Annotated in this window: 56 protein-coding genes and 1 pseudogene (1 of these 57 only partly in view); 30 read left to right on the top strand and 27 right to left on the bottom strand. The window is 62.9% G+C overall.

The window, feature by feature from the left end:
* Positions 1-55: 55 nt before the first annotated feature.
* The 8 genes from NKJ72_RS20965 (at position 56) to rarD (ending at position 6,019) form a co-directional block, all read left to right on the top strand.
* Positions 56-463, top strand: coding sequence for an endonuclease domain-containing protein (locus NKJ72_RS20965; protein WP_352479205.1), 408 nt, complete (start codon positions 56-58; stop codon positions 461-463).
* The gene (locus tag NKJ72_RS20970; protein WP_352479206.1) at positions 460-846 is read left to right on the top strand and encodes a VOC family protein; all 387 of its coding nucleotides are present in this window, start codon (positions 460-462) and stop codon (positions 844-846) included. The genes NKJ72_RS20965 and NKJ72_RS20970 overlap by 4 nt, the downstream gene beginning before the upstream one ends.
* Before the next feature lie 6 nt (positions 847-852).
* A complete protein-coding gene (locus NKJ72_RS20975) occupies positions 853-1,344 on the top strand; it encodes a GFA family protein (protein ID WP_352479207.1) in 492 nt (163 codons plus the stop codon).
* The gene (locus NKJ72_RS20980) at positions 1,341-1,817 is read left to right on the top strand and encodes a GFA family protein (protein WP_352448982.1); all 477 of its coding nucleotides are present in this window, start codon (positions 1,341-1,343) and stop codon (positions 1,815-1,817) included. The genes NKJ72_RS20975 and NKJ72_RS20980 overlap by 4 nt, the downstream gene beginning before the upstream one ends.
* A complete protein-coding gene (gene pip / locus NKJ72_RS20985; RefSeq protein WP_352479208.1) occupies positions 1,814-2,770 on the top strand; it encodes a prolyl aminopeptidase in 957 nt (318 codons plus the stop codon). Before NKJ72_RS20980 ends, pip begins: the two co-directional genes overlap by 4 nt.
* The gene (gene cimA / locus NKJ72_RS20990) at positions 2,767-4,389 is read left to right on the top strand and encodes a citramalate synthase (RefSeq protein WP_352479209.1); all 1,623 of its coding nucleotides are present in this window, start codon (positions 2,767-2,769) and stop codon (positions 4,387-4,389) included. The genes pip and cimA overlap by 4 nt, the downstream gene beginning before the upstream one ends.
* Positions 4,390-4,393: 4 nt before the next feature.
* Positions 4,394-4,933: a hypothetical protein gene (locus NKJ72_RS20995; RefSeq protein ID WP_352479210.1), complete on the top strand. Its 540-nt coding sequence runs from the start codon at positions 4,394-4,396 to the stop codon at positions 4,931-4,933.
* A gap of 153 nt (positions 4,934-5,086) precedes the next feature.
* Positions 5,087-6,019, top strand: a complete 933-nt coding sequence (rarD, locus tag NKJ72_RS21000; protein WP_352479211.1) for an EamA family transporter RarD — start codon at positions 5,087-5,089, stop codon at positions 6,017-6,019.
* A 132-nt stretch (positions 6,020-6,151) separates the two neighbouring features.
* Here rarD and NKJ72_RS21005 read toward each other — a convergent pair whose 3' ends face one another.
* Positions 6,152-6,763, bottom strand: coding sequence for an LOG family protein (locus tag NKJ72_RS21005; protein WP_254820219.1), 612 nt, complete (start codon positions 6,761-6,763; stop codon positions 6,152-6,154).
* A gap of 113 nt (positions 6,764-6,876) precedes the next feature.
* Here NKJ72_RS21005 and NKJ72_RS21010 point away from each other — a divergent pair, with 113 nt between their 5' ends.
* The 4 genes from NKJ72_RS21010 to NKJ72_RS21025 all read left to right on the top strand — a co-directional run bounded on the left by NKJ72_RS21010 (position 6,877) and on the right by NKJ72_RS21025 (position 11,082).
* Positions 6,877-8,304, top strand: coding sequence for a LysM peptidoglycan-binding domain-containing protein (locus tag NKJ72_RS21010; protein WP_352479212.1), 1,428 nt, complete (start codon positions 6,877-6,879; stop codon positions 8,302-8,304).
* A gap of 81 nt (positions 8,305-8,385) precedes the next feature.
* Positions 8,386-8,739: an ArsR/SmtB family transcription factor gene (locus tag NKJ72_RS21015; protein ID WP_352479323.1), complete on the top strand. Its 354-nt coding sequence runs from the start codon at positions 8,386-8,388 to the stop codon at positions 8,737-8,739.
* 20 nt (positions 8,740-8,759) lie between these two features.
* A complete protein-coding gene (locus tag NKJ72_RS21020) occupies positions 8,760-10,646 on the top strand; it encodes an ABCB family ABC transporter ATP-binding protein/permease (RefSeq protein ID WP_352479213.1) in 1,887 nt (628 codons plus the stop codon).
* Positions 10,647-10,734: 88 nt separating this feature from the next.
* Positions 10,735-11,082 (top strand): antibiotic biosynthesis monooxygenase, encoded by a 348-nt coding sequence (locus tag NKJ72_RS21025; protein ID WP_352479324.1) that lies wholly within the window; start codon positions 10,735-10,737, stop codon positions 11,080-11,082.
* Between the two features lie 5 nt (positions 11,083-11,087).
* Here NKJ72_RS21025 and NKJ72_RS21030 read toward each other — a convergent pair whose 3' ends face one another.
* Positions 11,088-11,954 (bottom strand): SMP-30/gluconolactonase/LRE family protein, encoded by an 867-nt coding sequence (locus tag NKJ72_RS21030; protein ID WP_352479214.1) that lies wholly within the window; start codon positions 11,952-11,954, stop codon positions 11,088-11,090.
* A gap of 210 nt (positions 11,955-12,164) precedes the next feature.
* Between NKJ72_RS21030 and NKJ72_RS21035 the strand changes: the two genes are divergently transcribed.
* The 4 genes from NKJ72_RS21035 to NKJ72_RS21050 all read left to right on the top strand — a co-directional run bounded on the left by NKJ72_RS21035 (position 12,165) and on the right by NKJ72_RS21050 (position 15,611).
* Positions 12,165-13,511, top strand: coding sequence for a DMP19 family protein (locus tag NKJ72_RS21035; protein ID WP_352479215.1), 1,347 nt, complete (start codon positions 12,165-12,167; stop codon positions 13,509-13,511).
* Positions 13,512-13,638: 127 nt separating this feature from the next.
* A complete protein-coding gene (locus tag NKJ72_RS21040; RefSeq protein WP_352479216.1) occupies positions 13,639-14,337 on the top strand; it encodes a phosphatidylserine decarboxylase in 699 nt (232 codons plus the stop codon).
* A 3-nt stretch (positions 14,338-14,340) separates the two neighbouring features.
* Entirely contained in the window at positions 14,341-15,156 is an 816-nt protein-coding gene (locus NKJ72_RS21045) for a CDP-alcohol phosphatidyltransferase family protein (protein WP_023677728.1), read from the top strand.
* A 191-nt stretch (positions 15,157-15,347) separates the two neighbouring features.
* Positions 15,348-15,611, top strand: coding sequence for a hypothetical protein (locus tag NKJ72_RS21050; protein WP_352479217.1), 264 nt, complete (start codon positions 15,348-15,350; stop codon positions 15,609-15,611).
* An 18-nt stretch (positions 15,612-15,629) separates the two neighbouring features.
* Here the strand turns inward: NKJ72_RS21050 and NKJ72_RS21055 are convergent, their stop codons facing one another.
* Positions 15,630-17,852, bottom strand: a complete 2,223-nt coding sequence (locus NKJ72_RS21055) for an AMP-binding protein (protein WP_352479218.1) — start codon at positions 17,850-17,852, stop codon at positions 15,630-15,632.
* A 139-nt stretch (positions 17,853-17,991) separates the two neighbouring features.
* Complete coding sequence (locus NKJ72_RS21060; protein ID WP_352479219.1) at positions 17,992-18,399, bottom strand: tautomerase family protein; 408 nt, start codon at positions 18,397-18,399, stop codon at positions 17,992-17,994.
* 113 nt (positions 18,400-18,512) lie between these two features.
* Between NKJ72_RS21060 and NKJ72_RS21065 the strand changes: the two genes are divergently transcribed.
* Entirely contained in the window at positions 18,513-19,367 is an 855-nt protein-coding gene (locus tag NKJ72_RS21065) for a LysR substrate-binding domain-containing protein (RefSeq protein ID WP_352479220.1), read from the top strand.
* Positions 19,368-19,496: 129 nt separating this feature from the next.
* On the opposite strand, the gene NKJ72_RS21070 is transcribed toward NKJ72_RS21065, so the two are convergent.
* Entirely contained in the window at positions 19,497-20,447 is a 951-nt protein-coding gene (locus NKJ72_RS21070; protein WP_352479221.1) for a DMT family transporter, read from the bottom strand.
* A 346-nt stretch (positions 20,448-20,793) separates the two neighbouring features.
* Here NKJ72_RS21070 and NKJ72_RS21075 point away from each other — a divergent pair, with 346 nt between their 5' ends.
* Positions 20,794-21,300 (top strand): OsmC family protein, encoded by a 507-nt coding sequence (locus tag NKJ72_RS21075; RefSeq protein ID WP_352479222.1) that lies wholly within the window; start codon positions 20,794-20,796, stop codon positions 21,298-21,300.
* A 166-nt stretch (positions 21,301-21,466) separates the two neighbouring features.
* Here the strand turns inward: NKJ72_RS21075 and NKJ72_RS21080 are convergent, their stop codons facing one another.
* The 15 genes from NKJ72_RS21080 to NKJ72_RS21150 all read right to left on the bottom strand — a co-directional run bounded on the left by NKJ72_RS21080 (position 21,467) and on the right by NKJ72_RS21150 (position 36,660).
* Complete coding sequence (locus tag NKJ72_RS21080; RefSeq protein WP_352479223.1) at positions 21,467-21,688, bottom strand: hypothetical protein; 222 nt, start codon at positions 21,686-21,688, stop codon at positions 21,467-21,469.
* Between the two features lie 136 nt (positions 21,689-21,824).
* On the bottom strand, positions 21,825-22,454 hold the full coding sequence (locus tag NKJ72_RS21085; protein WP_352479224.1) for a hypothetical protein: 630 nt from the start codon (positions 22,452-22,454) through the stop codon (positions 21,825-21,827).
* Positions 22,455-22,534: 80 nt separating this feature from the next.
* Positions 22,535-23,275 carry an SDR family NAD(P)-dependent oxidoreductase gene (locus NKJ72_RS21090; RefSeq protein ID WP_352479225.1) on the bottom strand — a complete coding sequence of 247 codons (741 nt, stop codon included), beginning with the start codon at positions 23,273-23,275 and terminating at the stop codon, positions 22,535-22,537.
* Positions 23,276-23,349: 74 nt separating this feature from the next.
* Positions 23,350-24,819, bottom strand: coding sequence for an amidophosphoribosyltransferase (gene purF / locus NKJ72_RS21095; RefSeq protein ID WP_352479226.1), 1,470 nt, complete (start codon positions 24,817-24,819; stop codon positions 23,350-23,352).
* A 132-nt stretch (positions 24,820-24,951) separates the two neighbouring features.
* Positions 24,952-25,623: a CvpA family protein gene (locus NKJ72_RS21100; protein WP_254820238.1), complete on the bottom strand. Its 672-nt coding sequence runs from the start codon at positions 25,621-25,623 to the stop codon at positions 24,952-24,954.
* 46 nt (positions 25,624-25,669) lie between these two features.
* On the bottom strand, positions 25,670-27,088 hold the full coding sequence (radA, locus tag NKJ72_RS21105) for a DNA repair protein RadA (protein ID WP_254820239.1): 1,419 nt from the start codon (positions 27,086-27,088) through the stop codon (positions 25,670-25,672).
* 256 nt (positions 27,089-27,344) lie between these two features.
* Entirely contained in the window at positions 27,345-27,857 is a 513-nt protein-coding gene (locus NKJ72_RS21110) for a hypothetical protein (RefSeq protein WP_352479227.1), read from the bottom strand.
* 1 nt (position 27,858) lies between these two features.
* Positions 27,859-29,349, bottom strand: a complete 1,491-nt coding sequence (locus tag NKJ72_RS21115; RefSeq protein ID WP_023677714.1) for a replicative DNA helicase — start codon at positions 29,347-29,349, stop codon at positions 27,859-27,861.
* A gap of 207 nt (positions 29,350-29,556) precedes the next feature.
* Complete coding sequence (locus tag NKJ72_RS21120; protein ID WP_352479228.1) at positions 29,557-30,525, bottom strand: small ribosomal subunit Rsm22 family protein; 969 nt, start codon at positions 30,523-30,525, stop codon at positions 29,557-29,559.
* Between the two features lie 3 nt (positions 30,526-30,528).
* On the bottom strand, positions 30,529-30,852 hold the full coding sequence (locus NKJ72_RS21125) for a YnfA family protein (protein WP_352479229.1): 324 nt from the start codon (positions 30,850-30,852) through the stop codon (positions 30,529-30,531).
* A gap of 80 nt (positions 30,853-30,932) precedes the next feature.
* Positions 30,933-32,222 (bottom strand): cyclopropane fatty acid synthase, encoded by a 1,290-nt coding sequence (locus tag NKJ72_RS21130; RefSeq protein ID WP_352479230.1) that lies wholly within the window; start codon positions 32,220-32,222, stop codon positions 30,933-30,935.
* 153 nt (positions 32,223-32,375) lie between these two features.
* Positions 32,376-32,960 carry a 50S ribosomal protein L9 gene (rplI, locus tag NKJ72_RS21135; protein WP_254820243.1) on the bottom strand — a complete coding sequence of 195 codons (585 nt, stop codon included), beginning with the start codon at positions 32,958-32,960 and terminating at the stop codon, positions 32,376-32,378.
* Positions 32,961-33,173: 213 nt separating this feature from the next.
* Positions 33,174-33,422 carry a 30S ribosomal protein S18 gene (gene rpsR, locus NKJ72_RS21140; protein ID WP_006203718.1) on the bottom strand — a complete coding sequence of 83 codons (249 nt, stop codon included), beginning with the start codon at positions 33,420-33,422 and terminating at the stop codon, positions 33,174-33,176.
* Positions 33,422-33,913 carry a 30S ribosomal protein S6 gene (gene rpsF, locus NKJ72_RS21145; RefSeq protein WP_352479231.1) on the bottom strand — a complete coding sequence of 164 codons (492 nt, stop codon included), beginning with the start codon at positions 33,911-33,913 and terminating at the stop codon, positions 33,422-33,424. The genes rpsR and rpsF overlap by 1 nt, the downstream gene beginning before the upstream one ends.
* An 821-nt stretch (positions 33,914-34,734) precedes the next feature.
* Complete coding sequence (locus tag NKJ72_RS21150; RefSeq protein WP_352479232.1) at positions 34,735-36,660, bottom strand: LTA synthase family protein; 1,926 nt, start codon at positions 36,658-36,660, stop codon at positions 34,735-34,737.
* 247 nt (positions 36,661-36,907) lie between these two features.
* On the opposite strand from NKJ72_RS21150, the gene fabD reads away from it, so the two are divergent.
* The 7 genes from fabD to gmk all read left to right on the top strand — a co-directional run bounded on the left by fabD (position 36,908) and on the right by gmk (position 43,424).
* A complete protein-coding gene (gene fabD / locus NKJ72_RS21155; RefSeq protein WP_352479233.1) occupies positions 36,908-37,873 on the top strand; it encodes an ACP S-malonyltransferase in 966 nt (321 codons plus the stop codon).
* 60 nt (positions 37,874-37,933) lie between these two features.
* On the top strand, positions 37,934-38,671 hold the full coding sequence (fabG, locus tag NKJ72_RS21160) for a 3-oxoacyl-[acyl-carrier-protein] reductase (protein WP_352453223.1): 738 nt from the start codon (positions 37,934-37,936) through the stop codon (positions 38,669-38,671).
* A 187-nt stretch (positions 38,672-38,858) separates the two neighbouring features.
* Positions 38,859-39,095: an acyl carrier protein gene (locus tag NKJ72_RS21165; RefSeq protein WP_006203723.1), complete on the top strand. Its 237-nt coding sequence runs from the start codon at positions 38,859-38,861 to the stop codon at positions 39,093-39,095.
* Positions 39,096-39,129: 34 nt separating this feature from the next.
* Positions 39,130-40,392 carry a beta-ketoacyl-ACP synthase II gene (gene fabF / locus NKJ72_RS21170; protein WP_352479234.1) on the top strand — a complete coding sequence of 421 codons (1,263 nt, stop codon included), beginning with the start codon at positions 39,130-39,132 and terminating at the stop codon, positions 40,390-40,392.
* Between the two features lie 93 nt (positions 40,393-40,485).
* A complete protein-coding gene (gene mltG, locus NKJ72_RS21175) occupies positions 40,486-41,706 on the top strand; it encodes an endolytic transglycosylase MltG (protein WP_352479235.1) in 1,221 nt (406 codons plus the stop codon).
* A 137-nt stretch (positions 41,707-41,843) separates the two neighbouring features.
* Positions 41,844-42,734, top strand: coding sequence for a YicC/YloC family endoribonuclease (locus NKJ72_RS21180; protein WP_352479325.1), 891 nt, complete (start codon positions 41,844-41,846; stop codon positions 42,732-42,734).
* Positions 42,735-42,767: 33 nt separating this feature from the next.
* Positions 42,768-43,424 carry a guanylate kinase gene (gene gmk, locus NKJ72_RS21185; protein ID WP_254820312.1) on the top strand — a complete coding sequence of 219 codons (657 nt, stop codon included), beginning with the start codon at positions 42,768-42,770 and terminating at the stop codon, positions 43,422-43,424.
* Here gmk and NKJ72_RS21190 read toward each other — a convergent pair whose 3' ends face one another.
* The 7 genes from NKJ72_RS21190 to lptF form a co-directional block, all read right to left on the bottom strand.
* Positions 43,425-43,718 carry a DUF1330 domain-containing protein gene (locus NKJ72_RS21190; RefSeq protein WP_352479236.1) on the bottom strand — a complete coding sequence of 98 codons (294 nt, stop codon included), beginning with the start codon at positions 43,716-43,718 and terminating at the stop codon, positions 43,425-43,427.
* Between the two features lie 74 nt (positions 43,719-43,792).
* On the bottom strand, positions 43,793-44,632 hold the full coding sequence (gene rsmA / locus NKJ72_RS21195) for a 16S rRNA (adenine(1518)-N(6)/adenine(1519)-N(6))-dimethyltransferase RsmA (protein ID WP_352479237.1): 840 nt from the start codon (positions 44,630-44,632) through the stop codon (positions 43,793-43,795).
* A gap of 83 nt (positions 44,633-44,715) precedes the next feature.
* A complete protein-coding gene (gene pdxA / locus NKJ72_RS21200; protein WP_352479238.1) occupies positions 44,716-45,735 on the bottom strand; it encodes a 4-hydroxythreonine-4-phosphate dehydrogenase PdxA in 1,020 nt (339 codons plus the stop codon).
* 13 nt (positions 45,736-45,748) lie between these two features.
* Entirely contained in the window at positions 45,749-46,675 is a 927-nt protein-coding gene (locus NKJ72_RS21205) for a peptidylprolyl isomerase (protein ID WP_352479239.1), read from the bottom strand.
* A gap of 113 nt (positions 46,676-46,788) precedes the next feature.
* Positions 46,789-49,206, bottom strand: a complete 2,418-nt coding sequence (locus NKJ72_RS21210) for an LPS-assembly protein LptD (RefSeq protein ID WP_352479240.1) — start codon at positions 49,204-49,206, stop codon at positions 46,789-46,791.
* The gene (gene lptG / locus NKJ72_RS21215; protein ID WP_352479326.1) at positions 49,206-50,291 is read right to left on the bottom strand and encodes an LPS export ABC transporter permease LptG; all 1,086 of its coding nucleotides are present in this window, start codon (positions 50,289-50,291) and stop codon (positions 49,206-49,208) included. Before lptG ends, NKJ72_RS21210 begins: the two co-directional genes overlap by 1 nt.
* On the bottom strand, positions 50,288-51,490 hold the full coding sequence (gene lptF, locus NKJ72_RS21220) for an LPS export ABC transporter permease LptF (RefSeq protein WP_254820306.1): 1,203 nt from the start codon (positions 51,488-51,490) through the stop codon (positions 50,288-50,290). Before lptF ends, lptG begins: the two co-directional genes overlap by 4 nt.
* A gap of 354 nt (positions 51,491-51,844) precedes the next feature.
* Between lptF and NKJ72_RS21225 the strand changes: the two genes are divergently transcribed.
* The 5 genes and pseudogenes from NKJ72_RS21225 to NKJ72_RS21245 all read left to right on the top strand — a co-directional run.
* Positions 51,845-53,011, top strand: a complete 1,167-nt coding sequence (locus tag NKJ72_RS21225; RefSeq protein ID WP_352479241.1) for a flavin-containing monooxygenase — start codon at positions 51,845-51,847, stop codon at positions 53,009-53,011.
* Positions 53,012-53,084: 73 nt separating this feature from the next.
* The gene (locus NKJ72_RS21230; RefSeq protein ID WP_352479242.1) at positions 53,085-53,468 is read left to right on the top strand and encodes a VOC family protein; all 384 of its coding nucleotides are present in this window, start codon (positions 53,085-53,087) and stop codon (positions 53,466-53,468) included.
* Between the two features lie 81 nt (positions 53,469-53,549).
* On the top strand, positions 53,550-55,046 hold the full coding sequence (locus NKJ72_RS21235; RefSeq protein WP_352479243.1) for a leucyl aminopeptidase: 1,497 nt from the start codon (positions 53,550-53,552) through the stop codon (positions 55,044-55,046).
* 38 nt (positions 55,047-55,084) lie between these two features.
* On the top strand, positions 55,085-55,534 hold the full coding sequence (locus NKJ72_RS21240) for a DNA polymerase III subunit chi (protein WP_023719810.1): 450 nt from the start codon (positions 55,085-55,087) through the stop codon (positions 55,532-55,534).
* Positions 55,535-55,626: 92 nt separating this feature from the next.
* Positions 55,627-56,013 (top strand): annotated as a pseudogene (locus NKJ72_RS21245) (aminoglycoside phosphotransferase family protein) (it continues 540 nt past the right edge of the window).

The raw sequence follows: 56,013 nt of genomic DNA on the forward strand, positions 1-56,013 counted from the left end.
GGGGGAGATTGGCTGTCGTCGATGATTTCGCCAATCGCGAAGGCGAGGGTGCTTGATGGGTCACGACCTCGTTCCATCGCGTCAGCGAAAGAATGCAAAATCTATGCGCCGTTGCATGACCGATGCCGAGTTGAAGCTTTGGAACGAATTGCGCGCCCATCGGCTGATGGGGATGAGCTTTCGCCGGCAGGTGCCGATCGGACCTTACATCATCGACTTTGCTTGCTCGACACACAGCTTGATCATTGAGGTTGACGGCAGCCAGCACGCGGATCCCGAAAGCGTCCAGCGTGACGAGGCACGAAGCGCGTACTTGAATGCCAGCGGCTGGACCATCCTGCGCTTTTGGAACGACGACGTCGTTCGCGATATTGACAATGTCTGCCAGCACATCGTGATCGTGGCCGGCCTGACTGGCGCCGACGTGTTGGCAGGCGAGCCAGCAACGGAGGTAGTTCCATGATCGATCATCTCGGCATCACTGTTTCGGATTTCGATGCGTCGAAGGCTTTTTACGACAGGGCGATGGCGCCGCTCGGCGCCTCGCTGCTTTACATGGTGCCGCAGGAATATAGCGGCGGCGCCAAGGTCGGCGGCTACGGCCGCGACCGGCCGGTGTTTTGGCTGCATGCCGGCAAGGACAAGCCGAAGGATCATCAGCATGTCGCTTTCACCGCGCGCAGTCGAGCCGAGGTCTATGCCTTTCACGCCGCGGCGATCGCCGCCGGCGGCAAGGACAATGGCGGGCCGGGCCTGCGCCCGCACTACCATGCGAACTATTATGGCGCCTTCGTCTTCGATCCCGACGGCAACAATGTCGAGGCGGTCTGCCATGCTCCGGAGTAAGGCGTGATGAGCCTCGACAACAGACCGGTGTATACAGGCGGCTGCCAGTGCGGCGCGGTGCGCTTCCGCGTCGAAGGCACGCTCGGCGATGCTTCCGTCTGCCATTGCCGCATGTGCCAGAAGGCGAGCGGCAATTTCTACCTGCCGCTGGTCTCGGTGCGCGGCGCTAGGCTGGACTGGACGCGCGGTGAGCCCAAACGCTTCCGCTCGTCCAACGCGGCTTTGCGCGGTTTCTGCGCCGAATGCGGCACGCCGCTGACCTTCGAAGCGCCCGATGGCGTGGCGCTCGCCATCGCCGCATTCGACCACCCCGAGGAGATTGCGCCGACGATCCAATGGGGTGTCGAAGCCAAGCTCCCCTATGTGGATCATGTTCACGAATTGCCCGGTGAGGAAACGATGGCCGACGTCTCGTCTGCCTCCTATCTCGCCGACCTCGTCTCCTACCAGCATCCCGACCACGACACCGAACAATGGCCGCCGGAGGAAAAATCATGACCGAAACCGTTCGTACCGGCGGCTGCCAGTGCGGCGCCGTGCGCTTCCGCATCCACGGGGCGCTCGGCCGCCCGTCCATTTGTCATTGCCGCATGTGCCAGAAACAGTTCGGGTCGTTTTTCGGCGCGCTGGTGACAGTGCCGAGCGACGGCGTCGAATGGGTGCGCGAGGAGCCGAGTTACTTTCAGTCGTCGGTCAACATCGATCGCGGCTTCTGCGCCCGCTGCGGCACACCGCTGACCTACCGCCAGCCCGGCGCGCTGGAGATCGCCATCGGCGCCTTCGACGACCGTTCCGATCTGGCGCCGCAGATCCAGGTCAACTACGCCGCCAGGCTGCCTTGGGTCGAGACGATCTTCGACGCGCCGATCCATGACGACCCGGATTTCTACGCGCGACAGGAATCCATCATCTCCTTCCAGCATCCCGATCACGAGACGGCCAACTGGCCGCAGCAGGGCCTGAAATTATGAGCAGCGAATTCCGTACCCTCTATCCCGAGATCGAGGCTTTCGAGTCCGGCATGCTCGACGTTGGCGATGGCCATCAGGTCTATTGGGAGCGCTCCGGCACCAAGGGGGCCAAGCCGGCTGTATTCCTGCATGGCGGGCCGGGCGGCACCATTTCGCCAAAGCACCGGCGGCTGTTCGACCCGAAGCTCTACGACCTCGTTCTGTTCGACCAGCGCGGCTGCGGAAAATCGACGCCCAATGCCTCGCTCGAAGCCAACACCACCTGGCACCTGGTCGCCGACATCGAGCGCCTGCGAAAAATGTGCGGCTTCGACAAATGGCTGGTGTTCGGCGGCTCGTGGGGTTCGACGTTGGCGCTGGCCTATGCCGAGACCCACCCCGAGCAGGTCAGCGAACTGGTCGTGCGCGGCATCTACACGCTGACCCGCGCCGAACTCGAATGGTACTACCAGTTCGGCGTCTCGGAGATGTTCCCCGACAAGTGGGAGCGGTTTTTGGCGCCCATTCCGGAGGCTGAGCGCGGCGACATGATGGCCGCCTACCGCAAACGGCTGGTCGGCAGCGATCCTGTGGCGCGGGTCGAGGCCGCCCGCGCCTGGAGCCTGTGGGAGGGCGAGACGATCACGCTGCTGCCGGAACCGGAAACCAGCGGTCCCTTCGGCCAGGATGATTATGCCCTGGCTTTCGCCCGCATCGAGAACCACTATTTCGTCCATGCCGGCTGGCTGGAAGAGGGACAGCTGCTGCGCGATGCATGGAAGCTTAAGGATATCCCGGGTACCATCGTTCACGGCCGCTACGACATGCCGTGCCCGGCGCGCTATGCCTGGGCGTTGCACAAGGCGTGGCCGAAAGCGGACTTCCATCTGATCGAAGGCGCCGGCCACGCCTATTCGGAGCCGGGCATCCTCGACAGGCTGATCCGCGCAACGGACATGTTTGCCGGGAAATGACCATGGCTCGCGAGCGCCTTTATCTGTTCGACACCACGCTGCGCGATGGTCAGCAGACACCGGGTATCGACTTTTCCGTCGAGGACAAGATCGCCATCGCCAAGCTGCTGGACGAGTTCGGCATCGACTACGTCGAGGGCGGCTACCCCGGCGCCAATCCAACCGACACCGCCTTCTTTGCCGAGCGTCGCACGGCCGATGCCAAATTTGTTGCCTTTGGCATGACCAAACGGGCAGGAGTGTCGATCTCGAACGATCCTGGGCTTGCGGCGCTGGTCCAGTCGAAATCGGACGCCATCTGCTTCGTCGCCAAGAGCTGGGACTACCACGTCCGCGTCGCGCTCGGCTGCACCAATGAGGAGAACCTCGAGGCGATCAGGACCTCGGTCGAGGCGGCGCTCACTGCCGGCAAGGAGGCGATGGTCGACTGCGAGCATTTCTTCGATGGCTTCAAGGCCAACCCCGATTATGCGCTGGCCTGCGCCAGAACGGCTTATGAAGCCGGCGCGCGCTGGGTGGTTTTGTGCGACACCAATGGCGGCACCCAGCCCTCTGAGGTGCGTGCCATCGTCGAAAAGGTGATCGCCGCCGGCATACCGGGTGACCATCTCGGCATCCACGCCCATGACGACACCGGCCAGGCGGTGGCGAATTCGCTTGCCGCAGTGGAGGCCGGCGTGCGCCAGATCCAGGGCACGCTGAATGGCATCGGCGAGCGCTGCGGCAACGCCAATCTGATCTCGATCGTGCCGACATTGGCGCTGAAGCCGGCCTTTTCGGGCCGCTTTGCTACAGGCATTTCGGCAGAGGCGTTGACCGGTATATCGCGTCTGTCCCGCGCCTTCGACGAGTTGCTGAACCGCGCGCCCGAAGCGCAGGCGCCCTATGTCGGCGCCTCCGCTTTCGCCACCAAGGCCGGCATCCATGCTTCGGCGCTGGCCAAGGAGCCGGCGACCTACGAGCATGTGCCGCCAGAGACTGTCGGCAACCGCCGCCGCGTCATGGTTTCCGACCAAGGTGGGAAGGCCAATTTCCTCGCCGAGCTGAAGCGGCGCGGCATCGACGTGCCCCGGGATGACCATCGCCTCGACGCTCTGATCGCCGTGGTCAAGGAACGTGAGGCGGAGGGTTACGCTTACGAAGGCGCCGACGCCAGTTTCGAGCTTCTGGCGCGCAAGATGCTGCATGGCCTGCCGGAATTCTTCCGCGTCACCTCGTTCCGCTGTATGGTCGAGCGCCGCTTCGACGCCAACGGCCAGCTGAAGACGGTCTCGGAGGCGATTGTGAAAGTGCTGGTCGAGGGCGAGGAGAAGATGTCGGTCGCCGAAGGCCATGGCCCGGTCAACGCGCTCGACATTGCACTGCGCAAGGATCTCGGCAAATTCCAGAGCGAGATCGCCGATCTCGAGCTGGCCGACTTCAAGGTGCGTATCCTCAATGGCGGCACCGAGGCGATCACCCGCGTGCTGATCGAATCGCATGACGGCACCGGCGCGCGCTGGTGGACGGTCGGCGTCTCCGAAAACATCATCGATGCTTCGTTCCAGGCGCTGATGGATTCGATCGTCTACAAGCTGATGAAGAACCGCGACATGGCGGGATTGGCCGCGGCGGAGTAGGGAGATGGGCTTCTCGATAAGCTGGCTTGGTTTTCGTGGTTATGAAATAAAGGAAGCTGCGGCCTTGTTCGGGCGCGAAATTGGCGATTCATCGGAGATTTTCGAAGCGCCAGTGAATGCCTATGCCAGCGAAAAGAACTGGGCGATTATCATTCTCGATCCCTGCAGCTTCCCAAACCCACCTCAACAATATCTGGTTGCGATCTCGCAAGGGCGGGAAGTGGTTATCGCGCACATAGAAGAGCATGTCATGTTCGCCCGCGCCGAGCTCTGGCGCGACGGAAGGAACATTTGGAAAGTCTGGCACAGCGGTGACAAGACTGTGAGGGACTTGCATGTCACGGGTGATCTCCCCGCTTCTTTCGAAGCGCTGAAGCAGCAGTGTTTTTCCAAACAGGATGAAGAAGATACCAAGGGTTCCGAGGTCGATTTCGTTTTTGACCTTCCCCTCGATCTTGCGGCAGAGCTGACGGGCTTCAGGCACGATGAGGGTTCGCCCGACAGCGTCTTTTTCGAACTTAACGAGAAACCAGCTCAGCGTTGAGACCGCATGTCGTGTTGGTTGGGCCTTTTACCTCTCGTACACGGCGCGATTGTTCAATGTTTGGTGGTCGGGTTGAACCATCAGCGAGACTCCATTGATCCATCAGCAATTTGCGATGGTTTTGGGCAAGCCGCTGGCGCATAGCCTTCGCCCATGACTACCCAAGCACTTCACATCGAGGCCGACACCAAAGCTCGTCGCGGCTTCCTGCTGGCGCTCGGCGCCTACCTGCTTTGGGGGCTGCTGCCCTTCTACATGAAGGCTGTCGCGCATCTGCCGCTGGCCGAAGTCATCGCCCACCGCATCGTCTGGTCGGTGCCGATCGCGGCCGCTGTCCTGGTCTGGGCCGGTCGCACTGCCGATTTCAAAGCGGCAGTTCGTTCGCCGCGCATCATTTCGATGGCGGTGCTGACGGCGGCGCTGATCTCGGTCAACTGGGGCATCTATGTCTGGGCGATCGCGGTCGACCGCACCATCGAGACCGCGCTTGGCTACTACATCAACCCGCTGGTCAGCGTCGTTGTCGGCGCGCTGCTGCTCGGCGAACGGCTCGACCGCCTGCAGATCGTGGCGGTGGTGCTCGCGGCAATCGCCGTCGGGGTACTGACCATCGACGCCGGCAAGCTGCCTTGGGTGTCGCTGGTGCTGGCCTTTTCCTTTGCCGCCTATGCCTTCTTCCGCAAGACGCTGCCAATCGGCCCGAGCCAGGGCTTCCTGCTTGAAGTGCTGCTGCTGTCGGTGCCGGCGCTCGGCTACATCATCTTCCTGATCGCCACGGGACAGGATCATTTCGTCTCCAGCTCGTTGAACGACACCGCCTTGCTGATCGGCTGCGGGCCGGTCACCGCCGTGCCGCTGCTGTTGTTTGCGTTCGGCGCCAGGCTGCTGCGCCTCTCCACCATCGGCATCATGCAATATATCGCGCCGACGATCGTCTTTTTGATCGCGGTGCTGATTTTCGGCGAACCCTTCGGCAGTGTTCAGGCCATAGCCTTCGGGCTGATCTGGGCGGCACTGGCGATGTACTCCTGGTCGATGTTTTCTTCGGTGCGCAAGACCGTCGCCGCAGCCGCTCGAGCCGCGTAACGAAGAAAGGCGGCTGGCCGGTCATTGCGGATTTAAGGAAGGCAGTAGGGAAAGGAATGAATGGTGAATAGTCAGTAGTGGATAGACAGGCGCGGTCTGGAACGTCTTATGTTTCACTATTCACTATTCACTCTACATCTTATCAATCACCGACTGTACGCCCTCCGTCGGAGCGTCGACGGACGATCCCGCCACCATGATGGCGGCGACGATTGCTTCCGGATCCTCGACCACCAGCGGCTTCACCCGTTGCGCCGTGTGGATGAAACCTTCCGTTGCCATGTGGTCGAGCAGCGCTAGCATCGGATCCCAGAACCCTCCGACGTTACCGAAGACGATCGGCTTACGGTGGTGGCCGAGTTGCGCCCAAGTCATGATCTCGACGATCTCCTCGACCGTGCCGATGCCGCCGGGCAACGCCACAAAGGCGTCGGATTTCTCGAACATCCTATGTTTGCGCTCATGCATATTGTCGGTGATGACGAGCTCGTCGAGCCGGTTAAGCGCGGTTTCGGTCGCCTCCCGGTTGATCAGAAAACGTGGAATTATGCCGGTTACCTTGCCGCCGGCCTTTAATGCCCCTTCAGCGACGGCACCCATGATCCCTTTAGTGCCACCGCCATAAATCAGACGCAGGCCGGACTTGGCGATCGAGCGGCCAAGCAGATGTCCGGCCTTGATATAAGTTTCATCTCGGCCCGGGGACGAGCCGCAATAGACGCAGACAGATCGAATCGTGTTCATGTTATGATTGGTGATAGGGACTATTGGCATGGTCAAGCCCTGGGGCGGGCTTTTTCTTGTCGGATTTGGTAAAACAGGCTAGACCGAATTAGGTGGCTAAGGGGCAGGGAAACATGGCAATTAATCCGTTGAAGGCGTTTTTGTTCGCGGCTGGCGGCTCTGTCGCCGCGGCGGGAACCGCCTATCTGTCGGGCGCGCTCGACCCGTATCTCAATTCTACCCGGCCTGCAGAGGTCGCGGCGCTGACGCCGCCGGCTTCGAAACCGGTCGCTCCGGCGACCGAGGGGCGGCTGCCGCCTGCGCCCGCGGCGTCCACCGATGCGGCAGCGCCCGCTGCGCCGACCGCAGCAGGTGCAATCGTGCCGACCTTCGACATCGTGCGCGTCGAAAGCAACGGCTCGATCGTCGTCGCCGGCAATGCGGCGCCCAACGCCAAGGTCGAGATTCTCAACGGTTCGACTGTGCTCGGCTCGACGGTCGCCGGTCCCGACGGCGCCTTTGCCATTATTCTCGACGATCCGCTGAAGCCCGGCGACTATACGATCACGCTGCGCTCGACGGCTGGCAATGTCGTGACCGCCTCGGCGCAGACCGCCGTCGTTTCGATCCCGCGGAATTCCACCGGCCAGGTGCTGGCAATGGTCGAGGAGCCGGGCAAGCCGTCCGAATTGCTCACTGTTCCGGCCCCTGAGGCAAAATCTGATGCCGCGCTGCCTGCCCCCGGCACCGAATTGCCGGCCGCCGCCGCGCCGGCCGCCATTGAAGCCGCGCCGGCTCCGGTGGCGCCCGCCACACCGGCAGCGCCTGCTGCTCCCGCGGCGGAGCCCAAGATCGTCGTCGAAGCCGTCGAAATCGACGGCAACAAGATTTTCATTGCCGGCGTCACTGATCCCGGCCGCAAGGTGCGCGCCTATGCCAACGATATCCTGCTCGGCGACGCGAAGACCTCGCCCGACCGCCACTTCCTGGTCGAAGCGACACGTGACATCCCGGTCGGCACCTACACCATCCATGTCGACGCGCTCGACGCCGACGGCGTGAGGGTGGTGGCCCGTGCCGCCGTGCCGTTCGAGCGCGAGCCAGGCGAGGCGGTTGCCGCCGTCGCACCCGCCGAGCCTAAGCCTGCCGAGATAAAACCAGCCGAGCCGAATGCTCCGGCGACCAAAGCCGCGCCGGCTACACCGGCAACAGCCGCCGAAACGCCCGCAACCCCCACTCCCGCCACCGAGGCCCCGGCCGAAATGGCCGCGACAACGCCTTCGGGCGAAACTCCCGAGACCGTCGCTCCTAAGCTCGAACATGCCGATGGCGCAGTCATTATCCGCCGCCATGACACGCTGTGGCGGATTTCGCGGCGAGTCTATGGCCAAGGCATGCGCTACTCGACCATCTATCTCGCCAACCAGGACCAGATCAGCAATCCGAACCGAATCTGGCCGGGGCAGGTGTTCAAGGTGCCGGAGAAATCGAAGGAAGGCGAGCCCGCCGATCTCAAGGCAATGGGCGACCAGATGACGACGGCGCCAGTCAAGACCGAGTAGCCGTTCTGCCCATCAGGATAGCTTGCGACAGGGCCAGTCATCGTTTATCGCCGATGCACGATGATCGAATCTCCCCCCGTAATGGACCGACGCCAGGCGGCAGATGAACGCGCGCCGGCCAACTGCACGCCGGCCAAATGCACGCCGGATAGCCGCGCTGTCGCTGTCCGGCTCGCGGCCCTTTCGCATCCGGCGCGGATCGAAATTCTCAAACACCTTTCCGCCAGCCGTTCGTGCTGCTGTCGCGAGGTCGTCGAGCATCTCGATCTGGCGCAGTCCACCGTTTCCCAGCATTTGAAGATCCTGGTCGAGGCCGGGCTGATCCGCTTCGAGCCTGACCGCCAGCGCTCGCGCTATGAGCTCGACCGCGCCGCGCTCGCCGATGTTTCGGCATCGCTGGCCGCGCTGGTCGATTCCTGCTGCTCCGGCCGCTAAGATATAAAAGGTAAACAAGAATGGCCGAGAAAACCGTTTCCGCCGATTCCGGCTCGACCTTCAGAACGTTGCGCAATCTCTGGCCCTACATGTGGCCGGCCGACCGCGCCGACCTGAGGGCCCGGGTGGTGTGGGCCACCGTGCTGCTGGTCGTTGCCAAGCTGACCCTGGTGGCCGGACCCTATTTCTTCAAATGGGCGACCGACGCACTGGCCGGCGATAGCAAATCGCCGCCGCCGCTGCCGGCCTTCCTGCTGGCGCCGGTCATGCTGGTCGTCGCCTACAATACCGTGCGGCTGGTGCAGCTCGGCTTCAACCAGTTGCGCGACGCCCTGTTTGCACGGGTCGGCCAGCATGCCGTGCGCCGGCTCGCCTTCCGTACCTTCGTGCACATGCACGAATTATCGCTGCGCTTCCACCTCGAACGGCGCACCGGCGGACTGTCGCGCGTCATCGAGCGCGGCACTAAAGGCATCGAGACGATCGTCCGGTTCACCATGCTGGCGACTGCGCCGACGATCGTGGAATTCGCGCTCACCGCCGGCATCTTCGCCGTCACCTATGGCTGGCTATACGTCTTGGTGATCGCGGTCACGGTCTGGCTCTATGTCTGGTTCACCGTCAGGGCGAGCGATTGGCGTATTTCGATCCGCCGCGAGATGAACGACAGCGACAATGAAGCCAGCACGAAGGCGATCGATTCGCTGCTCAACTACGAAACAGTCAAATATTTCAACAACGAAGCCATGGAGGCCGAGCGCTTCGACCGTTCCACGGCGCGCTATGAGGTGGCTGCGACCAGGACCTGGACTTCGCTTGGTTGGCTGAACTTCGGCCAAGGCGTGATCTTCGGCATCGGCATGACCGTCGTCATGGTGCTGTCGGCACTCGAGGTGAAGGCAGGCACACAGAGCGTCGGCGATTTCGTCTTCGTCAACGCCATGCTCATGCAGCTTTCGGTGCCGCTGAATTTCATCGGCATGATCTACCGCGAAATCCGCCAGGGCCTGACCGACATCGAAAACATGTTCGATCTGCTCGACGTCAAGCGCGAGATCGTCGATCGACCGGGCGCCAAGCCACTGGTCGTCAGCGCCGGCAATGTCGAGTTCCGTGACGTGCATTTTTCCTACGACCCCAACCGCAAAATCCTGAAGGGTATCAGCTTCGAGGTGCCAGCAGGCAAGACGGTGGCCATTGTCGGTCCCTCCGGAGCCGGAAAGTCGACCATTTCGCGGCTTTTGTTTCGTTTCTACGACATCCAGCGCGGCAAGGTTCTGATCGACGGCCAGGACATTCGCGACGTGACGCAGGAGAGCTTACGCGCCGCCATCGGCATGGTGCCGCAGGACACGGTGCTGTTCAACGACACCATCGCCTACAACATCCGCTACGGCCGCATCGGCGCCAGCGAGGAGGATGTGCGCAAGGCAGCAGAACTGGCCCAGATCGGACCGTTCATCGAGCGGCTGCCCGACGGCTATCGCTCAATGGTGGGCGAGCGCGGGCTGAAACTCTCCGGCGGCGAGAAGCAGCGGGTGGCGATTGCCCGCACCATCTTGAAGGCTCCGCCGATCCTGATGCTCGACGAGGCGACCTCGGCGCTGGACAGCCACACCGAGCAGGAGATCCAGGCGGCACTCGACCTGGTCAGCCAGGGCCGCACCACCCTCGTCATCGCCCATCGGCTGTCTACAGTGATTTCGGCCGACGAAATCATCGTCCTGCAGGACGGCCAGATCGCCGAGCGCGGCACCCATGCCGCCTTGATGGCCAAGCGCGGCCTTTATGCATCGATGTGGGACCGCCAGCGCGAGGCAAGCGAGGCCGAGGAGCGGCTGCGCATTGCCCGCGAAAGTGACGAGTTCGGCGTCGTCGTTCGCCGCCGCACCTCGGAGGTGAGCTGAAAATCGTGCTTGACCTCAACTTAAGTTGAGATCGTAGGCCGTTTTGGATCGCAGCAAGATGCGTCGTTCAAAAACGGAGACAATCGACATGAATGGGATAAATCAGGCAGTTAGCGGCGGCAGCGTATTCCGGGTGGACAAGTTTGTCGTTCCGGCCAACGCCCGCGAGGAGATTCTTGCCAAGGTCCGAATGACGCATGAATTGCTGCGCCAGCAGCAAGGGTTCGTCCAGGATTTCCTGCTTGAGCAATTCTCGGGGCCGGGCGAGTTCAACCTCGTGACCATTGTCGAATGGGAAGGGCAGGCCGCTGTCGACAAGGTGGTGCCGATCATCAAGGCTGCGCATGAGCGCAGCGGCTTCAATCCTCAGGGGACCATTGCGCGACTTGGCGTCAAGGCCGATATTGCCAACTATCAGCGGATTCCCGGGATGTAAGCTCTTTACGGCCAGCCGGCGCCCGGCGCAGTAGCGTCGACGCTGAGCACTTGGCCGGTACGGGCATCGCTGATCATATGTTCGAAGCCGCGCCATTCGGCGGCAACGATGAACAGCGTTTTTCCCTCGCTGCCGCCGAGCATGCAGGCAAAGCAGCCGCGGTCGACATCGACGCTTTCGAGCATCGCGCCGCCCTCGCGCACCCGCACGCAATGCCGGTTCGGAACATCGGCATACCAGGCCGCACCTTCGGCATCGAGGCAGATGCCGTCGGGAAAACCGTTGCCGAGATTGGCCCAGATCCTGCGGTTGGAAAGGCCGCCATCGGCAGCGATGTCGAAGGCGGTCAGCCGGTTGGCGTGGGACTCGGCAACGATCAGCGTCTTGTTGTCAGGCGTCACCGCCATGCCATTGGCGAAGGCGAGGTTCTCAGCCACCTGCCGAACCGAGCCGTCAGGCGCTACCAGCACGATGGCACCGGGGCCGAAATGCTGGCCGGGACCCGGAGCAGGCCCACCACCATTGACATAGATGTTGCCGCGCCTATCGACGACGATCTCGTTCCACGGGCTCTTTGATAGTTGTCTCAGATCGGCATGGGTGACCAATGTCCCGTCTGCCTCCTGCCTGAGGATCAGCCCTTCGCGGCCGGACACGACAAGCAGGCGCCCGTCCGGCAGCCAGTCAATGGAATAGGGCAGGGTGGCCGGCACGGTGAGCACGATCTCGCTGTTGCCTAGGACGTCAACGGCGATGATCTGGCCCGTACCCCAGTTGCAGAACCACAGCCGGCCATCGTGCCAGCGCGGTGACTCGCCGAAAGCCAAGCCGTTCATCACCACTTGCACTTGCCTAGCTGCTGATTTCTGCATGGGCCGAGAACCTCCGGGTTGCGCAAATCGTCATGGCCGAAAAGGCCGATGAGAGGCGCTGTCTTGCCAAGGACGGGCGAGAGTGCTGCGTTCCGACAATGAGGATGGCGACGGCGTCGTTTATATTTGACCTGAGTAGCCGCACGGAACCGCGCGATGCGCCGTGCGCCTTCACTCATTCTTCTTCAATGAAGTATAACCGGCCGGTGCTTGCGGACGGGAAAGTCAAATGCAAGAATCACGTTGGCCCGCAGAATCCTGTTGTGGCAAGCAGGGAGGGCGTTTGGCGTGTTTGAAAGATTTTCCGGCTGGGCTAAGAAGAAATTTCAGCGATCAGCGACCATTTCACCGACTCGGTCCAAACAGTCATCCCCAGGCAAGCCATCATCTTCGGTGATCGTGCCGCGCTCAGTCGTGGAAGACGCGGCCGACAATCCTTTCGGTCTCATTGTAGCCGTCAGAGAATTCGTCGAAGCCATGGTCGCGCAAGGCCTTTACCGTTCCACGGAAATCAGCCCCAAGGCAATGCAGGCCTGTCATGCCGATGACTATTTGGCTGAGGTCAACAATGGCGGCCATAGCCAGTTCATCTATAATTCTGGCGAAGAACTCGACACCGTCATTGCCGACGCACGCACTGCCCTCGCTGAGATGGGCGCGCACGGACAACTGGCGACTTTGGACCAAATGGCTGCCTGGGTCGCGGAGCACCCCGAGGAGACTGAGGAACAGACAGGCTTCGAAGGAGGTACTGACGATAAGCTCAGTACTCTCGACCGTCTATTCTACCAAGCCGATCAGGCCGCATCGATGCTCGCTCTATCGGCGCGCTGGATAAACTCGTGGCCTGAACTCGCAATCGTTGAGGATGCCGACTACCGAGAAGCCATCCATCAACTGGCCATGGCCAATCCCCGGCGCGAGCCGAGGCTACTCCATCGTTCTGTTGGCAAGCTGGTCAATCAAATGACGGGCTGGCGTGATGTCGGCGTCGGCCTTGCATGCGCCGAGGCGCCTAGGCCGGAGGTCAAGCTGGCGCTCGGCATGGCAAGGGTGCTGGACGTCGAGGGCGAAAAACTGTTGGCTTTTCAGCTGCGCACCAATGCCAAGGAGCCGCGTCTAGCCGTCGCCACGCCCACGCATGCGGCCGTCTATGAATATATCGCCCCGAAGGATCCGTCCGTCGCGCGTCCGGGCGAGAATCCATTCGCTGCCGGCGCCCCGCGCGTCGGCAAGAGACTTGCCCGTGTTGAAGCGCAGGCAATAGAAACGGTGCTCGAATTGGCCGCAGCCTATCATGCGCCGGTCGCTGTCGACCTCTTGCTACGCAGGGCCGGGTTCGATCCGACCGATGCTGTCGTCTCGGCGAACTCGGTGGTGCCTAGGGAAGGCGGCGCAGTTGTGAACTGGGTGGTTATGGCCGACGGGCATGTATTCTTCCTCCAGTCGACCCCGAAAGGCGGCGCGCTGCGCGGCAGCCACGAAGAGAGCCTGGCGGAGGCCGATCGGCGCGAGCTCGAGGAGTATTTCGACCAAGCGGCAGCAGCGGGTGCCTGAGTGGATTCCGCTTGGCCGTTCTGAGACGGCGGCGACCGCCACCCCCGAGCGCTCCCATTGTCGCGTTGCGACCGCGGGGTGTTTCCGCTATTGAGGCCGGACTTGGAACCAAGGTTGTCCTGATCCCATGAGCCTCGTCGACACGATCAAGAATGCGTTCGTTCCGATCCATCGCGAGGGTTATCCCTTTATCGCTGCGTTCGGCGCGGCGACGCTCTTTCTTGGCTATTTCTCCTCGACCCTGTTCTGGATCGGTCTCATCCTGACGGCCTGGTGCGCCTATTTCTTCCGCGATCCCGAGCGTGTCACGCCGATCGACGACCGGCTGGTTGTCAGCCCGGCCGACGGCATCGTCTCGGCGGTTGGCCCGGCCGTGCCGCCGCGCGAGCTTAACCTCGGCGGCGGCGAAATGACCCGCATCTCGGTATTCATGAACGTCTTTTCCTGCCACGTTAACCGCTCTCCGGTGCGTGGCCGCATTTCCAGGATCGAGCATCGGCCAGGAAAATTCCTCAACGCCGAACTCGACAAGGCAAGCACCGAGAACGAGCGCAACGGGCTGGTCATCGAAAGCCCCAATGGAACGGTCGCCGCGGTGCAGATTGCCGGCCTGGTGGCGCGGCGCATCGTCTGCTGGGCCGAGCCTGGCGGCGCCATCGGCACCGGCGAGCGCTTCGGGCTGATCCGCTTTGGCTCGCGCGTCGATGTATTCCTGCCCTCGACCGCGACGCCGCGTGTCGCCGTCGGCCAGACCGCGGTTGGCGGTGAGACGGTGCTGGCGGAATTCGGCGGCGTTGCTGCAACGCCGCTCGTGCGGGTGTCCTGACCGGTGGCGCCGCCGTTCAAGAAATTCGAGGCGCATGGCGGCGGAGGGCCGCGCATTCGCGAAATCCCGATGCGCATGGTGCTGCCCAATCTTGTCACGGTGCTTGCCATCTGCGCTGGCCTGTCCGGTATTCGCTTCGGCTTCGAGGGCCGCTTCGAGCCAGCGGTGGTGATGGTGCTGCTCGCCGCCTTCCTCGATGGTATCGACGGCCGTCTGGCGCGAATGCTGAAGGCGACTTCCAAATTCGGCGCCCAGATGGATTCGCTGGCCGATATCGTCAATTTCGGCGTGGCACCGGCGCTGGTGCTCTATGCCTTTCTACTCGACAGGGCAGGTTCGCCGGGCTGGATCGCCGCACTGCTGTTCACCATCGCCTGTGGGATGAGGCTTGCCCGTTTCAACGTGCTCGACGAAGAGCTCGACCGTCCGCAGTGGCAGACCGAATATTTCGTCGGCGTGCCGGCGCCGGCGGGTGCGGTGTTGGTGATGCTGCCGCTCTATCTGTTCTTCCTCAGGCTTGGGCTTGAACCCAGCCGCCTGGCGGCCTTCATTGCCACCGGCTTTACAATCTTGGTGGCGTTCCTGCTGGTCAGCAGACTGCCCGTCTATTCCGGCAAGAGCGTCAGGATACCGGGCGACAGGGTGCTGCCGATCATTCTCGCAGTCGTTCTCTACGTCCTGCTTTTGATGACCTATCCCTGGTATACGCTGACGGCCTCGGTTGCCGGCTACCTGGTCTTCTTGCCGTTCAGCGTGCGCGCCTATTCGAGACGCGCCAAGCGCGAAGGCGAGAAGGTGCCGTCGTCGGACATTGGCTGACGGATTTTGACTTGGGAGCGGCTCGCAGAGCACGCGGCGCTGTGGAACGCACCTCAAAAACCCGTTTTCGGAACTTGCTGGGCGGCCAGACCGTTTGTGTTGGTAGGTCCGTTTGAGCGGCTGGTCGTGATACGTCGTCAACGTCGCGCAAGCTGCCGCATTGGGCGCAAAACCATCGGAAACGAGGAGAAATGGCTGTCATCCTCATCGGCGCGTTACTGACTGTCGCCGGCCTCGTCTATATGGCGGTTGCGGCCATCATGCGCGGGCGGCTTAGTGAGCCGGCCGCTGTCTCCACCGCGCCGGATAGTCCGACCCCCAATCTCGCAACACCAGGTCCGACTCTGGAGCCGCGACGACGCGGGCTCCGTTTTCTCGGCCTGTCGCAGAACTGGCCGGGCCTGCTGATGATGGCCGTCGGCGTCATTCTGCTGTTGTCGGTGGTGGTCCTCTAGAGTTTTCGACAGCAAACCTCAGGCGGCTGCGCTCAGTCCCAGCCTCTCGAGCGCCAGCTTTCTAGTCGAGACATAGTCGGTCTTGCCGGAGCCCAGCACCGGGATCTCTTCGACCTTGACGATGTCGTTCGGCACCATCAGTTCGGCCGCCCCGGCTTTTTTGCCGAATTCGCGCAATTCGTCGGGATCCGCATTGGCGGCGGTGGTGACCAGAACGAGGCGCTCGCCGCGCCGCTTGTCCGGCACTGCCACCACGGCGTGATGCTCTTCTGGCCACAGCGACTGCACCAGCATCTCGACCGCACCAAGTGATACCATCTCGCCGGCTATCTTGGCGAAGCGCTTGGCGCGGCCGCGAATGGTGATGAAGCCTTCGCGATCGACCGAAACGATATCGCCGGTGTCGTGCCAGCCTTCGAGCGGCTGCAGCTCGCCCGGCCTATCGGCGGTCATGTAGCCCATCATCAGGTTCGGCCCGTCGAGCCACAGCCGGCCGGCGTCGCTAATGCCTTCGACCGGTTCGAGTTTCATGCGCATGGCCGGCAGCAGCCGCCCGACCGTTCCGTCGCGGCCGTGGATGGCAGTGTTGACGGCAACCACCGGTGCGGCCTCGGTCAAGCCAAAACCTTCGATGATCTCGGCCTGGAAGCGCTCGCGGTAAACCCGGCGCGTCTCCGGCTTCACCGCCTCGGCACCGGCCACGACGAAGCGCAGGCTGGAAAAATCGTCGTCCTTGGCGGTGCGGGCATAGTTGGCGAGGAACGTGTCGGTGCCGAACATCACCGTTGGCCGGACCTTGCGCGCCACCTCCGGAATAAGTTTGTAGTGGAGCGGTGACGGGTAGAGGAACAGCTTTACTCCGGTGACCAGCGGCAGGATGGTGCCGCCGGTTAACCCGAACGAGTGGAACACCGGCAGCACGTTGAGCAGGATGTCGGCAGGCGAGATGGTGATGCGGGCTTCCGCCTGCATCGCATTGGCAAGAAGGTTCCGGTGCGACAGCACCACGGCCTTGGGCGTGCCTTCCGAGCCGGAGGTGAACAGGATCACCGCCGGCTTGGCCGCATCCTGGCGCTGCAGCGGCCAGCGCCACAGCAAGGCGGCTGCGGCCTTGTCCAGCACGGTCACGCTTGCGCGAACATCCTCCAGCCACAACAGTTTCGCCCCGCCTTTTTCCACCGCCTCGACGATGTCGGCGAGGTTGGCCTTTTCGACAAAGGCGCGTGAGGAGACCACGGTGCGGATCATCGCCGTGCGGACGGCGGCGGTGACGCTGGCCGGGCCGGCGGTATAGTTGATCATTGCTGCCACCCGCGCAGCCGACAAAAGTCCGACGAACGACAGCACGACCCCATTGGCGTTGGGCAGGAGCAGCCCAACCGCTTCGCCCGGCGCTGTTATTGCCTCGAAGCGGTGGCCCAAAACCCTGGCGCCGATGAACATTTTCCGGTAGCTCAGCGCGCCACCAATGACGTCCTCGACAATTGGATGCGAAGCGCCAACCCGGTCGGCGGCATCGCGCATGGCAAGAAACAGGCCGCGATCGAGATCGTTGCCGAAAAGCCTGGCCTCAGCGAAGCGATCGAACAACGCATTTGTGTTGGAGGCCTGATCGGGATTCCGCGCCACCAGCTCGGCAATGGTCATCGGCTCCAGCACGCTGATCGACAGCTGCGGAAACCAGTGGCGGGGCGCCTTGTCCGCCGGCGTCAGTGAAGCCGGCAGGCTGCGTGCGCCGGCAACGAAGATCGGCACGATGCGCGCGTCGGCCTGCATGGCGATACGGGTGATGGCGCGAAACAACCGAAACGACTTGACGTCGGGCTCGACCGCATCCGGCAGGTAAACGGCGAGCCGGCCCTTGCCCTTCAGCACCCGCACCAATCTGCGGCTGACGAAGACATGCTCGGCGTTGAAGGCGATGGTGCGGCCGAGCTCACGCCACGGCTCCAGCCACGGCGACCTGGCCGAAGCCTGGTCGAGGATGTGCAGCGTGTCCTCCGGCAGCAGCGACAGCATCAGCGCCGGCTCGATGCGTGACTGATGCCAAACGACGTAGATGACCGGGGCCGCCGACTTGCGGGCAATCTTGATGCGCTCGTCGCTGATCCGGTAGGCGAGCTTGAACGGCACGTAGAGCAGCGCCTGGCTCAAACGCAGGCCGAGGCGGAACGTCTCCACCACGCCGATCAGCAGCCAGGCCGCGACAAGACCCGCAAGCAGCGCCAGTGTCAGGATCATCGCCGCATCTCCCAACAATCTCACGTCACGGCTCTTCAGTGGCCGCTTCGGGTGAGAACCTAGCCGAAGTTGGATCAACGTCAATGCGGCTCCATTTTCCTTTTCTCCTGTCATCACTGGATTCGGCTGCCTATCGCAGCTACGCCGCTTTCATCCTTCCGCTGATGAAGCGGAATTCCTGCGTCTTGCCGCCAAAGCCATAGGCGGCCGCAGGCACTTCATGCACGAGGGCGTAGCTTTCCTCATGCACCTTGCCCAGAAGCCGGCCGAATGCGGCAAAAATTGCCTGCAGATACGCCTCCAGCTCGAGCTTGGTGTTGGTGCCGTCGACAACCTTGATGTCGAGCCAAGCCGTGTTGGCGCCATGCTCGGCCAGCGACTTGCCGCCGGCGAACCAGTGCTCGGGGTCGTGATAGGAAATGGCAACAGCTGTAATCGTTGCATCTTTGCGCAGATGCATGGCCGTCAGTTCGGTCACCTCCTTGGCAATGGCGGCTGACAAACCGGCATCGGGTTTGCCGGTGACGCTGACATTGATGATCGGCATGTTTCTTCTCCTCGGCTTCAAGCGGCGTTTCTCGCCGTCGATAAAATCGTGCCATCATTACTAAATCAAAAAAATCGAATTGTTTTTGATAAACACTTTGATAGTGTCGAATTATGCAGATGTTCGATCCCGACCTCCTCAAGACTTTCCTCGCTTTCGTCGATGGCGGTTCCCTGGCGCGGGCCGCGTCGATCGTCGGCCGCTCCCCGTCCGCAGTGACCGCGCAGATGCAGCGGCTGGAGGATGTTGTCGGCGAAGCGCTGCTGGTGCCGCAGGGGCGAGGGCGCGGTCTGACGCCGGCAGGCGAGGATCTGGTCGGCCACGCGCGTCGCATCCTTGCCGCGCACCGCGAGGCGTGGCTGGCCCTCAAAGGGGCGCGTGCCGACGGGCGCGTCGCCATCGGCACCACGCAGGACTTCGCCGACAGCGGCTTGCCGCAGCTTCTCAGGGCTTTCGCTGTCAGCCATCCGCGCGTCAGGATCGAATTGCGCGTCGGCCGTTCCGCTGAACTGGCGCAGGCTTTGCAGGCCGGCACCCTTGATCTGGCCATTGCCATGCGGCAGGTGGCGACACGCGACGAAGTCGGCGTGCTCAAGGAACCGATGATCTGGCTTTGCTCACAGAATGGGCTGGCCACCCGCCATGACGAACTGCCCTTGGCACTGCTCGATCCTCATTGCGGGTTTCGGGAAGCGGCGACCAGTGCACTCGATGCGGCCGGCCGTCGCTACCGCATTGCTGCCGGCAGTGCCAGCCTTGCCGGCCTGCGCACGGCAGTGCACGCCGGCATCGCCTTGACGTTGAGGACTGCGCGCTTCGCTCATTCCGGCATCGTCGAGGCGCCGCGCGATCTTGATCTGCCGCCAGTGCCGGTCGCCGAATTCGCCATCCGCTTGCGTGAGGATGCCGATCGGCCAGCGCAGGATCTGGCCGCGTTGTTCAGCGGCAACCTAGCCTTGGCCAACTGAGCCAGCAAAGAAAAAGCCGACCTTGCGGTCGGCTCTGAGTAGGACGGGCCGAGGGGTTTGGGGGGACTTGGGGTGGCCCGTCGCAGCCATAATGACTGAGCCCTATGATGGTTCCATGACTTTTCAAATTTATTTTGAGGAACGGACTTCTCGTGATCGGACCGCCAACTCGCCCTCGGACGCGGCGAGGATCGGTCCTGCATCCTCTGCGCGCTGCCTAGCCATGAGCCAGTCTCGGCCGGCGTGAGCGAACACCGCGCAAAGCACGATGGCCCCGCCGAGCATGCTGGCTGCCGGCGGGATCTCCGCGAGGAACAGGAAGGCAAACAGGATCGCGAATGGCACTTCGGCCGAGCCCAGCAATCCGGACTCGGCCGCCGGAATAAGCCGGGTGCCCTCCGTCCACAAGATCGAGGCCAGCGCGAACGAGGCGCCGAAGGTGGCTAGAAGCACAGCATCCCAGGCCGAGACGGCCAGCGGCTCGGCGATGAGCCAGCCGAGCACGAACAGGAGGAACGCCGACACGGCACCCGCCCACACCACCGGCGTGTCGCGGAAGGCCCGCACCATGATCATGTAGAGGGCACTGCCGATCGTCATCAGCAGCGCCAACCCGTCGCCGAACAGATGGCCGGTGCCGAAGCCGGACCAGACCATGATCGCCACACCGCACAGTGACACGGCGGCGGCGGCAAGCGTCTGCAGCCGGAACGGCTCGCGGACCAGCATGAAGGCAAGCAGCGCGGTGACGAAGGGTGCGGTGGCGTAGATGATCGCGACATTGGCGACAAAGGTGAACGCCGAGATGAAGGCGATGCTGGCGAGCGCGCCCTCGATCGCCAGCAGCCAGCCGCGCCAGCCGAGCCGCAGGCTGTCGCGACCGCCGGAGCGCTGGCGACGCCATAGCACATAAAGGCTGATCAGGATCGAGCCGACGAAGCCGCGCCAGCAGGTGATGGTCAGCGGGTCGGCATGGATCGATTTGGTCAGCACGCCGGTGAGGCCGAAGACGGCCGCCGATGCCGAGACCAGGATGATGCCGAGGGTACGTTCGCGGGCGCTTTCCACTGTGCCTGACATGTCCAGCGATTCCGTCATTTCACCAGCTTACGCTGCCCCGTCCTGACACCATAGTGTCAGCTTGATCGAGGCGTCGTGCATCGAAACAGCAGACGGCAGCGCCGTTGAACAGGATGCCCGCAAGAACCCTTTCGCGGGTTTCCAGGGTGGCGATATCGGCCATATGTCCGGCGGCCTTACGAATGTGTTGCGAGAGAGGGTGTGAAGGCGTTGGATGTCGGGCATCCGTATCGTCCGGCTATACGGGCGAAACCCTGCCAAGCGCTACGCCAGCGGGGACTTGCGTTTGGGGCAGGCGACACCGCCGTTAAGCGGCGAAGCCAGACAACTATGGGAGAGAAATGAAATGGACGCGATCGCATTGAAGGCCATGCAGGCGCCGCTGAAGGAGGCCTATCGCGACGACGCCTCGCGCGCGCTGATTACCCTCAAGGCCAAGGGCTCGATCGACGACCAATCGATCGCCTGCAAGGTCGAGACGGGCAGGGCGATTGCCATTGCAGGGCTGCATCCGGCGACCGGCGGCACCGGGCTCGAACTCTGCTCCGGCGACATGCTTCTGGAAGCGCTGGTGGCTTGCGCCGGTGTCACGCTGAAGGCAGTGGCGACGGCGCTGGAATTCAAGCTTGGGGCCGCCACGGTGGAAGCCGAAGGCGATCTCGACTTTCGCGGCACGCTTGGCGTGGCGAGGGATGCGCCGGTTGGCTTCCGCGCCATCCGGCTGACATTTGGGCTCGACACCGACGAACCGCAGGAGCGCATCGATGCGCTGCTCAAGCTGACCGAGCGCTACTGCGTGGTGTTTCAGACCATCAGCCAGAAGCCGGAGCTGACGGTCAGCGCGCGACGCTGACGATCTCCCCCTTGAGGGTCCCTCAGGGGGAGATGTCGCCGAAGGCGACAGAGGGGTTGTCTCGCGTGAAGTGCCAACCGCTGCAGCAGGCCGAGCGCGGTCGGACCAGCCTGGCCTGTCGGCCATGTCCCCCCAAGGGTCCCTCAAGGGGGGAGATCACGTTCTCCTACTGCGCCGACGGCTCCTCGGCGTCGCCCTCGTCGGCGAAGGGCGAGGCGCTCGGCACGCACTGCACCGACCAGCCGGCCGGCGTCGGTTGCTTCTGGTATTCGGTTATGGCGAAGGCGCACTGTTCGCGGGTGTCGAATGTGCTGGGCAGCACGACCATGCCGCCTTGCGGGCCGGCGATCACCAGATACCAGACTAACGCTGCGCTCGGTGCCGCCATGAGTATTTCCTCGCTCTGCTTGTTTGGGAGTCGCACGATCCTAGCAACTCCGGCCCAGCGGCGAAAGCTGGGCCAAAGCGCGGCGTTAAGCCACGGCATCACAGCCGCGTGATGTCGGTCGTTTTCCGGCTGTGGTTCAGTTCACCGCAAAACAATAGAACAGGCCGTCGCCGCCGGTGCCCTTCAGCGCCTCCTGGCTGCAGCCACCGCGTGACGCATGCGAGGAATTCCACGATTTGGCGGCTGCCGAATCATCGAGGCCGGTACGATCGTGATGACCCATCATCGCCACACCTTCTGCTCCGCTCAGCGTCCAGTCGCCGCAGGTCTGGTCGGCTATTTTCGTGCCATCCGGCTTGGAGCCGGTCAACACGTCGTGCCGGTTGGGCGTGTCGCCGCGGCCGTTGACCATTTGGCCCTTTTCGTCGAGTGCCGTCTTTTTGGTGATGGCGTTGGCATCGCTATGCAAGGAAGCGACATCATCGGCGATCTTGACGCCCTTGGCGTTGAACCACGGGCCTTTGCCGATACGGTCGCGTGCATCGGTATCGCTGGTCGAGAGATAAGCGCGCCATGTCTTGCCGGTAACGCCCGCGGCTTCGGCCAGTGAACTACAATGGGCGTCGGCGCCGGCCACACCGCCGAGATCGGCGCCTTTGCCGGAGCCGACGCTGGTGACGAAAAAGCTCATCGTTGCCTCCTGCGACGACGTGGCGCCGATAACTGCAAGCAGCGCGGTGGCAGTCAAGAGAAGCAGTCTCCGCATATGGTCCTCCGTTCCTCGAATTGTGGCACCCGAACAACGTTGGTGCCGGCGCAATTCTTCCGGCAAAATGCGATGTGTGGCTACTCCGGCTGCCGGTAGGCGACAAAGCGATTGTGCTTGGCCTGGAAGATCAGCCCGGTCTCCTTGAGCATAGGGCTGGCCAGCGGCACGATACGCTTGGCGATCTCCGAAGGGTGCGGCAGTGTTTCAGGATCCTCGCCGGGTACGGCCTGCGCCCGCATCGCGGTGCGCGTTGCCCCGGGATCGGCGGCATTGACCCTGAGCGGCAGGTTTTCGGTCTCATGCGCCCATGAACGCGTCATGGCCTCGACCGCCGCCTTCGACGCCGCATAAGGCGCCCAGAAGGCGCGTGCGGAGTGGGCAAGGCTGGAGGAAAGCACGATAGCACGGCCGGCATCGGAAAGCCTGAGCAGCGGGTCGACCGAGCGGATCAGCCGCCATGTTGCGGTGACGTTGATGGTCATCACCTTCTCGAAGGTCTTGGCCTCGACATGGCCGATCGGGGCGATGACGCCGAGCACAGCGGCGTTGGCGACCAGTATATCGAGCTTGCCCCAGCGCTCGTGGATGGCGCCGCCCAGCCGGTCGATCCCCGCCATGTCGGCAAGATCGAGCGGGGCCAGCGTCGCCTGTCCGCCACCTGCCTTGATCTGGTCGTCGAGTTCTTCCAAGCCGCCGACGGTGCGAGCAACCGCAATCACATGCGCACCGGCCGCGGCAAGCTCCCTGGCGATGAAATAGCCGATACCGCGCGACGCGCCGGTGACGACCGCAACGCGGCCGGAGAGGTCAAGGCTCATACGATGGATTCCGACAGGCAAGGTGAAGCCGCCGTAAGGGGCCAAGGGGACGGAGACAAACGGACCGGCAAGGCCTACGACCCGCCGGCCGCTAACAGCGACAGCGTGCGCACATTGTCGGAGCCTTCGAAATCGGCAAGCCGGGTCGGATACTGACCGGTGAAGCAGGCGTCGCAGAATTGCGGCTGCTCGTTGTCGCGGCCGGCTTCGCCGACGGCGCGATAGAGCCCGTCTATCGAGAGGAAGCCGAGCGAATCGACGCGGATGAACTCGGCCATCTCCTCCACCGACATGCGCGATGCCAGCAGCTTCGATTTCTCCGGCGTGTCGACGCCGTAAAAGCAGGAGGCGCGCGTCGGCGGCGAGGCAATGCGCATATGCACTTCCTTCGCGCCGGCATCGCGCACCATCTGCACGATCTTCTGGCTGGTGGTGCCGCGCACAATGGAATCGTCAACCAACACCACACGCTTGCCTTCGATCATGCGGCGATTGGCGTTGTGCTTCAGCTTGACGCCCATGTGGCGGATCGAATCGCCGGGCTGAATGAAGGTACGACCGACATAGTGGTTGCGGATGATGCCGAGCTCGAACGGAATGCCCGCGGCCTGCGAGAAGCCGATCGCCGCCGGCGTGCCCGAATCCGGTACCGGCACGACGATGTCCGCCTCGACTGGGCTTTCCAGGGCCAGCTCGGCGCCGATGCGCTTGCGCACTTCGTAGACATTGCGGCCTTCGACAGACGAATCCGGCCGCGCGAAATAGACATATTCGAAAATGCAGAAGCGGGTCTTCTGCGGCTCGAACGGGAACAGGCTTTCGATCCCCTTGCTGGTGACGACGACCATTTCGCCGGGCTTCAGGTCACGCACGAAACGCGCCCCGATGATATCGAGCGCACAGGTCTCCGAGGCGAGGATCCAGGCACCGTCGAGATCGCCGAGTACCAGCGGGCGGATGCCGAGCGGATCGCGGCAGCCGATCATCTTCTTGGACGTCATCGCCACCAGCGAGAAGGCGCCTTCGACCTGGCGCACCGCATCGATAAAGCGCGAATTCAGGTCGCGCTCCTTGCTGGTGGCAACCAGATGCAAGAGCGTCTCGGTATCGGAGGTGGAAGAGAAGATGGCGCCTTGCTTCTGTAGCGCGCGCTGCACGGTCATGGCGTTGGTGAGATTGCCGTTGTGGGCGACGGCAAAGCCGCCATCGGCAAGTTCGGCGAAGAAAGGCTGGATGTTGCGCAGGCCGGAGCCGCCGGTGGTGGCATAGCGCGTGTGGCCGATGGCACGGTTGCCTTGCAGGCTGTCGATGACACGCTGCTTGGTGAAGGTGTCGCCGATCAGGCCGACATGGCGTTCTACATGGAATTGGGTGCCGTCGTAGGAAACGATGCCGGCCGCTTCCTGGCCTCGATGCTGCAACGCATGCAGGCCGAGCGTTACGATGGCTGCGGCGTCCTGCCGGCCGAAAATGCCGAACACGCCGCATTCGTCGTGGAAATGGTCGTCGGCTTCGGCGGAAAGCACGTCGTCTGCGTCTGCCATTGAGGGCTCAAGCTCCGCTAAAGTCGCCATATAAGGTCATAGCGCATCGAAAGCAACGCACGTCGTGCGGCGTTCGCATGATCGTCAGTCTTGATGCCTCGCCAAGTCTGCAGATTGGCAAGTCTGTCGAAATCAGTTTGCCGGCGCCGGGTTTGCAGGTGCCGGCGTCGCGGGCGCATTGTCGGCCGGTGGCGCGTCGCTGTCATCGGGTGCCGGAGCGGTGGCGTCGTCGCCGGCGGCAGGTGCTTCCGCTGCAGGCGCGTCTGGGGCCAGAGGCGTCTCGGTGGCTGGCTGATTCGGATTGAGCTTGTTGAGGATAGCGTTTTCCGGATCCTCGGGCAGCAGGCTTTCGAGCTTGGCGCCGATCGATTCGAGCAGCGGCTTTGACTTGGCGTTGGCAATCCAGCCTGGGGCCTTGGCGCCGGCCAGCCAATTGAAGAAAAGCAGCGCAACAGCGACGACCAGGATACCGCGCGCCGCGCCATAGAGGAAGCCAAGTGTACGATCGAGCGCGCCGATCCTGGAATCGATGATCCAGTCGGCGAGCTTCATGGTGATGACCGAAACGACGATCAGCGCGACAATGAAGACGATACCGGCGGCCGCTGCCATGGCGGCCTTTTCGTTGTCGATATAGGGCTGAATGTAAGGCAGCACCGGCTTGTAGAAGAAGAAGGCGGCCGCTGCAGCGGCTGCCCAGGAGATGATCGACAGGATCTCGCGCGAAAAGCCTCGAACCATGGCGAGCATCGCCGAGACCAGGGTGAAGCCGACGAGAATTCCGTCAAGCAGCGTAATCGGCATGTTTTCGCCCCACTCCGATCTCTTTTTCGCGGCTCGACGAGCCGCATCACTCTCGCTCGTCGACGCGGCTGCGCCGTGAGCCGGCTATGCGCGCCACGAGATCGGCAAGCTCGGTGGGCTGGAAAGCGCCGGCTCCGATCCCCCCGACCCCATTACCACCGACAAGTTCCTCGCTGCCCAAGGGCAGAACCGCGCTTCCGAAACCCAGCTTTTCGGCTTCCTTGAGGCGCTGCTGCGCGTGCGCAACCGGCCTCACCGCACCCGAAAGGCTGATTTCGCCGAAATAGACGCAATCGGCGGGAAGGGCAAGACCGGTGAGCGAGGAAACCAGTGCCGCCGCCACTGCCAGGTCGGCCGCCGGCTCCGAAATGCGGTAGCCGCCGGCAACGTTGAGATAGACGTCGTGGGTGCCGAAGCGGACGCCGCAATGAGCTTCCAGAACCGCCAGGATCATCGATAGCCGGGCACCGTCCCAGCCGACGACGGCGCGGCGCGGCGTGCCCAGCGTCGACGGCGCCACCAGCGCCTGGATCTCGACCAGCACCGGCCGTGTGCCCTCCATGCCGGCGAAAACCGCGGCACCCGGCGACTTCGCATGGCGCTCGCCGAGGAAAAGCTCGGACGGGTTGGCGACTTCCCGCAAGCCCTTGTCCGACATTTCGAAGACGCCGATCTCGTCGGTTGGCCCGAATCGATTCTTGACCGTGCGCAGGATACGGAAGTGGTGGCCGCCTTCGCCCTCGAAATAGAGCACCGCGTCGACCATGTGCTCGACGACGCGTGGGCCGGCGATCTGGCCCTCCTTGGTGACATGGCCGACCAGAACGATCGCCGCCCCTGTGGATTTTGCATAGCGGATCATCGCTTGGGCAGCGGCACGCACCTGGGTCACCGTGCCGGGCGCCGAATCGGCCATGTCGGTCCACAGCGTCTGGATCGAATCGAGAATGACCAGATCCGGCCGCTTGCCGTCGGCGATGGTGGCGAGGATGTCCTCGACATTGGTCTCGGCGGCGAGCTCGACCGGGGTGTCGGCGACGCCGAGCCGCTGGGCGCGCAGCCTGATCTGGGCGACCGCCTCTTCGCCCGAGACGTAGACGATGCGGTGGCCCTTTGCCGCCAGCGCGGCCGCGGCCTGGGTGAGCAGCGTCGACTTGCCGATGCCGGGATCGCCGCCGACCAGTAGCGCCGAGCCGCGCACGAAGCCGCCGCCTGTGGCGCGGTCGAGCTCGCCGATGCCGGAGACAATGCGCGGCGCATCCTCGATGTCGCCGGACAGCGTCGTCAGCACCACGGCGCGGCCCTTGCGCGCATTGCGGGTGTTGGCCGGACCCGAGCCTATGCCGCCGGACGTGCCTTCCTCGACCAGCGTATTCCACTCGCCGCAGGCATCGCATTTGCCGGCCCAGCGCTGATGCACCGAACCACAATTCTGGCAAATGAACTGGACGCGGGACTTGGCCATCAGGCGCGGCCTGCGACAATTGAAAGACAGGTCGGCGGAACAGCGCCCCCCTCTGTCCTGCCGGACATCTCCCCCACTTGGGGGGAGATCGGACTGAACGTAGGATTTCGCCAATTTTCCGCGTCGCAAAAAAGAGTGGCGTCGCGAGTGACAGCCAATCTCCCCCCATGTGGGGGAGATGTCCGGCAGGACAGAGGGGGGCGCCGTAGAGCGCCGACCGCATTTTCGGGGCGTGGTTTAGCGAGCTGGTTCAAATTCAGTGCTTCTTGGCGAGAGCGCGAACTTCGGCAAGCGCCTCGTCGAGCAATTCCGGGTTGGGTGGCAGCATCTGCGAGTTGTAGATGGAAATCATGCCCTGTGTCTGGGTGGCAAACTCCGGCTCCGCTTTCCGCGCTTCCTCAGTGATCGCATCCACGTAAAACAGGAAATTCTGCCCGGCCAGAACAGGCACACCGCATCCACCCATGATCAGAGTGGTCGTGGAGACCACGCCATTCGGTTCCGGTTTGCCCTTGAACACCTCGGCAATCTCGTATCGTACGTTAACCAGTATTCGGCCATCACCCTCATCAGGCGGAACAGTTCCAAGTTTGATTGGGCTAAGCTCAGTTTCAGTAACCATGCCTCGGAATACCAGGGAGGCCTCCGCAAACGCTCGCTGCGGCGTCCAATCTGGAGGCATGGAACAAGCAGAGGCGGTTGCGAGGGCGGCAACCGCGCCAATGAGCGCAAAAGCAAGAACGGCGGCGCATCTGAAGTGGTTACCCATGCTACTCAAACCGATCCGGCAAATGATGCTCCTCGGCAAGATCCGAGAAGCGGGTGAACTCGCCCTGGAAGGCGAGGCTGACCGACCCCGTTGGGCCGTGGCGCTGCTTGGCGACGATGACTTCGGCCTTGCCGCGCATTTCGTTCATCTCGTGTTCCCATTTGATGTATTCGTCGGTGCCCGGCTTCGGCTCGCGGTTCTTCAGGTAGTATTCCTCGCGGTAGACGAACAGCACCACGTCGGCGTCCTGCTCGATCGAACCGGATTCGCGCAGATCCGAAAGCTGCGGGCGCTTGTCGTCGCGGCTCTCGACCTGGCGCGACAGCTGCGACAGCGCAATGATCGGCACCGCCAGCTCCTTGGCCAGCGCCTTGAGCCCGGTGGTGATCTCGGTGATCTCCTGGACGCGGTTTTGCGATGATTTCGCGCTCGACCCCTGCATCAGCTGGATATAGTCGATGACGATGACGTCGAGGCCGCGCTGGCGCTTCAGGCGACGTGCCCGGGCAGACAGCTGAGCAATGGAAATGCCGCCGGTCTGATCGATGAACAGCGGGATTTTCTGCATCGTCTGCGAGCACGCGACGAGCTTTTCGAAATCCATCTCGCTGATCTCGCCGCGCCGGATTTTCGACGACGGGATTTCGGTCTGTTCGGAGATGATGCGGGTGGCCAGCTGTTCGGACGACATTTCGAGCGAAAAGAAGCCGACGACGCCGCCATTGGCCGCTTTGAACGACCCGTCGGCCTGCTGCGCTGGGACGTAGGCCTCGGCGATATTGAAGGCGATATTGGTGGCGAGCGAGGTCTTGCCCATGCCGGGGCGCCCCGCAATGATGATCAGGTCGGACGACTGCAGGCCGCCCATGCGGCGGTCGAGGTCGCGCAAGCCGGTGGCGACGCCCGACAGATGCCCGTCGCGCATATAGGCGGCATTGGCCATGTCGACGGCGGTCTTGACGGCGTCGGTGAAGCTCTCGAAGCCGCCATCATAGCGGCCGGTCTCGGCCAACTCGAACAGGCGCCGCTCGGCATCCTCGATTTGGTCGGAGGGCGACATGTCGACCGGCGCGTCATAGGCGATGTTGACCATGTCCTCGCCGACCGTGATCAGCGCGCGCCGCGTGGCCAGATCGTAGATGGCGCGGCCATAGTCGGTGGCGTTGACGACCGTGACGGCCTCGACCGCCAACCGCACGACATATTGCGCCACCGTCATGTCGCCGACCTTCTCGTCGGCCGGCAGGAAGGTCTTCAGCGTGATTGGCGTCGCGATCTTGCCCATGCGGATGAGCTCAGCCGCGACCTCGAAGATCTTTCTATGCAGCGGCTCGTAGAAATGGCCGGGCTTCAGGAAGTCGGAGACGCGGTAGAAGGCATCGTTGTTGACCAGTATGGCGCCGAGCAGCGCCTGCTCGGCCTCGATATTGTTCGGCGCCTCGCGATAGAGCGGTGTTTCCGCCACGCCGAATTTTCGTGCTGCCTCTGCCATGATGTCCCCGGTCCTGATCCCCGGTCTCTCGATATCAGAACGAGACAAGTCGGTGATGACTTATCTGCATCAGTCCCCAACCAACCAACTTTGATGCCCGCGATTCACAGCCAGGTTCTTTCGGTGGAAAGAATCTCAATTGACTCGAATCAAGATGGCGAGCCTAGCCGTTCTTTGGCGAGAACAAAACAGGAAAATAGCGGTCGGTCATTCCGACAAGGCATCACCCCAGTCCAGTCGCCGCGCGGCCTTGAACGTCTCGCCATCGCGCTTGGTGAACAGTCGCTCGGCAGCACTCCCATCCCGTTGGCAAAGCTTCAGCAAGACCTTGCCGGAGCCCGACTTCGGCGGTGCGATCACTCGCGCTCGAGGCGGAGCGGCCGGATGGCGGGAAGCCGCGACAAAGATGAATTTCTCGTCCTCCCACGGCACCTCGGCATCCTTGGCCAGACGGTGCAGGCGCGAGCGGGCGACGCGGCGGGCGAAATGGCACCAGTCGGGAGCGACGAGCGGGCAGGGCGCCTCATGCGGGCAGGGCGCAAGCACGTGCGCCCCCGTATCGATCAGCTGCCGCCGCACGGCAAGAATACGCTGCCAGCCGGCCGGCGTGCCCGGCTCGACCACCAGCAGCGTGTCGGCGGTCAGCTGCCAGAGCCGGTCGACGAGTTTTGCCAGCGATGCCGGCGCGATCTCATCCAGCACATATGCTGAAGTCACCAGCTCGGCCGGCTCCAGATCGACCAGGTCGACGGTGACGTCGCCGGTCCGCCAGGCGGTCCTGGCCGTGATCGCATGCGCGGCAAGTGCTTCGCCGACCCTTCGCACGGCGGCGCCGGCCTCGAGCAGCACCGCCTGTTGGAGATCCGGCCAGAGATTCGTTGTGGCCCAAAGCACCGTGCCAGGGCCGGCGCCGACATCGAGCAGGGTTCTCGGAGCATAATCGGGCCGCGCCTCGCTTACCGCGTCGAGGCTGGCGCGGACGGCAGCATAGGTCGCCGGCAGCCGCGTTGCCAGATAGGCCTTCACCGCAATGTCTTCGGCCATGTGCAGGCGACCGTCGCGCAACTCTGCGCGGTAGCGGTCTGACAGGGTCTTTGCCGCTTGCTTAAGCACCGGCAACGGCACCTGTTCGAGAAGGCGGTCGACGCCTTGTCTAAGCGGGACGGGCAGTTCCATCGCTTAGGCAGTCCGAGGTGAGAGCAGAATAACCAAGGCGCCTACGATGCAGATCGCGGCACCGGCAAGATCCCAGCGGTCGGGGTGCACGCCTTCGGCCAGCCACAGCCAGGCCAGCGAGGCGGCAATGTAGATGCCGCCATAGGCGGCGTAGGCCCGGCCCGCCGCGCTCGTGTCGACCAGCGCCAGCAGACACGCGAATAGCACCAGCGAGACGAGACCGGGCGCCAACCACAGCGGCGATTTTTCCAGCCGCCACCATGCCCAGAACGAAAAGCAGCCGGCGATCTCGGCAAGTGCGGCAGCGACGTAGAGGAGGTAGGTCATAAAAAGGTCCCGCGTTGACGGGAGCCTTTTCAGCGTGCCAGCCGGCAATGGCAAGCGGCAATGGCGCGATCGCCGGCCGCCTACTCCGGATCCGCCACTTTGCGGCGACGAGCGGGCTTGGCCGCCGGAGCCTTTTCACGACGTCCAAGATCGCGCATCTCCAGCGCCTTCTCACAATTGGCCATGTAGTCGCGCGTCATCGGCAGCGTGTCGTTCTTCTTGGTAATCTGGATCTGGAAGATCACCAGATCCTGCCAGCGGAAGGCAGCTTCCGAGGCGGCAAGATAGAACTCCCACATACGGCAGAAGCGCTCGTCATAAATCGCCTTGGCCTTGTCGCGGTTGGCCGCGAAGCGTTCGCCCCAATGCTTCAGCGTCTCGGCATAATGCAGCCGCAGAACCTCGATGTCGGTGACGACGAGCCCCGATTTTTCGATGGCCGGCATCACTTCGGAGAGCGACGGAATATAGCCGCCCGGGAAGATGTATTTGCGGATGAAGGCGCTGGTCGCCCACGGCACGCCGGAGCGGCCGATCGTATGCAGCAGCATGACGCCGTCCGGCTTCAGCAGCGTCGCCGACTTGTCGAAGAAGGTGCGGAAATGATTGACGCCGACATGCTCGAACATGCCGACCGAGACGATGCGATCGAAACGTTCATTGAGTTCGCGATAGTCCTTGATGTCGAAATGAACCCGGTTTTGCAGGCCTTGCGCATGGGCGCGGTCGGTGGCGACGCCGTGCTGCTCGGTCGACAGCGTCACGCCCTGTACGTCGACGTCGAACGCCTTGGCGAGATAAAGCCCAAGCCCACCCCAGCCGGAGCCGATATCGAGCACCGTCTGGCCGGCCCTCAGCCTGAGCTTGGCGGCAATATGGCGCTTCTTGGCCGCTTGTGCCTCGTCGAGGGTCATATCCGGCTGCTCGAAATAAGCGCAGGAATATTGCATGTCCTCATCGAGGAAGAGGCGGTAGAGGTCGCCCGACAGATCGTAATGGCGCTGCACGTTGCGGCGCGCCCGCGACGCCGTGTTGATCTGCTGCAGGCGCCGGAAGGCGTGGCGCAGACCTTCGATCGCTTTCGACCAGGTGGCATCGATACCGCCGCTGCCCATGTTCTGGAACGCAATGCGCATCACCCCCAGCACGCCGCCCTCGAGAATGTCGAGTTCACCGTCCATGTAGGCTTCCGGCACCGCCAGCATCGGATCGAAAGTGATGGCGCGCTCGGCATGCCTTGTCTTGATATGCATGTGCACCGGCTCGCCGCTGCCGTCACCGAAAGTCACCATCGAGCCTTGCGGCCCTGTCACCTTGAGATTGCCTGTGCGGACCAGGCGGTCGAGAATGCGTTTCAGCAGAATATTCATGACCAAATGTCCCCTCTCGGTCAGACAGGCTGTCTTATTCTGCATCAAGATATAGGGGTTCGAAAAGTTCCATTTGGCATAAAAATGCCCGGGTACGAGGCCCGGGCATTGGTCCAGAATAGCGATTAGCCGGCGAATGCCGACGAATGACGATCAGCCGTTGTCTTCGCCGCCCTCGAACTCCGCATTCGGATCGAAGAAGTTTTCCGGCCGCGCATTATCGTTGATGTCCTCGCCGTAGATGGCTTCGGCGGTTGTCAGCGTTTCGCCCTTGGCCTGGCGCTCGGCTTCGTCGGCCGTGCGGGCAATGTTGAGCGTGATGGTAACCTCGACCTCCGGATGCAGCGCGATCGCCACATTGGTGACGCCAATGGTCTTGATCGGCTGGTTGAGCAGGATCTGGTTGCGGTTGACCGAAAAACCTTCCGCCGTCACCAGCTCGGCGATGTCGCGTGTCGAGACCGAACCATAAAGCTGACCGGTCTCGCCGGCCGAGCGCACGGCGATGAAGCTCTTGCCGTCGAGCTTTTCTGCAATCTGCGCGGCCTCGGACTTGCGCTCCAGGTTGCGGGCTTCCAGTTGCGCCCGCTGTCCCTCGAACTTCTTCTTGTTAGCTTCGTTGGCGCGCAGCGCCTTGCCCTGCGGCAACAGGAAATTGCGGGCGAATCCGTCCTTGACCTTGACGGTGTCGCCCATCTGGCCGAGGCGGGAAACGCGTTCGAGAAGAATGACTTCCATGGTTTTGTTCCTTCGCTTGGGCGCTATCCTCAGGATCGGCGCCGAGTTGTCTGGAACAGGTCAGGAAGCTGGGCGTCGCCGCCTGTGTCGCTGTCCTGCCTGTCGCGGCAGTTAGGATCTCTTGTCGAAATCCAACCCGGGATTTGGTGTTCGATCCGGCTACGCCCGTCGTGGCCGGTGACAAAAAGCGGGCGGCGAACCGCCCGCGTAGATTTAGCGGACCACGTAAGGCAGCAGGCCGAGGAAGCGGGCACGCTTGATCGCCTTGGCGAGTTCGCGCTGCTTCTTCTGGCTGACGGCGGTGATGCGCGATGGCACGATCTTGCCGCGCTCCGAAATGTAGCGCTGCAGAAGCCGCACGTCCTTGTAGTCGATCTTCGGCGCGTTGGCGCCAGAGAACGGGCAAGTCTTGCGGCGGCGGTGGAAGGGGCGCCGGGTTGGGATCTGATTGATGTCGACCATTATTCTGCCGCTCCTTCAAAGCCTTCGCGCGGACGGCGCGGGCCACGATCGGCACCGCCATCGCCGAAGCTGCGCGGCGGACGATCACTGCGGTCACCGCGATCGCGGTCGCCGAATGAGCGCGGGCCACGGTCGCGGTCGCCGAAGCCGCCGCGTTCCGACCGCTCTTCGCGCTTCTGCATCATTGCCGACGGACCTTCCTCATGCGCATCGACCTTGATGGTCAGGAAACGCAGTACGTCCTCGGACAGACCCATCTGGCGCTCCATTTCGTTGAGCGCGGCCGGGGGGCAGGTGATGTCCATGAGTGTATAATATGCCTTCCGGTTCTTGTTGACCCGGTAGGTGAGGGACTTCAGTCCCCAGTTCTCGACCCGGCCGACGGACCCGCCATTCGCGGTGATGACGCCCTTGTACTGTTCGACAAGCGCATCGACCTGCTGCTGCGAGAGGTCCTGCCGAGCAAGAAACACATGTTCGTATAGAGCCATAGTGTTCGTGCCTTTCTTCGTTTCTCTCCCGGTTCCCGGCGGCAAAAGCCTCTGCAACTTCTCTGACCCGCAATCCTTGCGAAGGCGGGGAAGAAAGGAGCATGACGAGACGGTCGAGAGCGGAGACACGGGAGGCGGAAGCGCTTCTGGCTTCACGCGAAGGTTTCGAAAAACCTCCGGCCCTCCGTTCAGCCCCCAGCAAGGACCGGCAGATTGCGGGCGTCTATACAGGAATTTGGCTGCAAGGCAAGGGCAAACGGCCGACGTGTCGTAAGCAGATGAGTTGTCCGGATTAGGTAGCACATGAGTTGTCCGGTTTTATCGCCAGCCAAAGGGAGGCTGGGGCCGCGGTTAAGGTCAGGCAATACCCTGATGGGACGCTCGCCGTCTTCCACGGGCCCCGCCGCATCGCCCGATACACGCCCGACGGCGCCATAATCCAAGAAACCTGCCGCACGGGGCAAGCCGCGTGAACCGCTTCGACGCAAAACTGAAGCGGACTACCAAACCGGACAACTTGATTTGCTACCGACAGGGCAAACGGCCGACGTGTCGTAAGCAGATGAGTTGCACGCGAGTTGTCCGGTTTTATTGGGCTGCTGGCCTCATTCGCAAGGTCTTACGCATTTCCTGCCCGGACCCAAGAATGTTTTCCTCGCCTGACAAAACAAACCGGATGCCCTGTTCGTATAATCGCGGGAGACGATCGAGGTAACGCCAACAAATCGAACAGCTCTACGCAGTCGGCAGTCAGCTGCAACAATTCCCGTCTCTCGACGACACGATCGGAGTTCGCGCATCACGCTGCAACTTCAGCTGCCTCAGCTCGTGTGCGCAGCCACTTTGCCTGTGGTTTCGGGGAAGAAATCGGGCGCCGCATGGCGCTTGCCGAACATCATGTCGTATTGCAGCAGACGGAAGTCGCGGATTGCCGGGTCGATCTCTTTCTTACGCGACCAATCGGGGGTGGCGTCGCCTCCCGGTGCCAACAGCAAATTACGGTCGATGACGCGGTAGCGCTCTCGCAACTGGCCGAGGAAGCCGGTGTAATACGGATGGCTGATGCCGGCCGTTTTCAGGATATGGTAGGGCAGGAAGGCCGGGCTGACGACGCCCAGATCCTCGGCCGGGCCGCTGCGGTTCGACCAGACGATCAATGGCGTCTGGTGGTGCTGCAGCATCTGGTCGGCCGCCTCCTTGCGCGGCGCGACATTGTCCTTCAGGAAACCGGTCTCGACGTAGACCGGCCCAAGCGGCGGCAGGTGATCGCCGAAGAATGCGATGACGGTCGGCCGCTCGCGTTTCTTCGCCCATTCGATCAGCCGCTCGAGGCCGCGGTCCGCATCGGAAGAGCCTTCGGCGTAGCTCAACAGCGATTCACGTGCCCATTGGCTGATCGGCGCCTGCACCTTGTGGGTCGGATTGATATAGCGATACGGCTCATACGGCCCGTGGTTCTGCAGGCTGACGGCGAAAAAGAAGACCGGCTCGGCGCTGGTATCGGCTTCGCGGATGATCTCGTCGGTCATCGCTGCGTCCGACGCGAGCGGTCCGCGCTTCTGCATGGGCGGCAACGTCTCCTCGGACTTGAAGTCGTTGAAGCCGAAATCGGCATAGACGGCCCCCCGATTCCAGAACCAGTTGGTGCCGGGATGGATGGCGCGCGCCCGGTAGCCCTGACTTTTCAGGAAGGTCGCCAGCGAGGGAGTCGGTGTCCGCACATATTGCTGGTAGGGAATGCTGCCCGCCGGCAGGAAGGCGTTGGAAAAGCCGGTCAGGGCCTCGAACTCGATGTTGGCCGTCATGCCGCCGAACTCGGGCGAGAACATGTAGCCCGTGCGCAGTGCCCGCACATTGGGGATAGGGTCGGGTGTGATGGTGACGCCGGGCAGCTTGGTCGGATCCCAGAAGGATTCGCTCATCACGACGATGATGTCGGGCTTCTCGGCAGGTACCGAGGCGATCACCTGCGGTTTGCCGATCGCTTCGATCGCCTTGTCGGAATAGCCGGGCGGCGCCGAGACATGCGCCATCGGGACGTTCAGCGCGAAGGCGAGCGCAAAACCGTTCGAGGCATAGTTTTCCTTCTGGTCCCACATAATCGGGATGATCTGCAGCCGGTCGCGCGTCCACGAGAAGGTGGCATAGTCCATGATGGAGACGAAGAAAGCGATCAGCGGCACCGTCAGCGTCAGCCGGGCAAGGCGGCCCTTGTGGCTGAGCGCCGGAACGCGGCGGCGCCATAACCGCCAGCCATAGACGAGCAGCGACAGCCCGCCGACGATGCCGATCGCCAGGGCAATGGCGGTTCCTGGGCGGTCGCGGACCAGGAGCGGCATCAGTGCCACGATCTGCCGGGAATAGAGGAAATCGGTCGGATAGAGCGGATCGCCGAGATAGAGCGACTTCTGGTGGCCGACGAACGCCAGCGACAATGTCAGCGGCGCGACGATCATCAGGCTCTGATGGCTGCGGCCGAGCACGGCGTCGAGGCCGATGAGGATCAGCGCAAAAATGATGATCGTGGTCCAGCCGGGTTTGAAAGGCTGCAGAAAGAAATCAATGGTGCCGGCAAAGTTGCCGCGCACGATCAGTTCGATGGCAAACACCAGGATGGCCGCAGCCAGCAAGCTGATAAGGCCATAGCGGATGACAGGCCATCTGCGCGCCGGCAGATAGCCAGTCGACGGATCGCCTTCAAGAAACTGTGGCGCCGCCTCGGCTGCGCTCTGCTTGGTCTTTGCCACTTCAATAGTTCCCCGGCCCGCAACAAAGGCGTCACTCGATTGTCATCGAACTGTCACGCAAAGCCTAGCGCCTGCGGCGGAAATAAGAAGAGCCAACAAACAAATCGTGAGCGGTTTTCATCATGAGTGATCGCCAAAAAGCCTGCCGAAACAGGCACTCGGCCGACGCTGAGCGGTCAAGGTTGGACTTGACTTGGGCGCACGCCTTGCGTCACAGGCAGCGAGAACCAGCAGCTGGGAGCCGACCATGGCCATCGCATTCACCTTTCCGGGGCAGGGCAGCCAGGCCGTCGGCATGGGCAAGGACCTCGCCGATACTTTTGTGGAATCGCGGCGGATCTTCGAGGAAGTCGACGACGCGCTCGGTGAAAAACTATCGCAGCTGATCTGGGAAGGCCCGGAAGAGACGCTGACGCTGACCGCCAATGCTCAGCCGGCGCTGATGGCGGTGTCACTCGCCGCAGTCCGGGCGCTGGAGGCGCGCGGCTTCTCCCTGAACGGCAAGGTCACCTATGTCGCCGGCCATTCGCTCGGTGAATATTCGGCACTTGCGGCCGCTGGTTTCGTTTCGGTCGCCGACGCCGCCCGGCTGTTGCGTATCCGCGGCAATGCCATGCAGGCGGCTGTACCGGCCGGCGAGGGCGCCATGGCGGCGATCATCGGGTTGGAACAGGCCGACGTCGAGGCCGCTTGCGCAGAGGCCGCCCAAGGCACCGCCAAAGATCCTGCGCAAGCCTTGGTTTGCCAGATCGCCAACGACAATGGCGGCGGCCAGCTGGTGATCTCCGGCGCCAGGCCGGCGGTCGAACTGGCGGCAAAGCTATGCACGGAGAAGGGCGCCAAGCGGGCGCTGATGCTGCAGGTCTCGGCGCCCTTCCATTCGGCATTGATGAAGCCTGCGGCCGAGATCATGCGGGAGGCGCTGGCCGCCGTGACGAAGCGTGCGCCGGTCGTGCCGCTGGTCTCGAATGTTACGGTGACCCCGACGAGCGATCCTGACGAGATTGCCCGCCGCCTCGTCGAACAGGTGATCGGGCGCGTGCGCTGGCGCGAAACGGTGGAGTGGTTCGGCAGCAACGGCGTTGCGACGCTTTACGAAGTGGGCGCCGGCAAGGTGCTGTCGGGGCTGGCCCGCCGCATCAACCGCGATATTGCCACCACTGCCATCGGATCCGCGGCGGATGTCGAGGCGGCGCTGGCGGCGCTTGCATAATCAACTGGCGATTTGACACCGCTCCATGCAAAGGGTGTTCGCTCAGATCAGGAGGCAAGAATGTTCGAATTGACCGGCCGCAAGGCGCTCGTCACCGGCGCATCGGGAGGTATCGGCGAGGCGATCGCCCGTGTGCTGCACGGCCAGGGCGCCATCGTCGGCCTGCATGGTACACGTATCGAGAAATTGGAGGCGCTGGCCGCCGAACTGGGCGACCGGGTCAAGCTTTTCCCGGCCAATCTTTCCAACCGCGACGACGTCAAGGCGCTCGGCCAGAAGGCGGAGGCCGACCTCGAAGGCGTCGACATCCTCGTCAACAATGCCGGCATCACCAAGGACGGGTTGTTCGTGCGCATGGCTGACGCCGACTGGGATAGCGTGCTCGAGGTCAACCTGACCGCCGTGTTCCGGCTGACCCGCGAGCTTACCCATCCGATGATGCGGCGCCGCCATGGCCGCATCATCAACATCACTTCAGTGGTTGGCGTCACCGGCAATCCCGGCCAGACCAATTACTGCGCCTCCAAAGCCGGTATGATCGGCTTTTCCAAATCGCTGGCGCAGGAGATCGCCACCCGCAATATTACCGTCAACTGCGTCGCCCCGGGCTTCATCGAATCGGCGATGACCGCCAAGCTCAACGACAAGCAGAAAGAGGCGATCATGGCGGCGATCCCGACCCGGCGCATGGGCACGGGCGCCGAAGTCGCCTCTGCCGTCGCCTACCTCGCTTCCAACGAGGCAGCCTACGTCACCGGCCAGACCATTCATGTGAATGGCGGCATGGCAATGATCTAACACTTGGGAAAACGCTTCATTCCGTCTTGGATGCACGGGATTTTTCGTGTAATGCCGCCCGCAACCCGGCGGTTCGGGCAAAAACCGGTCCTGTTCCGCTGCGTTTCCGGCAGGACCATCTTTCAGCTTGATTAGCGGCATTCTGCCCGCTAACGAAGACAGACAACCAAAAGACGAGGATGCCCAAATGAGTGACACCGCAGAGCGCGTCAAGAAGATCGTCATCGAGCACCTTGGCGTCGATGCCGACAAGGTGACGGAGCAGGCGAGCTTCATCGATGATCTGGGCGCGGACAGCCTCGACACGGTTGAACTTGTCATGGCGTTCGAAGAAGAGTTCGGTGTCGAGATCCCGGACGACGCCGCCGAGACCATCCTGACTGTTGGCGATGCGGTGAAATACATCGACAAGGCCTCGGCCTGACGCTATTTGCAGTCATCACCGAGGAGGACCTGCGATGAGGCGTGTCGTCGTCACGGGCCTTGGGCTGCTTTCGCCGTTCGGCATGGGCTTCGAGCACAGCTGGAAGGAGCTTCTGACCGGCCGCAGCGCAGCCAAGCGCATCACCGAATTCGAGGTGGAAGACCTTGCCTGCAAGGTCGCCCACTCCATTCCGCGCGGTGACGGCTCCAACGCCACTTTCAATCCTGAAGCCGTTCTCGAGCCGAAGGAACTGCGCAAGATCGGCGATTTTATCCTGTACGGGATCGCGGCCGCCGACGAGGCACTCAAGGATTCCGGCTGGCAGCCGAAGACGCACGAGGAACAGTGCGCCACCGGCGTGCTGATCGGTTCGGGCATCGGCGGCATCGAAGGCATCGCCGAGAATGCGATGATCCTCAAGGAACGCGGCCCGCGCCGCATCAGCCCATTCTTCATCCCCGGCCAGATCATCAACCTCGTCTCCGGCCAGGTCTCGATCCGGCATGGGCTGAAAGGCCCAAACCACGCCGTCGTCACCGCTTGCTCGACCGGTGCGCACGCCATCGGCGACGCCGCTCGCCTGATCATTTGGGGCGATGCAGACGTTATGGTCGCAGGCGGCGCCGAAGCGCCGGTCACGAGACTGTCGATCGCCGGGTTCGCCGCTTGCCGCGCGCTCTCCACCGAGCGCAACGACGCGCCGCAAACGGCCTCGCGCCCCTATGATCGCGATCGCGACGGCTTCGTCATGGGCGAGGGCGCCGGTGTTGTCGTGCTCGAGGAACTCGAACACGCCAAGGCCCGCGGCGCCAAGATCTATGCCGAGGTCACCGGCTACGGTCTGACCGGCGACGCCTATCACATCACCGCGCCTGCCGAGGATGGCGACGGCGCTTTCCGTTGCATGACAGCGGCGCTAAACCGGGCGAAGCTGACGCCCGCAGATGTCGACTACATCAACGCGCACGGCACATCGACCATGGCCGACACGATCGAACTCGGCGCCGTCGAGCGGCTGGTCGGCAACGCCGCCTCTAAGATATCGATGTCGTCGACCAAATCGTCGATTGGCCACCTGCTGGGCGCGGCTGGTGCTGCCGAGGCGATCTTTTCGATCCTCGCCATTCGCGACAACATCGCGCCGCCGACCATCAATCTCGACAATCCGGAGCGCGAAACGGCGATCGACCTGGTGCCGCACAAGCCGCGAGCCCGGCAGATCGACGTGGCGCTGTCCAACTCCTTCGGCTTCGGTGGCACCAACGCCTCGCTCGTCTTCCAGCGCTACAATGGCTGACCGCTCTGCCGGTTTCCGTCTGCCGTCAATTTTGCCATATTCGCCCCTACTCTGCCCGAGGGGATTCGTCGCAAGATCAGATGGTAGGGCGCTATGAACACAAATCCGGCCGATAACGGGGAATTCGGGCAACGGCCAGCAACGTCCGGCCCGATCGTGCCGAAAACGGCCAGCGAGGCGTTGCGGCCCGAGGCCGGCACGCCGCCGCCGAAGCGCTCGCGTGCCTCGCGCAGCCAGTTCGTCGTGTTCATGAACTTCGTCATCTCTTCGGTGATGCTGATGGTTCTGGCGGCAGGCGTTGCGCTGTATTTCGGCAAGCAGGAGTTCAACGAGCCCGGCCCGTCGGCCAATGGGGACACTTTCCTGGTCAAGCCGAATAGCGGCGTCCAGGAGATCGCCGACCAGCTTGAGCGGCGAGGACTGATCAGCGACGCCCGCATTTTCCGCCTTGGCGTGCGCGCCTTCGGCAATGATTCCGCCCTGAAGGCCGGCGAATACGAGATCAAGCCGCAGGCGTCGATGCACGACATCATGGAACTGCTGAAGAGCGGCAAGTCGGTGATGTATTCGCTGACTATCCCCGAGGGGCTGACGGTGGAGCAGGCGCTGCAACGGATCGCCGAGCAGGACGCGCTGACCGGCGATATGCCGTCGACCACCCCACCTGAGGGCAGCCTCGCCACCGACACGCTGCGCTTCACCCGCGGCGCAACACGCCAGCAGATGGTCGACAAGCTTCTGGCCGACCAGAAGAAGCTGGTAGACGAGGTCTGGCAGCGCCGAGCGCCGGATCTGCCGATCGCCAATGTTGAGGATTTTGTCACCCTGGCCTCGATCGTCGAGAAGGAGACCGGCAAGGGCGATGAACGCTCGCGCGTAGCCGCCGTCTTCCTCAATCGGCTGGCCAAGGGTATGCGGCTGCAATCGGACCCGACCATCATCTACGGCCTCTTCGGCGGCAAGGGCAAACCCATCGATCGCCCGATCTATCAGTCGGACATCCAGAAGCCGACGCCCTACAACACCTATCTGATCAACGGTTTGCCGCCGACGCCGATCGCCAATCCCGGCCGTGCGGCGCTGGAGGCCGTCGCCAATCCGTCGAAGACCAGCGATCTCTACTTCGTCGCCGACGGCAGCGGCGGCCACGTCTTTGCCTCGACGCTCGATGAGCATAACGAGAATGTCGCTCGCTACCGGGCACTGCTGAAAAAGCAGGCGCAGGACGCCGCCAAGGCCGGGGCAACCAATACCGGAGCCGACACGCCGGCGGGAGCCATCGTTGACGATGCGGGCGCCACCGCCGCCCAGTAGGGCCGGACGCCATCAGGTTGGCCCTGTGCATGTCCGGGTGGATGTGCAAGGGCTGCTATGGCATTGAAATTCACATGATCCTGCCCGGAGAAAATCGCTCCGGCTTGAGGGCATTCGGCAAAGGGACGCACGGCTACATGAACTTGCAGAGCATGACCGGTTTTGCGCGCAGTGTCGCCGAACACGACGGCACTTCGATTGCCTGGGAAGCCAAGTCCGTCAACGGCAAAAGCGTCGAGGTCAGGTTGCGGCTGCCGCAAGGTTTCGACCGGCTGGAGCCGGCCGTCCGGCAGACGGTGCAAAAGCGTTTTGCGCGCGGCAATTTCCAGATGACGCTGACCATTGGCCGCGCCGCCGGCGCGCAAGCGCAACCCGTGGTCAACGAGGCTTTCCTGAAGGATCTGGCGGGCTTGGCCAAGCGGCTGCAGGAGCAGTTCGGAGTAGCCCCTGCGGCGGCCGACGGCCTGCTTGCGCTGCGCGGCGTCCTCGACATTCCCGAAACCATCGAAACCGAAGAGGCGCGCAGTGCGCTCGATACCGCGATACTGTCGGCGCTGGAAGCAGCACTGAACGGGCTGCAGCAGGCGCGCCAGGGCGAAGGTGCCGCACTTCGTGCCCTGCTGTCCGGCCATATCGATGCCATCGAGGCGCTGACGCTGCGGGCCGAGGCCGATCCATCACGCGAGCCGGCCACGATCCGCGAAAGGCTCGCCGAGCAGATCCGCTTGTTGATGGACGCGTCCGCCAATCTGGACGCCAGCCGGCTGCATATGGAAGCGGCGTTTCTGGCCACCAAGGCCGACATACGCGAGGAAATCGACAGGCTGAAGACGCACGTGGCGTCGGGGCGGGCGCTGCTCGCCGGCGGTGGCGCCATCGGCCGCAAGCTCGATTTCCTGGCACAGGAATTCAACCGCGAATCGAATACGCTGTGTTCCAAGTCGAATGCTGCCGCGGTCACCGCCATCGGGCTGGAGCTGAAGGCGGTCGTCGACCAGTTTCGCGAACAGGTCCAGAATCTGGAATGATCCCGATGCCAAGCCACATGACTGCCAAGCCCCATGACCGCTAGGGATTTGGGTTCCCGCATTCGGCGCCGCGGGCTGATGCTGGTCTTGTCGTCGCCCTCAGGCGCCGGCAAGTCGACGATTGCGCGCAATCTGCTGGAGAGCGATTCCAGTCTAGAATTGTCGGTCTCGGTCACCACGCGGCCACGCCGCGGCAGCGAGATAGAGGGCGTCCATTACCACTTCCGCACCATGCGCGAGTTCGAGCGGCTACGCGATTCCGATGCGCTGCTCGAATGGGCGGAGGTGCACGGCAATTGCTACGCGACCCCGCGCGAGCCGGCCGAACAGGCGCTGGCCGAAGGCCGCGACATGCTGTTCGACATCGACTGGCAAGGCGCTCAGCAGCTCAAGGAGAAGATGCGCGCCGACATCGTCTCGATCTTCATCCTGCCGCCATCGATGAAGGAATTGAAGGCGCGGCTGAAGCGTCGCGCCGAGGACCAGGAAGCGGTGATCGAGACGCGGCTCAAGAACGCCCGCAACGAGATCGAGCACTGGAAGGAGTATGATTTCGTCATCGTCAACGACGATCTCGACCGCGCTTTCGCCGAGGTGCGCGGCATCGTTACGGCCGAACGGCTCAGACGCGATCGCCGGCCGGGCCTGTTCGATTTCGTCTCGGGGCTGCTCGATGAGAAGACGGATTGATCAAGGCGCTGTCCCCGCGACCAGGATCAGATTGCGGCTGAGCGCGGCGTCGCGCAGTTCCAATGCCGCGGCATATTCGGCGGAGCGGTACCAACGCCGCGCCGTGTCCATGTCGGGGAATTCCACGATGATCAGCGGCCCGGGAGACCAGTCGCCTTCCAACCTTTCCACCTCGCCGCCGCGTACCAGATAGCGCCCGCCATGCTGGGCGATGGAGGCAGCCGCGCGGGCGCGGTAGGCTTCGATAGCCTCGGCGTCACGGATCGTGACGTCGGAAATGACATAGGCGGCCACTGTTGTCTCCGGGCAGGGTTTGTCCGGCTATCTATGCCATGAGAGCGGAAATTCAACGCGGACGCTTCCCGGCATCACACCGCGTTGGTCAGGCGAACGAATTCCTCGACGCTGAGCGTCTCCGCACGCCTGGTCGGATCAATGCCGGCGCGGGTGAGCAGTGCCTCGCCGCCGAGGCTTTTCACGCTCTGCCGCAGCATTTTCCGGCGCTGGCCGAATGCCGCTTCGGTGACGCGGCTAAGCCGTTTGACCTCTGCCGGCAAGGGGCTGGCGCGCGGCACTAGATGCACCACCGAGGACGTCACCTTGGGTGGCGGCGTGAACGCCTGGGGCGGCACGTCGAAGACAATCCTCGCCTCCGTCCGCCAGCCTGCAAGCACGCCGAGCCGGCCATAGGCCTCGCTGCCGGGGCTGGCTGCAATGCGTTCGGCGACCTCGCGCTGGAACATCAGCGTCATCGACGCGTAGAAAGGCGGCCACTCGGTCACGGTCAGCCAGCGGATCAGCAATTCGGTGCCGATATTATAAGGCAGGTTGGCAACGATTTTCACCGACCCGCCGCTTCCCGGTATTCCTTTGGCAAGCGCTGCAAAATCAGTTTTCAGCGCATCGCCGGCCACGATCTCGAGCCGACCCGGATAGTGGTTCGCGATCTCGGCCAAGGCCGCCAGGCAGCGCTCATCGCGCTCGATCGCGACGACCCGGCGGGCGCCGTTGAGGAGCAGGGCCCGAGTCAGCCCGCCCGGACCGGGACCGACCTCGATAACCGTAACGTTGCTCAGGTCGCCGGCGGTCCGCGCAATCTTGCTTGTCAGGTTAAGGTCGAGCAGAAAATTCTGGCCGAGTGCCTTTTTCGCCTGCAGCCCATAGCGCTCGATCACCTCGCGCAGTGCCGGCAGGCCGTCTATGCTCATCGGGTTGGGCTCATCGGGCTGGGCTCATCGGGCTGGGCTCGTCGGGTTAAGGCCATCGAATTGGGCTCATTGGGCCCAGTGGCCTACGGCCTTTTCCCGGTATCGGCAAGCAGGCGAGCGAGTTTCAGCGCCGCAATCAGGCTGTCGGCACGGGCAATGCCCTTGCCGGCGATGTCGAAGGCGGTGCCGTGGTCGGGCGAGGTGCGGATGAAGGGCAGGCCGAGCGTGACGTTGACTGCCTCGTCAAACGCCAGCGCCTTGGCGGGGATCAGCGCCTGGTCATGATACATGCAGAGCACCACGTCATAGCCGGCGCGGGCGCGAGCGTGAAACAGGGTGTCGGCCGGCAATGGCCCGAAGGCTTCTATTCCTTCCTGCCTCAGCCTGTCGATCGCCGGGCGCACGATCCGCTCGTCTTCGGTGCCTATCGCGCCGCCTTCGCCGGCATGAGGGTTGAGGCCGGCGATGGCGAGCCGCGGCTTGGCAATTCCGAAGCGGTTTGCAAGGTCGGCGGCGGTAATGCGGCCGGTGGCGACGATCAGGTCGGTCGTCAGCGCCTTCGGCACCTCGGCCAGTGCGATGTGAATGGTGACCGGCACGGTGCGCAGGTCCGGACCGGCAAGCAGCATCACCGGCGTCACTTCGGTGCCGGTGTGAAGTGATGCCAGATGCGCCAGATATTCGGTGTGGCCGGGAAAGCGAAAGCCGGCATCGTAGAGCGGCTTCTTGGCAATCGGGCAGGTGACGACCGCGGCAGCGCGGCCGGCCAGGCAGTCGGCAACGGCGCGGTCGATCGCCTCGATGATTCCGGCGGCGTTGGCTGGATCCGGGCGGCCGGGACTGTCGACGAAACGGGCGGAAAGCGCCACCACCGGCAGCGCGCGCGAAAACACACTAGGCGCTAGCGCCGGCGTCGTCTCGGCAATCGCGATATCGGTGCCGAGCCCGTGCGCCCGCGCGGCAATCAGCGCCGGATCGGCAAGGAGATAAAAAAACGGAACGCCGGCGCTGTCGCGGGCCTGCCAAGCGGCGATGGCGATGTCCGGCCCCACACCGGACGGATCGCCGACGCTCAACGCCAGCGGAAGCTCTGTCTCAGGCACGGCGATGCCGACTTCAGCGCTCGATGATGCGGGCTTTCTTCCGCAACTCCTCGACGTATTTCTTTGAGAGCTCGTCGGCGTTCTTGTCGCTCGAGCCCTCGCTCTGGAACACCATCTGCGCGACTTTGTCGTCCGACACTTCGCGCGACGAGCAGATGCCGACGAATTCGACGCCGCGGTCGGTCTCGCGCGTCGCGGTGGCGCCGCCGACCTTGGTGGCCTTGATCTGCTCGGCCCAGTCCGGCGGCAGTTGCGGCGCCAGCACCCGGCCGAGGTCGCGAACGGTGACGTCGATCAGGCCCTTGGCAAATTCGCGCGTGGTGTTGCAGCCGTTGAAGCGGGCGCGCATGGCGTCGGCTTCGCGCTTGCGCTTGGCCAGCGTCGCGCTGCGCTCGGCTGCCGGCACGACGAAGATGACCTGCTGCAGCATGTATTCGGTGGCGCTCGGCTTGCTGCCGCCTTTTTCGAGCATGCGCTTGACGACGTCCTGCTCGCTTATGGCGCCGCCCCCGTCGGCGGAGCGGTAGCGCGCGGACAGCGCCTGGTTCCAGGCCATCTGCGCTCGGATGAATTCCTTGAAGTGCTCCTTGGTGACGCCTGATTGCGCCATCACACCGTCAAGCTGCTTGAGCTGCATCTTGTTGTTCGTGGCGAAACGCTGATAGGCGGCATCGACCTGCGCATCGCTGATGCGGATGCCTAGGCGCCGGGCCTCGGCCGAGCGCAGCGTCTGATCTATCATTTCCTGGCCGGCATCGCCCTTTCTGCGCTGCAGGCGCAGGAAAGCGGCCCGATGCTGGATGTCGCCTGTGGTGATCGGTACGTTGTTGACGACGTATTTGATCTCGGTGGCGAAAGCCGGCGGCGTCACTGCGGTGGTCGAGAACGCCACCAGCAGCGCGAACCCTGCCGAAAAGAGGTATTTCCTCATCGAAAGCATCCCAGTTCCATCCCGATTCGACCCAACCCATCCCAGTTCAGGTCGCCGAAATCCGTGCCTGCTCTATGCGGCGAAACAATGTCGTCCGCCAGCCACCCCGTTGCCGACTGCCGTTATTGGATGGTGTCGATGGAGCGTTGCGACGAGCCGAAATCGCCGAGCGTGCGGAACGACAGGTTGAAGCCGACGTTCTGCGACACTTCCCTGGTGTTAAGGTCACGTCTTTCCGAAAACGTCATCAAATAGGTAAAGCACGAATCACTATAGGCAAAGCCGACGCCGTCCTTGACCAGCACGCTCTGCTCAAGATCATATGTGCCGGTGCCAAAGACGCGCCAGTTCTCGGCAAGATGCGTCGAGGCGCCGAGCGTGACCTCATGGCGATCCGTGGAGAAGCCATAGAGCGGCTGCGCCTGGATGAAGGCGTATTTGGCGCTCAGCGATACCGGCAGGCCTGAAAAGGCGGCCTTTACCTCAGCGCGGCGGATCTCGAAGCTTTGCTCGTCGAAACGGCCGCTGACCGAGCCGGAAAATCCGCTGGGGCTGTTGAAGCCGACAAGGCCGACATAGTCGGAGGTTGCCGTTTCAAGACCCGAATAGGCACCGACGTTGACCAGATCCGGCGTGCCGAACGAGTTCTGGCCGCCGAGCTGGTAGGATTGGCCGAACACTGCATTGGTGCCCCAGCCATTGTCATATGCACCGGAATAGCGGAGCCCGACATTGGCGCGTGTGCCGCCTTCCATGCGGTCATAGCCCGAGAATTTGTCGCGCTCAAACAGCGTCGTGGCGTCGAAGACGAAGCTCTGGGCGTCCTCGTTGGGAACCGCCAGCCCGCCGACATATTGCTCGTTCGGACGCACGAATACTTGCGCCATCGGCTCGAAGACATGGCTGGAACTGGTCATCGAGAACAGCACCGGCCAGCGCATCTCAAGGCCGGCGGTCGCCATGAAGCGGGCAAGCGATGAACGCATATCGTCCTCAACGCCGAGATTGGTCGCCATCTGGTTGATGGCGTCGAGCGAGGCGGAGGAGGCATTGACATAGCCGGCGTCGCCGCGCAGCGCCAGGAGCGGCGTCAGCAGCAGCCCGCCATCGGTGGTGATGGTGCGCTTCCATTCGGCTTCCGCGGTAAGACGGCCAGATTGACCGTCGATGCCACGAACGTTGTTGACGGACGAAGGGACGCCCGAATCTGCAAGAGCCGTATCGAGCCTGTCGCGGTCTATGACCCGCGCGTTGACGTCGAACGAGAGCTGCCCGCCGGCCACCGGCATGTCGGGGATATAGGCGTAGTCGAGCGAGGGCAGCACCCAGGGCTGCTTGGCGGCGCGTGCGGTCGGATCGCTGGCGAGCGTGTCTTCCTGAACGTCGAAGTGCATGGCGCGCACATCGAAGTAATTGCGATCGTTGAGTCCCGTCAGATACACCTCGGAGCGGTGCACGCTGTCGTTGAAGCCATCGATGTCGTAAGTGCGCGCGAAATTCTTGTCGCTCTGCAGCAGGATGTCCCAACCGAAGTCCCAGCGCGGGTTGATAGCGAACTGGCCCTGGGTGCCCATCATGCCGCGGAACCTGTTCGGGTCGCCTTCGGTACCCGAATTCACGTTGTGGCCATTGTCGTCGATGAAGGCGTCGGGATTCTCCTGCCGGATGCCTGCAATTTTCAGGCTGTACTGACCATTGTTGAAGCGCTGCCGCCACTCGGCCTCACCGAGGAAACCTTGCTTGGTATAGCCGCTGCCGGTGACAGTGAGATCGTAGGTCGGCGAGAGCGCGAAATAGTAAGGGACCTTAACACCGACGCCGAGGTCGCTCTTGTAGGCGACGCCGGGAATCAGGAAGCCGCTCTTGCGCTTGACCGTTGGGTCGGCGATCTCGAAAGCCGGCAGATAGGCCAGCGGAAAGCCGAAGAACTCGAAGTTCGAGTTTTCGAAGCGAACCGTCTTCTTTTCGCCGTTCCAGATGATCTTCCTGGCCTTGATACGCCAGGTCGGCGCTTTGTCGGGCTTGTCCTCGCACGGCTCGCACGCGGTGTAGACGCCATTGTGGAATGTCGTCAGCACGCCGCCCATGCGTTCCGCGCTTTCGGCGGCGAAGTAGGCCTTGTCTATGGTCTCGACCCGCAGCGCGTTGACGAACCCATCGGCGAAATCGTCAGTGATGTCGGCGTGCTGCGAATAGATTTTGGTGCCGTCGCTATTGACGAGTTCGACATTGCCGCTGGCGACGAGGCGTTTGGTGTTGCGGTTGTATTCGACCCGCTGGGCGACGAGACGGTTGCCGCCATAGTCGATCTGGACGCCGCCGACGGCCGTCACCGTCTGCTTGTCGTTGTCGTAGACCAGCGTATCGGCCGCCAGCAGCATCTGCGTGCCGCTCGGAACCTTCGTTGCCAGTTCACGGACGTCTTGGGCAAAAGCCGAAGCAATCGGGGCGACGCTGGCGAGCAGGCATGCCAAGGCGCTCGCCGCAGAGAGGCGTGCCAAACCGGCGTGCCTATGGCTGCGCAAAACCGCCTCCCTCACTAGCCGTCTTCCTTGTATAGCAGGAATGTCACCCCGAAGAACATAGCCACGACAACCGGGACCCAAGCCGCTACGGCTGTGGGTACGAATCCCGCCACGCCGAATGCCTTGACCAGCACCGAAACGACATAAAGCAGAAAGCCGGCCACGATGCCACCCAGAATCATCGTCGCCGACTGCCCCATCCTCGCAAATCGCATTGATACCGTTGCCGCAATCAGCGTCATCGCCACGAGCAGGAAGGGCAGCGCCACCAGGGAATCGAACTGCATGGCGAAGGCATTTGCCTTGAGGCCGAAGGAGCGGGCCACCTCGACTTTGCCGGGCAAATCGTAGAAGGGGATAGTCTCAGGGCGCGCCAACCGCTCTTGCACGAATTCCGGCTTGAGATTGGTCGGCAGCCGATCGCTGGGTAACGACTGGATGGTGCCGTCCCGGAACACCTTGACGTCCTGCAATTCCCAGTAGCCGTCCCGCAAAAAGGCGCGCGCCGCATCCTTGCGCTCGATGATATCACCTTGCGGACTGAAGCTGAAGAAGACCGCGTCGGCCATCTCCAGGCCTTGATTGAGAATGGCGCGCGCTCCGATGATGGTATCGCCGGAACTGGTTTTCTGCCTGATCCAGGGTGCGGCATCGGCCGAGACTGTATTCGACTTGCCCGAACGGAGCTGGGTCTCGATCTGCTCGGACCAGGAATAGGCGTGCGCGGCTATCGGATTGATGACGCCGACCGACAAGGCACCAAACAGCAGCGCCCCGATACAGCATGGCAGCAGGAACTGCCATGCTGAAACCCCGGCGGAACGGGCGATGACCAATTCATATTTGCGGTTGAGCGACACCAGGGTCGCCATCGCCGAGAACAGGCCGACGAACGGCACCGTCTGCAGCATGATCATCGGCATCCTGAGTCCGGAAATGGCGAAGGCAGTCCCGTAAGTGAAGCCCGGGACACCGGTCGTGCGGCCGGAAAGCTCGGTGAAATCGATCAGGAACACCAGCGCCAGAAGGCCGATGAAGAACCAAATGGTGATCGTCACATAGCGAAAGAAGAAGTATCGACCCAGAGTCCAGCCCATCAGCCGGCTCCCTGTCCGGAAGCGCCGCGCCCAGCAAAACGGAGCTTGATGGCGCTCCAGCCCTCACTGAAGCGGCCGGCAAGATTGGTCACCCAGTCGGCCCAGGCAACAGGCAGTTCCATGGTCCGGTTGGAAACAATGAACCAGATGGCGATCGCCGATGCCACGATCGGGACGCCGTAGACCATATAGGCATATTGCGGCACCTTGTCGGCCTTGCCGGCGGCAAAGAACCCGAGCCAGCGCACGAACAGCGCGATCGCGATTGCCGTGATCAGCGGGTGCACACGCGCCTCACGATGCGAGCGTGCATCTCCGGCGACGGCGAGCGCGATCAGCGCGAAGACGAGCGAATAGGACCACTCGGAAAAACGCTGGTCGAGCTCGGCCAGGTACCTGTTCGGCTTTTGCTGGTACATCTTGTCGTTCGGACTGGGATTGAGCAGATACTGGGTCGTCCGGTCCTTCGGCAAAAGCAGGATGTCGGATGATGCCGACATGAAAGCGGACAAATCGAAGGCATAGGAGGTGAACCGGATCACCGAGAGGTCGCCGGTCATGGTTTTGCGATGGATCACCCCGTCATTCATCATCAGCACCTTCTCGTCGCCGCGTTCGATGATGCTGCCGGACTTGGCATAATAGACGAGATTGACGCCTTCTTCGCGCGAATCGGCGACGAAGATGCCGCCGAGGCGATTGTCGGGAAGCCGTTCGCCAACCTGCAGGAACAGGCCGTCATCGATCTTGCGGAAGGTGCCTTCCTGGATGATCAACGACAACAGATCCGCACGCGAAGATGCTATCAGCTCGCGGTTCTTCTGGCGCGCGTAGGGGTCGACGCCATTGTCGACCGCGAACGAAAAAACGCTGGCTGCGAGTGCCAGAAGCATGATCGGCCTGACGATTGTCCAGCGTGAAGCGCCGGCGGCATTGATGACGGCGAGCTCCGAATCCGAATTCATCACGCTGAGGATCTGGGCGACCGCGACCACTAGGGCGAACGGTACGACGATCGGAACGATCGTCGGGATGATCAGCGCTGCGACTTCGAAGAAGGTGAGGGCCGACTGACCGCTATCGGTGACGAGGTCGATGCGGGCGAGGACCTGAGTCGTCCAGACGATCGCCAGCGTCCAGACGAGCGCCAGCGCGAATACCGCGAAGGCACGGCGCATGATGTAACGTTCAACGACCTTCATGAAGGCTTTTCTCGGCGATTTCGAACGGCATCATGCCTTGGAACAAGGTAGTCGTCCGGCGCCGGCTGCACAACTGGCTCAGTTTGGCGGTTCGATCCGGGTTCTGTCCCGTATCGTACATTCCGCTGGGCCGGAGTGTCGACGGCAATGGATAAGAAAAGGCGAACATTGTTGGTTAACGACAGGTTGCGGCTGGAAGCGGGGCCGTGCCGCGACGAATCGTGGGTGGTTCGATATCGCATATGGGAGCGATTTCGGCCAAAGTCTTGTCAAATGCGGCAAAACGACCAAATGTCGCGCCGGTCGCCACCGCCGCGGCGTGATAAGACGGGTCAGGATCTGTTGAGCCCCAGCATGGAAGCGGAAAAATTGCGCAGTCAAACCGGTCGAGAAACCGTCTTTGACGGCGCGATCGTGGTCGGCGCCGGCGCGGCCGGCCTTGCCGCCGCCCACGCCTTGATGAAGGCCGGCGTACCGACGCTCGTCCTGGAAAAGGAGAGCCGGCTTGCCGAACCCTGGCATCGGCGGCACCAGCGGCTGCACCTCAATACCCATCGCGATCTCTCGACGCTCCCCGGTGTCGGCTATCCCGCAGGCACCCCGGCTTTTCCGCATAAATCGGCCGTCATTCGCCATCTGAATGATTTCAGCCAGACGCATGGTCTGCCGGTCGCGTTCGGCGTTGCCGTTGAAGAGGTCACGTTCGACGGCGATCACTGGACCGTGCGGACGAACGCCGGACGTCGTCTGGCGCGCCATGTCGTCGTCGCCACCGGGCGCGACCGGCAGCCGTTTATTCCCGCGTGGAAAGGCATGAAGGATTTTGCAGGCCGGATTATCCATTCGGCCGATTTTGGCGATGCGAAGGACTACGCCGGCAAAAGGGTGCTGGTGGTCGGTGCCGGCAATTCGGGTTTCGACGCACTCAATCATCTGGCGAATGCAGACGCCCAAAGCATCTGGCTGTCGGCCCGCAACGGCCCCTCTCTGCTGCCGAAACGCATCGGCAAGGTCGCCGTCCACAGGCTTTCACCGTTAATGGCGAGCTTGCCGGTGCGGCTGGCCGATGCGGTGATGGCGACAACCCAGCGCCTGGTTTTCGGCGACCTGACGAAATTTGGGCTTCCGCCGGCGCCCACAGGCGGTGCGAGCCGTCTGAGCGCCGACTACACCGCGATCGCAGCCGACGACGGCGCGGTTCGCGCCATCAAGGCAGGCACGATCGTGGTGATGCCATCATTGCGGGAATTTACCCAGGACGGCGTCGTGTTGAATGACGGCAGGTTGATCACGCCCGATATCGTCATTGCAGCGACCGGCTATCGCACCGGTCTGGAGCAGATGGTTGGCAAGCTCGGCGTTCTCGACGGCAAGGGCGTTCCGCTTTTCAACGGCGGCGATGCCGATCCGAAATTGCCCGGCCTGTGGTTTACCGGCATGCGGCCGAGCATTCGCGGTTGTTTCGCCAATGCCCGCATTCAGGCCAGGGCGATAGCGGCGCGGATTGTCAAGCAGCGATAGTGAGCAGGGCTATGCCGATTGTACCGCCCGCAATTGACACGCCTTGTTGGAGCGTGCTCGAACCGAAAGGTCAATGATCATGACGCCAGTCAGCATTCGCTACATGGTCGATGATGTCGCCACCTCGATCGATTTCTACTGTGGACAACTGGGCTTTACCGTCGAACAGGACGCGCGACCGGCTTTTGCCTCCGTCACGCGCGGCGCGTTACGGCTCCTTCTAAGCGGACCCGGCAGTTCGGGTGCACGGGCTATGCCGGATGGCAGGCAGCCGGTGCCGGGAGGCTGGAACCGCATCCTGTTGGTGGTGCCGGACCTGAAAGAAGAGGTCGCGCACCTCAAGAGTGCTGGACTTGTCTTTCGCAACGATATCATAACGGGCGTCGGCGGTTCCCAGACCCTGCTCGAAGACCCATCGGGCAATGTCATCGAGCTGTTTCAACCCGCCGCTCACTGACGCAACAACACGGCACCTTTCGGTCCGACCAATCGAACGCCTCTCGCGATAATCCAACGCACTTCCCGAAAGCAGGACATCATGAATTCGAGACCCTCGATCGCCTTCGCCAAAATCGCCGCGCCCAAAAAGGGCAGCGTTTTCGTTCTGGCGGCCGACGAGGGCGACCTCAGCGATGCCGCCAGGGCTTGTGATCCGGCAAAGACCCTCGATCGGGCTTTTCCGGTCGCCGACTTCACTGGCAAATTCGCCAGCCTGGTCGAAGTGCTGGCACCGGAAGGGACATCGCTCGAGCGGCTGGTAGCGGTCGGTGCCGGCAAGGGCTCCAATCTCGATGATTATGGTTGGCTGAAGCTCGGTGGCACGATTGCCGCGTCCTTTCGCAAGGCAACCGAAGTGGCCGTCGTGCTCGATCTTCCCGGTGCCGCCATCAGCGGCAGGCAAGCCGTTCAGCTCGCAGCAGGCATCCTGCTGCGCAGCTATTCCTTCGACAAGTATAAGACCAAAAAGAACAATGGTGACGACAAGCGCGAGCCAAAAAAGCCGGTCAAGGTAACTATTCACACCGCCGATCCGGCAGCTGCAAAGAAGGCCTTCGCCGATGAAGCGGCGGTGATCGACGGTGTCTTGCTGGCGCGCGATTTGGTCAATGAACCGGCCAATGTTCTGGGACCGGTGGAATTCGCCACCCGCATCGCCGAACTGGAGGCGCTCGGCGTCACGGTCGAGATCCTGGCCGAGAAGGAGATGAAGAAGCTCGGCATGGGTTCGCTGCTGGGCGTAGCACAGGGCTCGCCGCGTGGCGCCCGCATCGCGGTCATGCGGTGGGACGGCGGCAAGGCCAAGGAAAGCCCGGTCGCCTTCGTCGGCAAGGGCGTCACCTTCGACACCGGCGGCAATTCGATCAAGCCGGCATCGGGCATGGAGGACATGAAGGGGGATATGGGCGGCGCTGCTGCCGTCACCGGGCTGATGCACGCGCTAGCCGCGCGCAAGGCGAAGGTCAATGTCGTCGGTATTGTCGGGCTGGTCGAAAACGCCGTCGATGGCCACGCTCAGCGACCGGGCGACATCGTCACCTCGATGTCGGGCCAGACCATCGAAGTGCTCAATACCGACGCCGAGGGCCGCTTGGTGCTGGCCGATGCGCTGTGGTACTGCAACGACCGCTTCCAGCCGAAATTCATGATCAATCTGGCGACGCTGACCGGCGCCATTATGGTCGCGCTCGGCCAGCATTATGCCGGCCTGTTTTCCAACAATGACGAGTTGGCGGACCGGCTGACGGCGGCCGGACAGGCGACGCAGGAGCGGGTGTGGCGCATGCCGCTCGGTGCCGAATACGACAAGCTGATCGATTCCAAGAATGCCGACATGAAGAACATCGGCGGCCGCCACGGCGGCGCCATCATCGCCGCACAGTTCCTGCAGCGTTTCGTCAAGGACACGCCTTGGGCGCATCTCGACATTGCCGGCACCGCTATGGGCGCTCCCTCCAACGAGATCAACCAGTCATGGGCTTCCGGCTTCGGCGTCAGGCTGCTCGACCGGCTGCTGCGCGATCATTATGAGCAATGAGCGGCTGGGGAGGGATTCCGAAAATGTAGACTGAACGCATGGCCGAGATTCTGTTTTATCACCTGACCGAATCGACGCTGGAGGATGCGCTGCCCGGCCTCCTGGAGCGCAGTATCGATCGCGGCTGGCGCGCCGTGGTGCAGACCGGCACCGAGGAACGGCGCGACGCGCTGGACCAGCATCTGTGGACTTTCCGGGACGATTCGTTCCTGGCCCACGCAACGGACCGCGAAGCCCATCCCGCCGAGCAGCCGGTTCTTCTGACCGTCGGCCCTGACAATCCGAACCAGGCGCAGATACGTTTCCTGGTCGATGGGGCGGTGCCGCCGGAGCTTGGCGGCTATCAGCGCGCCGTGTTCCTGTTCGACGGCCACGATGCAGCCCAGCTAGAGGCGGCACGCACGCACTGGAAGACAATGAAGGAGGCTGGCCACACCGTGACCTACTGGCAGCAAACGCCCGACCGGCGCTGGGAACGCAAGGCTTAGAGAATTTGCGGCCTAGTGGAATCACTGGCGCCGCAAGAATGCGACGCCAAAAAGATGGACTGCCGGCTATTCAAAAGACCTGAGCAAGCCCGATGCCGCCCGATGAACGAACACCAGGCATGCCGATAGATGCCGCACTTGTTCGCCGGCTGATTGCCGCGCAGTTCCCCAAATGGGCGGACCTGCCGGTAGAGCCGGTCGAGCCTGGCGGCTGGGACAACCGCACGTTCCGACTGGGCGATCGCATGTCGGTGCGGCTGCCGAGCGCCGCCGCCTATGTCGCCCAGGTCGAGAAGGAGCATCGCTGGCTGCCCCGTCTGGCGCCTCACCTGCCTCTGCCCATACCCGTGCCGCTGGCCAAAGGCGCGCCCGGGGAAGGCTATCCATGGCCTTGGTCCGTCTATCGCTGGCTTGGCGGCAGACCGGCGGCTGGTGGACTGATTGCCGATCTTACTGAGTTCGCCCGTTCGCTGGCCGGC

Origin of the sequence: Mesorhizobium sp. M0045 (genome assembly GCF_040323385.1) — a bacterium.
Classification (GTDB): Bacteria; Pseudomonadota; Alphaproteobacteria; order Rhizobiales; family Rhizobiaceae; genus Mesorhizobium.

Excerpts from the sequence above, each read along its gene's own strand:
- cimA (WP_352479209.1), top strand. The coding sequence starts at position 2,767 with ATGACCATGGCTCGCGAGCGCCTTTATCTGTTCGACACCACGCTGCGC.
- NKJ72_RS21025 (WP_352479324.1), top strand. The coding sequence starts at position 10,735 with ATGAATGGGATAAATCAGGCAGTTAGCGGCGGCAGCGTATTCCGGGTG.
- pip (WP_352479208.1), top strand. The coding sequence starts at position 1,814 with ATGAGCAGCGAATTCCGTACCCTCTATCCCGAGATCGAGGCTTTCGAG.
- rpsF (WP_352479231.1), bottom strand. The coding sequence starts at position 33,913 with ATGGCTCTATACGAACATGTGTTTCTTGCTCGGCAGGACCTCTCGCAG.
- NKJ72_RS21015 (WP_352479323.1), top strand. The coding sequence starts at position 8,386 with ATGGACCGACGCCAGGCGGCAGATGAACGCGCGCCGGCCAACTGCACG.
- mltG (WP_352479235.1), top strand. The coding sequence starts at position 40,486 with ATGAACACAAATCCGGCCGATAACGGGGAATTCGGGCAACGGCCAGCA.
- rpsR (WP_006203718.1), bottom strand. The coding sequence starts at position 33,422 with ATGGTCGACATCAATCAGATCCCAACCCGGCGCCCCTTCCACCGCCGC.
- NKJ72_RS21080 (WP_352479223.1), bottom strand. The coding sequence starts at position 21,688 with ATGGCGGCACCGAGCGCAGCGTTAGTCTGGTATCTGGTGATCGCCGGC.
- rsmA (WP_352479237.1), bottom strand. The coding sequence starts at position 44,632 with ATGAGCATAGACGGCCTGCCGGCACTGCGCGAGGTGATCGAGCGCTAT.
- NKJ72_RS20965 (WP_352479205.1), top strand. The coding sequence starts at position 56 with ATGGGTCACGACCTCGTTCCATCGCGTCAGCGAAAGAATGCAAAATCT.
- NKJ72_RS21040 (WP_352479216.1), top strand. The coding sequence starts at position 13,639 with ATGAGCCTCGTCGACACGATCAAGAATGCGTTCGTTCCGATCCATCGC.
- NKJ72_RS21075 (WP_352479222.1), top strand. The coding sequence starts at position 20,794 with ATGGACGCGATCGCATTGAAGGCCATGCAGGCGCCGCTGAAGGAGGCC.
- NKJ72_RS21070 (WP_352479221.1), bottom strand. The coding sequence starts at position 20,447 with ATGTCAGGCACAGTGGAAAGCGCCCGCGAACGTACCCTCGGCATCATC.
- radA (WP_254820239.1), bottom strand. The coding sequence starts at position 27,088 with ATGGCCAAGTCCCGCGTCCAGTTCATTTGCCAGAATTGTGGTTCGGTG.
- NKJ72_RS21010 (WP_352479212.1), top strand. The coding sequence starts at position 6,877 with ATGGCAATTAATCCGTTGAAGGCGTTTTTGTTCGCGGCTGGCGGCTCT.
- NKJ72_RS21055 (WP_352479218.1), bottom strand. The coding sequence starts at position 17,852 with ATGATCCTGACACTGGCGCTGCTTGCGGGTCTTGTCGCGGCCTGGCTG.
- NKJ72_RS21005 (WP_254820219.1), bottom strand. The coding sequence starts at position 6,763 with ATGAACACGATTCGATCTGTCTGCGTCTATTGCGGCTCGTCCCCGGGC.
- NKJ72_RS21230 (WP_352479242.1), top strand. The coding sequence starts at position 53,085 with ATGATCATGACGCCAGTCAGCATTCGCTACATGGTCGATGATGTCGCC.
- NKJ72_RS21030 (WP_352479214.1), bottom strand. The coding sequence starts at position 11,954 with ATGCAGAAATCAGCAGCTAGGCAAGTGCAAGTGGTGATGAACGGCTTG.
- NKJ72_RS21180 (WP_352479325.1), top strand. The coding sequence starts at position 41,844 with ATGAACTTGCAGAGCATGACCGGTTTTGCGCGCAGTGTCGCCGAACAC.
- NKJ72_RS21090 (WP_352479225.1), bottom strand. The coding sequence starts at position 23,275 with ATGAGCCTTGACCTCTCCGGCCGCGTTGCGGTCGTCACCGGCGCGTCG.
- purF (WP_352479226.1), bottom strand. The coding sequence starts at position 24,819 with ATGGCAGACGCAGACGACGTGCTTTCCGCCGAAGCCGACGACCATTTC.
- NKJ72_RS21060 (WP_352479219.1), bottom strand. The coding sequence starts at position 18,399 with ATGCCGATCATCAATGTCAGCGTCACCGGCAAACCCGATGCCGGTTTG.
- NKJ72_RS21085 (WP_352479224.1), bottom strand. The coding sequence starts at position 22,454 with ATGCGGAGACTGCTTCTCTTGACTGCCACCGCGCTGCTTGCAGTTATC.
- NKJ72_RS21240 (WP_023719810.1), top strand. The coding sequence starts at position 55,085 with ATGGCCGAGATTCTGTTTTATCACCTGACCGAATCGACGCTGGAGGAT.
- fabF (WP_352479234.1), top strand. The coding sequence starts at position 39,130 with ATGAGGCGTGTCGTCGTCACGGGCCTTGGGCTGCTTTCGCCGTTCGGC.
- NKJ72_RS21235 (WP_352479243.1), top strand. The coding sequence starts at position 53,550 with ATGAATTCGAGACCCTCGATCGCCTTCGCCAAAATCGCCGCGCCCAAA.
- NKJ72_RS21100 (WP_254820238.1), bottom strand. The coding sequence starts at position 25,623 with ATGCCGATTACGCTGCTTGACGGAATTCTCGTCGGCTTCACCCTGGTC.
- NKJ72_RS21225 (WP_352479241.1), top strand. The coding sequence starts at position 51,845 with ATGGAAGCGGAAAAATTGCGCAGTCAAACCGGTCGAGAAACCGTCTTT.
- NKJ72_RS20975 (WP_352479207.1), top strand. The coding sequence starts at position 853 with ATGAGCCTCGACAACAGACCGGTGTATACAGGCGGCTGCCAGTGCGGC.
- NKJ72_RS21120 (WP_352479228.1), bottom strand. The coding sequence starts at position 30,525 with ATGGAACTGCCCGTCCCGCTTAGACAAGGCGTCGACCGCCTTCTCGAA.
- NKJ72_RS21165 (WP_006203723.1), top strand. The coding sequence starts at position 38,859 with ATGAGTGACACCGCAGAGCGCGTCAAGAAGATCGTCATCGAGCACCTT.
- NKJ72_RS21110 (WP_352479227.1), bottom strand. The coding sequence starts at position 27,857 with ATGGGTAACCACTTCAGATGCGCCGCCGTTCTTGCTTTTGCGCTCATT.
- lptF (WP_254820306.1), bottom strand. The coding sequence starts at position 51,490 with ATGAAGGTCGTTGAACGTTACATCATGCGCCGTGCCTTCGCGGTATTC.
- rarD (WP_352479211.1), top strand. The coding sequence starts at position 5,087 with ATGACTACCCAAGCACTTCACATCGAGGCCGACACCAAAGCTCGTCGC.
- NKJ72_RS21065 (WP_352479220.1), top strand. The coding sequence starts at position 18,513 with ATGCAGATGTTCGATCCCGACCTCCTCAAGACTTTCCTCGCTTTCGTC.
- fabD (WP_352479233.1), top strand. The coding sequence starts at position 36,908 with ATGGCCATCGCATTCACCTTTCCGGGGCAGGGCAGCCAGGCCGTCGGC.
- fabG (WP_352453223.1), top strand. The coding sequence starts at position 37,934 with ATGTTCGAATTGACCGGCCGCAAGGCGCTCGTCACCGGCGCATCGGGA.
- NKJ72_RS21020 (WP_352479213.1), top strand. The coding sequence starts at position 8,760 with ATGGCCGAGAAAACCGTTTCCGCCGATTCCGGCTCGACCTTCAGAACG.
- NKJ72_RS20980 (WP_352448982.1), top strand. The coding sequence starts at position 1,341 with ATGACCGAAACCGTTCGTACCGGCGGCTGCCAGTGCGGCGCCGTGCGC.
- NKJ72_RS21115 (WP_023677714.1), bottom strand. The coding sequence starts at position 29,349 with ATGGCAGAGGCAGCACGAAAATTCGGCGTGGCGGAAACACCGCTCTAT.
- NKJ72_RS21205 (WP_352479239.1), bottom strand. The coding sequence starts at position 46,675 with ATGCTTTCGATGAGGAAATACCTCTTTTCGGCAGGGTTCGCGCTGCTG.
- NKJ72_RS20970 (WP_352479206.1), top strand. The coding sequence starts at position 460 with ATGATCGATCATCTCGGCATCACTGTTTCGGATTTCGATGCGTCGAAG.
- NKJ72_RS20995 (WP_352479210.1), top strand. The coding sequence starts at position 4,394 with ATGGGCTTCTCGATAAGCTGGCTTGGTTTTCGTGGTTATGAAATAAAG.
- gmk (WP_254820312.1), top strand. The coding sequence starts at position 42,768 with ATGACCGCTAGGGATTTGGGTTCCCGCATTCGGCGCCGCGGGCTGATG.
- NKJ72_RS21125 (WP_352479229.1), bottom strand. The coding sequence starts at position 30,852 with ATGACCTACCTCCTCTACGTCGCTGCCGCACTTGCCGAGATCGCCGGC.
- rplI (WP_254820243.1), bottom strand. The coding sequence starts at position 32,960 with ATGGAAGTCATTCTTCTCGAACGCGTTTCCCGCCTCGGCCAGATGGGC.
- NKJ72_RS21050 (WP_352479217.1), top strand. The coding sequence starts at position 15,348 with ATGGCTGTCATCCTCATCGGCGCGTTACTGACTGTCGCCGGCCTCGTC.
- NKJ72_RS21130 (WP_352479230.1), bottom strand. The coding sequence starts at position 32,222 with ATGAATATTCTGCTGAAACGCATTCTCGACCGCCTGGTCCGCACAGGC.